41 protein-coding genes are annotated in these 49229 nt (G+C 59.0%); 25 read left to right on the top strand and 16 right to left on the bottom strand.

The annotated features are described in order from the left end of the window. The 8 genes from QZ326_RS01125 to QZ326_RS01160 all read left to right on the top strand — a co-directional run. Positions 1 to 740 (top strand): FHIPEP family type III secretion protein (locus tag QZ326_RS01125; protein WP_295740374.1); only part of this gene is annotated, 740 nt, incomplete at its 5' end. After that, positions 737 to 1573, top strand: coding sequence for a sigma-70 family RNA polymerase sigma factor (locus QZ326_RS01130; RefSeq protein WP_295740376.1), 837 nt, complete (start codon positions 737 to 739; stop codon positions 1571 to 1573). The genes QZ326_RS01125 and QZ326_RS01130, both read left to right, overlap by 4 nt. A 3-nt stretch (positions 1574 to 1576) precedes the next feature. Beyond that, the gene (locus QZ326_RS01135; RefSeq protein ID WP_295740378.1) at positions 1577 to 2329 is read left to right on the top strand and encodes a flagellar hook-basal body protein; all 753 of its coding nucleotides are present in this window, start codon (positions 1577 to 1579) and stop codon (positions 2327 to 2329) included. A gap of 20 nt (positions 2330 to 2349) precedes the next feature. After that, complete coding sequence (locus QZ326_RS01140; RefSeq protein WP_295740380.1) at positions 2350 to 3096, top strand: flagellar hook-basal body protein; 747 nt, start codon at positions 2350 to 2352, stop codon at positions 3094 to 3096. A 13-nt stretch (positions 3097 to 3109) separates the two neighbouring features. After that, a complete protein-coding gene (locus tag QZ326_RS01145; RefSeq protein WP_295740382.1) occupies positions 3110 to 3739 on the top strand; it encodes a chemotaxis protein CheC in 630 nt (209 codons plus the stop codon). Beyond that, entirely contained in the window at positions 3729 to 4208 is a 480-nt protein-coding gene (locus tag QZ326_RS01150; protein ID WP_295740384.1) for a chemotaxis protein CheD, read from the top strand. The genes QZ326_RS01145 and QZ326_RS01150 overlap by 11 nt, the downstream gene beginning before the upstream one ends. Positions 4209 to 4282: 74 nt before the next feature. Continuing rightward, entirely contained in the window at positions 4283 to 5212 is a 930-nt protein-coding gene (locus QZ326_RS01155) for a chemotaxis protein (protein WP_365327950.1), read from the top strand. Positions 5213 to 5224: 12 nt separating this feature from the next. Next, the gene (locus tag QZ326_RS01160; protein ID WP_295740386.1) at positions 5225 to 6547 is read left to right on the top strand and encodes an EAL and HDOD domain-containing protein; all 1323 of its coding nucleotides are present in this window, start codon (positions 5225 to 5227) and stop codon (positions 6545 to 6547) included. A gap of 106 nt (positions 6548 to 6653) precedes the next feature. Here the strand turns inward: QZ326_RS01160 and QZ326_RS01165 are convergent, their stop codons facing one another. Further along, a complete protein-coding gene (locus QZ326_RS01165) occupies positions 6654 to 7367 on the bottom strand; it encodes a late competence development ComFB family protein (RefSeq protein ID WP_295740389.1) in 714 nt (237 codons plus the stop codon). A gap of 27 nt (positions 7368 to 7394) precedes the next feature. Beyond that, positions 7395 to 8174, bottom strand: coding sequence for a ParA family protein (locus tag QZ326_RS01170; RefSeq protein WP_295740391.1), 780 nt, complete (start codon positions 8172 to 8174; stop codon positions 7395 to 7397). Positions 8175 to 8350: 176 nt separating this feature from the next. Between QZ326_RS01170 and fliD the strand changes: the two genes are divergently transcribed. From fliD to QZ326_RS01185, 3 genes are read left to right on the top strand one after another with little or no spacing between them, the layout of a single operon-like run. Further along, positions 8351 to 10855: a flagellar filament capping protein FliD gene (gene fliD / locus QZ326_RS01175; protein ID WP_295740393.1), complete on the top strand. Its 2505-nt coding sequence runs from the start codon at positions 8351 to 8353 to the stop codon at positions 10853 to 10855. An 18-nt stretch (positions 10856 to 10873) separates the two neighbouring features. Next, positions 10874 to 11251, top strand: a complete 378-nt coding sequence (fliS, locus tag QZ326_RS01180) for a flagellar export chaperone FliS (RefSeq protein WP_295740394.1) — start codon at positions 10874 to 10876, stop codon at positions 11249 to 11251. A gap of 8 nt (positions 11252 to 11259) precedes the next feature. Beyond that, positions 11260 to 11646 carry a hypothetical protein gene (locus QZ326_RS01185; RefSeq protein ID WP_295740396.1) on the top strand — a complete coding sequence of 129 codons (387 nt, stop codon included), beginning with the start codon at positions 11260 to 11262 and terminating at the stop codon, positions 11644 to 11646. 47 nt (positions 11647 to 11693) lie between these two features. Here QZ326_RS01185 and QZ326_RS01190 read toward each other — a convergent pair whose 3' ends face one another. Further along, positions 11694 to 12650 (bottom strand): C39 family peptidase, encoded by a 957-nt coding sequence (locus QZ326_RS01190; protein ID WP_295740398.1) that lies wholly within the window; start codon positions 12648 to 12650, stop codon positions 11694 to 11696. Between the two features lie 132 nt (positions 12651 to 12782). Here QZ326_RS01190 and QZ326_RS01195 point away from each other — a divergent pair, with 132 nt between their 5' ends. The 4 genes from QZ326_RS01195 to QZ326_RS01210 all read left to right on the top strand — a co-directional run bounded on the left by QZ326_RS01195 (position 12783) and on the right by QZ326_RS01210 (position 18777). After that, positions 12783 to 13514, top strand: a complete 732-nt coding sequence (locus QZ326_RS01195) for a cell division ATP-binding protein FtsE (protein ID WP_295740400.1) — start codon at positions 12783 to 12785, stop codon at positions 13512 to 13514. 67 nt (positions 13515 to 13581) lie between these two features. Further along, positions 13582 to 15369 (top strand): methyl-accepting chemotaxis protein, encoded by a 1788-nt coding sequence (locus QZ326_RS01200; RefSeq protein WP_295740402.1) that lies wholly within the window; start codon positions 13582 to 13584, stop codon positions 15367 to 15369. 360 nt (positions 15370 to 15729) lie between these two features. Beyond that, complete coding sequence (locus tag QZ326_RS01205; protein ID WP_295740404.1) at positions 15730 to 17652, top strand: cell division FtsA domain-containing protein; 1923 nt, start codon at positions 15730 to 15732, stop codon at positions 17650 to 17652. Between the two features lie 264 nt (positions 17653 to 17916). Continuing rightward, on the top strand, positions 17917 to 18777 hold the full coding sequence (locus QZ326_RS01210) for a hypothetical protein (RefSeq protein WP_295740406.1): 861 nt from the start codon (positions 17917 to 17919) through the stop codon (positions 18775 to 18777). Here the strand turns inward: QZ326_RS01210 and QZ326_RS01215 are convergent. The 13 genes from QZ326_RS01215 to QZ326_RS01275 form a co-directional block, all read right to left on the bottom strand. Next, positions 18726 to 20138 (bottom strand): AAA family ATPase, encoded by a 1413-nt coding sequence (locus QZ326_RS01215; protein WP_295740408.1) that lies wholly within the window; start codon positions 20136 to 20138, stop codon positions 18726 to 18728. The genes QZ326_RS01210 and QZ326_RS01215 overlap by 52 nt on opposite strands. Before the next feature lie 132 nt (positions 20139 to 20270). Then, complete coding sequence (locus QZ326_RS01220; protein WP_295740411.1) at positions 20271 to 20447, bottom strand: putative motility protein; 177 nt, start codon at positions 20445 to 20447, stop codon at positions 20271 to 20273. Between the two features lie 4 nt (positions 20448 to 20451). Beyond that, positions 20452 to 20730 (bottom strand): carbon storage regulator, encoded by a 279-nt coding sequence (locus QZ326_RS01225; protein ID WP_295740413.1) that lies wholly within the window; start codon positions 20728 to 20730, stop codon positions 20452 to 20454. Then, on the bottom strand, positions 20724 to 21179 hold the full coding sequence (locus QZ326_RS01230; protein WP_295740415.1) for a flagellar assembly protein FliW: 456 nt from the start codon (positions 21177 to 21179) through the stop codon (positions 20724 to 20726). Before QZ326_RS01230 ends, QZ326_RS01225 begins: the two co-directional genes overlap by 7 nt. Positions 21180 to 21193: 14 nt before the next feature. Continuing rightward, positions 21194 to 21805, bottom strand: coding sequence for a DUF6470 family protein (locus QZ326_RS01235; protein ID WP_295740417.1), 612 nt, complete (start codon positions 21803 to 21805; stop codon positions 21194 to 21196). A 50-nt stretch (positions 21806 to 21855) separates the two neighbouring features. Next, positions 21856 to 23298: a hypothetical protein gene (locus QZ326_RS01240; protein ID WP_295740419.1), complete on the bottom strand. Its 1443-nt coding sequence runs from the start codon at positions 23296 to 23298 to the stop codon at positions 21856 to 21858. Between the two features lie 26 nt (positions 23299 to 23324). Further along, entirely contained in the window at positions 23325 to 26198 is a 2874-nt protein-coding gene (locus QZ326_RS01245; protein WP_295740421.1) for a FlgK family flagellar hook-associated protein, read from the bottom strand. An 84-nt stretch (positions 26199 to 26282) separates the two neighbouring features. After that, positions 26283 to 26765, bottom strand: a complete 483-nt coding sequence (gene flgN / locus QZ326_RS01250) for a flagellar export chaperone FlgN (RefSeq protein WP_295740423.1) — start codon at positions 26763 to 26765, stop codon at positions 26283 to 26285. Positions 26766 to 26768: 3 nt separating this feature from the next. Beyond that, positions 26769 to 27080: a flagellar biosynthesis anti-sigma factor FlgM gene (locus QZ326_RS01255; RefSeq protein ID WP_295740425.1), complete on the bottom strand. Its 312-nt coding sequence runs from the start codon at positions 27078 to 27080 to the stop codon at positions 26769 to 26771. Between the two features lie 202 nt (positions 27081 to 27282). After that, positions 27283 to 28353, bottom strand: a complete 1071-nt coding sequence (locus QZ326_RS01260; RefSeq protein ID WP_295740427.1) for a chemotaxis response regulator protein-glutamate methylesterase — start codon at positions 28351 to 28353, stop codon at positions 27283 to 27285. A gap of 34 nt (positions 28354 to 28387) precedes the next feature. Beyond that, a complete protein-coding gene (locus tag QZ326_RS01265; protein ID WP_295740429.1) occupies positions 28388 to 29233 on the bottom strand; it encodes a protein-glutamate O-methyltransferase CheR in 846 nt (281 codons plus the stop codon). After that, positions 29226 to 29717, bottom strand: a complete 492-nt coding sequence (locus tag QZ326_RS01270) for a chemotaxis protein CheW (RefSeq protein WP_295740431.1) — start codon at positions 29715 to 29717, stop codon at positions 29226 to 29228. The genes QZ326_RS01265 and QZ326_RS01270 overlap by 8 nt, the downstream gene beginning before the upstream one ends. Before the next feature lie 21 nt (positions 29718 to 29738). Further along, a complete protein-coding gene (locus tag QZ326_RS01275; protein WP_365327964.1) occupies positions 29739 to 31832 on the bottom strand; it encodes a chemotaxis protein CheA in 2094 nt (697 codons plus the stop codon). Between the two features lie 124 nt (positions 31833 to 31956). On the opposite strand from QZ326_RS01275, the gene QZ326_RS01280 reads away from it, so the two are divergent. The 10 genes from QZ326_RS01280 to QZ326_RS01325 form a co-directional block, all read left to right on the top strand. Continuing rightward, positions 31957 to 33387, top strand: a complete 1431-nt coding sequence (locus QZ326_RS01280) for a hypothetical protein (RefSeq protein ID WP_295740433.1) — start codon at positions 31957 to 31959, stop codon at positions 33385 to 33387. After that, positions 33374 to 33709, top strand: a complete 336-nt coding sequence (locus tag QZ326_RS01285) for an EscU/YscU/HrcU family type III secretion system export apparatus switch protein (protein ID WP_295740435.1) — start codon at positions 33374 to 33376, stop codon at positions 33707 to 33709. The genes QZ326_RS01280 and QZ326_RS01285 overlap by 14 nt, the downstream gene beginning before the upstream one ends. After that, positions 33706 to 34335, top strand: a complete 630-nt coding sequence (locus QZ326_RS01290; protein ID WP_295740437.1) for a PilZ domain-containing protein — start codon at positions 33706 to 33708, stop codon at positions 34333 to 34335. Before QZ326_RS01285 ends, QZ326_RS01290 begins: the two co-directional genes overlap by 4 nt. Beyond that, the gene (locus QZ326_RS01295) at positions 34332 to 39404 is read left to right on the top strand and encodes an S-layer homology domain-containing protein (protein WP_295740439.1); all 5073 of its coding nucleotides are present in this window, start codon (positions 34332 to 34334) and stop codon (positions 39402 to 39404) included. The genes QZ326_RS01290 and QZ326_RS01295 overlap by 4 nt, the downstream gene beginning before the upstream one ends. 85 nt (positions 39405 to 39489) lie before the next feature. Next, on the top strand, positions 39490 to 43569 hold the full coding sequence (locus tag QZ326_RS01300) for an Ig-like domain-containing protein (RefSeq protein WP_295740441.1): 4080 nt from the start codon (positions 39490 to 39492) through the stop codon (positions 43567 to 43569). A 20-nt stretch (positions 43570 to 43589) separates the two neighbouring features. Then, positions 43590 to 44300: a flagellar brake protein gene (locus QZ326_RS01305; protein WP_295740443.1), complete on the top strand. Its 711-nt coding sequence runs from the start codon at positions 43590 to 43592 to the stop codon at positions 44298 to 44300. Positions 44301 to 44488: 188 nt separating this feature from the next. Continuing rightward, positions 44489 to 45712, top strand: a complete 1224-nt coding sequence (gene arcA / locus QZ326_RS01310) for an arginine deiminase (protein WP_295740445.1) — start codon at positions 44489 to 44491, stop codon at positions 45710 to 45712. A 249-nt stretch (positions 45713 to 45961) separates the two neighbouring features. After that, positions 45962 to 46960 carry an ornithine carbamoyltransferase gene (gene argF / locus QZ326_RS01315; RefSeq protein WP_295740446.1) on the top strand — a complete coding sequence of 333 codons (999 nt, stop codon included), beginning with the start codon at positions 45962 to 45964 and terminating at the stop codon, positions 46958 to 46960. A 16-nt stretch (positions 46961 to 46976) separates the two neighbouring features. After that, entirely contained in the window at positions 46977 to 48368 is a 1392-nt protein-coding gene (locus tag QZ326_RS01320) for a YfcC family protein (protein ID WP_295740448.1), read from the top strand. A 296-nt stretch (positions 48369 to 48664) separates the two neighbouring features. Continuing rightward, a partial coding sequence (locus QZ326_RS01325; RefSeq protein ID WP_295740449.1) for an ABC transporter substrate-binding protein occupies positions 48665 to 49229 on the top strand: 565 nt, incomplete at its 3' end.

A 49229-nucleotide genomic window follows, 5' to 3' on the forward strand; every position in this document is an offset into this window, starting at 1 on the left:
CCTCCCGGTGGATTCTGCCGGAGAACAAGGAGATGGCGGAGATCTACGGCTACAACGTTATCGACCCCCTGTCCGTTATGCTGACCCACCTGTCCGAGACCATCCGGAAGTACGCCCACGAGCTTTTGAACCGGGCGGAGACCATGCAGCTGGTGGAGAACCTGAAGCGGACGGAGCCGGACCTGGTGGAGGAGGCCATACCCAACGTCGTCACCTATGCCACATTGGAAAAAGTTCTCCGGAACCTCCTGCGGGAGGGCGTGCCCATCAAGGACCTGGGCATTATCCTGGAGACCCTGGTGGACAGTCTCTCTCAGGGGCGGGACATCGACGCCGCCACGGAGCAGGTCCGCGGCGCCCTGGCCCGGACCATCACCCGCCGCTTCTGCGAGGACGGCCAGCTCCGGGTGGTCACCTTGGACGCGGAGGTGGAGAAGAAGATCATCGCCTCCCTGACCCGGAACGAGCAGGGCGTGTATCTGGCCATGGGGCCGGATCTTATGCAGCAGATCGTAGGCCAGCTGGCAGAGCAGATGCGCAAGTTCAGCGACCTGTCCCAGACGCCCATCATTCTGGTGAGCCAGGTGATCCGCGGTTATTTCAGCAAGATGATTACCCAATTCTATCCCAATGTCTACGTGCTCTCCTTCAATGAGATTACCAGCAACGTCCAGATCCAGGCCCTGGGCAACATCGCTCTGGATGCTCCCACCCGTGAGAGAAAGGCGGTGGGGACATGAGCGAGGCTGCGGCCGCCAGGCAGTATACTGAGCATGAGATCGAGGCTTTGGAGACACAGGAGCTGCTGCGGCTCTATAAGGAGACCGGCAATGAGGAGCTGAAATGGCCTCTGGTCCTGCGATATGAAGGGCTGATCAAGAACGCTGCCATGCAGATTCGCGGGGTTTACAGCAGCTTTGCCCAGATCGACGACATCATCAACGAGGGCATCCTGACGCTGCTGTGGGCGATCGATAAATATGACCCCGATAAGGGGGTCAAGTTTGAGACCTATGTTTCCAAACGCATCCGGGGCATGGTCATCGACCTGGCCCGGAAGCAGGACTGGATGCCCCGGAATGTCCGCCAGCGGGCAAGGGAGATCGACATGGCTGCGGCGGAGCTCTCCTCGGAGCTGGGGCGTTACCCAACGGACGGAGAGATCGCGGACCGCCTGGGAGTCTCCACAGAGCGGTACCAGAAGGACGCCGCCAATGTGGCGTTGAGCAATATCCTCTCCCTGGATATGCTGATGGACACCCGGGAGGATGGCTATCAGCTGGAGCTCCCCTCCAGCGATGTCCAGAGCCAGCCGGAGACGGCGCTGCAGGAGCGGGAGATGCAGCGGGCCCTGGCAGCGGGAATCTCCACCCTGCGGAAAAACGAGCAGATTGTCCTCTCTCTCTACTATGAGAAAAGCCTGCACCTGAAGGAAATTGCCCAGGTGATGGAGCTCAGTGAGCCCCGAATTTCCCAGATACACACCCGGGCCATCCAGAAGCTGCGCAGCTATATGGAAGCATATATGAACGACAACGGAGAAATCCCGAACGCCAGGAGGAAGAAGGGGTAACATATGTATAAAGGCTTTTATAATCTCACCTCTGCCATGCTGACTCATCAGCAGAACCTGAATGTGGTTGGCAACAACTTGGTGAACATCTCCACAGCCGGGTACAAGCAGCAGCGGTACACGGCCACCACTTTCGACGATGTGATGTACAGCCGTGTGGGCAACATCTACAACATCGGTGAGGAGATCGGCCGCCAGAGCTATATCCGGGCTCCCAGCCAGATCTACACGGATTACAGCCAGGGTGTTCCGGAGCCCACGGGGCTGCCTCTGGACTTTGCCATCAACGGAGACGGCTTCTTCGCCGTACAGGATGCGGATGGTGAAATTGCCTACACCCGGATGGGCAACTTCACTCTGAACGACGAGGGGTACCTGTGTCTCCCGGGCTATGGCCAGGTTTTGGATCCGAACGGACAGCCCATCTATCTGGGGACAGATAAAGTCACAGCCACGGAGCAGGGACTGATCTATTACAACGACGGCGGGCTGATCGGCAGACTGGGCGTTTACACTTTTGAGGACAACGAGCAGCTGGTCCACAATGATATGGGCCTCTTTACAGGCGAGGGCGCCCAAGCTGCGGAGACCTTTGAGGTCTGGAACGGATACCTGGAGCGGTCCAACACGGACATGGTCAAGCAGATGACGGAGATGATTACCTACCAGCGGGCGCTGCAGAGCGCCGCGCAGATCAGCAGGATCTACAACGAGCTGATGACCAGAAGCGCCAACGACGTGGGCCGGCTGGTCTGATTTGACTGAGGAGGCTGCCTATGAATCAATCCTTTTTCATCGGTGCGGTGGGCGCCCACCAGCAGCTGAAGCGGCTGACCGTCCACAGCAACAATATTGCAAACGTCAATACATACGGCTTCAAGGCGGAGAAGAGCCGGTTCACAGCCCTGATGTACGACAACATCCGGGCTGTCGAGAACGATGAACTGCCCTCCGGCGTGGGCTCGGCCCTGTGGGTCACGGATACGGATTTTTCCACCGGTGCCCCGGTTATTACGGATCGGGATCAGGACTATATGATTATGGGAGACGGCTTTTTTGCCGTGGTAGACCTGGCCTCCAACGAAGTCTCTCTCACCCGGGACGGCGCCTTTGTTACCTCCGAATTACAGCGCGCCAGCGGTGAGGTGGACGATGCGGGCGTGCCCATCATGGAGACGGTCTACTATCTCTCCGACAACCAGGGCCGGTTTGTCCTCAGCCGGAACGGCGGCATGATCGAGGTGGACGACCATCACGAAGAACAGCCGGTGGGTGTGTTTGACTACATCAACTACAATGGCATGGAGCATATTGACGGCACCCGTTTTATGGCCGTGGATAAGAACGGGGGAATCCGTCTGAGTGAAAGCCAGGTTGCGCGGGGTGTGCTGGAGCAGTCCAACGCAGATCTTGCGGAGGAGCTCAGCAAGGTGATCGAAACCCAGCGGGCCTACGGTATGGCGCTGAAGATGGTCCAGACCTCCGATGAGATCGAAACCACCATCAATGGCTTGAGCAGCTGAGATAGGAGGGGCTATGACAATTAAGAATTATGACCAGCTGAGCTCTCTGGAGCTGGATACACTGAAGGAGATCGGCAGCATCGGCACTGGAAATGCCGCCACATCCCTGTCCGCCCTGATCGGAAAGCCGGTGCGAATTCAGATGCCGGAAGTCCGCATTATGGGTTATAATGAGGCCATCGAGTGGATTGGCGGCCCTGAGGAGATCACTGCCGGCGTTCTAGTGGGTATGAGCGGGCAGATCAGCGGCATTATGCTCTCCGTGCAGCAGCTGGAATTTGTGAATCTTGTGCTGGACAGTATGCTGGGCCAGAGCGTTGGGGATTATATGGAGCTTCAGGAGCTGGAGCACTCGGCCCTGACTGAGGTGGGCAACATTATGATTTCCACCTTCATCAATGCCCTGAGCGGACTGGCGGGCATTGATATTGAGCTGACGGTTCCTGCTTTCACTGTGGATATGCAGGGCGCCATTATGGCGGTGCCCATGGCGGAGTACGGCGGGCAGTCCGACTATATCATGACCATTGGCGGGGATTTTGTCTGCAACGGAAAGGAGATCCCCTGCAGGCTGTTGTTATCACCGGATATCCGGTCTCTAAACTTTTTACTGAGGAAGCTGGGAGTAGACAGTGGAGAGTAAGATTGCAATCGGCATCGCGGACATGAAAATGGCACAAAACAGCGGAATGCTGATCACCTACGCGCTGGGGTCCTGCATCGGGATCTGTCTGTATGACCAGAAAATCAAGCTGGGCGCATTGATCCATATTATGCTGCCGCTGAACATGGAGCCAGGCCGCAAGAATACGATGAAATATGCCGATACTGGAATACGCGAGACATTGAAGATGATGGAGGCCAAGGGCGCGTCCCGCAGCCGCATTACCGCCAAGATTGCGGGCGGCGCAAAGATGTTTGAGGTCAAGGGCGGTTCTCTGTCCAATATTGGGCAGCGGAATATTGAGAGCGTACATAACACCCTGAAGCGGGAGGGCGTCAAGCTTTTGCAGGAGGATGTGGGCGGCACAGTGGCCCGCACACTGCTGTTTGATGTGGGCACCGGCTTAGGCTGTGTCCGCTGCTATGGCAAACCGGAGCATATTTTCTAAGGAGGGGCTGACCGCACGCGGAGACTGACGCGGCGCCCATCCCAAATACAACCATTGGAAGGAGTGTTCGGAACATGTTGGAAGAGGATAAAAGGGGCATTTTGCTGGAGTCCGGCACAAATGAGATCGAGGTCATGCAGTTCACCATCAATAACAGCCTGTACGGCATCAACGTTGCCAAGGTCAAGGAGATCATCGTCTCCGCGCCGGTGAAGAGTATGCCCCATGCCCACCCGGCGGTAGAGGGAATCTTCAAACCCCGGGACCTTGTGATCACGGTGGTGGACCTGCCCAGGTATCTGCTGGGTATCGATACGGAGAAGGGGCCCAAGGATCTATTCATCGTCACCAATTTCAACAAGATGAATATTGCCTTCCGGGTCCACACGGTGGTTGGTATTAGCCGAATCTCCTGGAAGGACATCCAGAAGCCGGACAAGACCGTGTCCGGGGGGAACGAGGGCGTGGCCACCGGCATCGCCCAGTGCGGCAGCGACCTTGTCACCATTCTGGACTTTGAGAAGATTGTGGCGGAGATTGCACCGGAGACCACCATCCAGATGTCGGAGATCGATCAGCTGGGTGAGCGCCAGCGCAGTGACGCGTCCATTTTGGTGGCGGAGGATTCCGTGCTTTTGAGCAAGATGATCGAGGAGGCCCTTCACAAGTCCGGCTATGTCAACACCAGGATGTTCCCTGATGGGCAGGAGCTGTGGAACTACCTCAACAGTATCCGCGGCGAGAAGCTGAATAAGAGTGTGTCCCTGGTCATCACGGATATCGAGATGCCCCAGATGGACGGCCACCGGCTGACCAAACTGATCAAGGACGACAAGGAGTTTACACACCTGCCGCTGATCATCTTCTCCTCCCTGATCACTGAGGAGATGCGCCGTAAGGGCAAGGAACTGGGCGCGGACGAGCAGATGAGCAAGCCGGAGATCGGCCATTTGGTTCGGGTTATAGACCATTTGCTGGATGAGAAAGCCAAGCAACAAAGGTAAAGAAGGGAACTCATGGCTAGTAAATATATTGTAAGGCAGCCAATCAAGGACGTAAGCGGCAAAATCCTGGGCTATGAGATTTTGTACTACGGGGAGAATCAGGCCTTCAGCGCGGATAATTCCTCCGCCGGCGATTTTGCCTCCGCTGACACGGTGTACAGCTTTTTGACGCAGAACAGCACCAAGGCCCTGAAGGGCTCCCTAAATTTCATGACCTTTACCACAGCACTTTTGATGCGGAAGACGCCCCGGCTGTTCGACCGGTCAGAGCTGGTAATTCAGATTGACGACAGTGTGATTATTCACCCCCTCTCCATGCGGTTTGTGGATCAGTTTGCCCGTGAGGGGTATAAGATCGCAGTCAACGAGTTTGAGTTTGCTCCCCGTTATTTAACGCTGATGGACAGCATTGATTACATCAAGATCAATGCCGAGACCATTTCGCCTGCGTCCATGCGCAATACCATCGAGATCGCCCACAGCATGAACAAGAAATGCATTGTCACCAACATCGAGGATGAGGCGGGTTATCAGCAAGCGGTGAACATGGGGGCGGACGCCTTGGAGGGGACGTATGTGGCGGAGCGCGTGACCACCAAGGTTCACAGCAGCGCCTACCTTCAGAGCAGCTTTTTCCAGCTGATGGTGGCGGTGACCAGAGACGAGCCGGATGTGGATGAGATTGAACGGCTGATCTCCATGGATGCCAGCTTGACTTTTGGTCTCTTGAAAATGGCCAACTCCGCGTATTTCGCCCTGCGGCACAGGGCTACCACCATCCATCAGGCCATCATGACGCTGGGGCTGGGACAGCTGAAACAGTGGATCTACCTGCTGAGCGCCAGCAATATGGATAACACTGACAACAGCGATACGGAGGAGTTCCTGAAGCTCTCCTTCATGCGGGCGTATTTTTGCAGTGAGCTGATCAAGCACGCCAAGGATATGCCCATCAGCCGGTCTGAGGCCTACCTGATGGGAATGTTCTCCACACTGAACTACCTGGTGGACGCGCCGCTGGAGGAGATCCTGGAGGAGGTCCCGGTGGCGGACGAGATCAAGGCGGCCCTGATTCGCAAGGAGGGGCGCTGCGGAAAGCTCTATGAACTGGTCTTAAGCTACGAGACGGCCAACTGGAACGCCATTACCACTTATGCCGAGGAGCTGGGAATTCCCAATCAGGTAATCACCAACATTTACTTCACCTGCATGGAGGATGTGAATTTCCTCTGGGACCAGCTGAGCAACGTCTCGCCCAATCAGGAGTCGGAGCCGGATGAAGCGGAAACGAAAGCGGCAGATGCTGAACCGGGGATGGCGGAAACCGCTGAGTGATGCGTCTGGTGGCGGGCCGCCGGCCGAAGGAAGTTTGTTTCATTTCGAAGTTTGTTACCAGCAAAAAAAGATCCGGCGCCTATGGGTGCCGGATCTTTTTGAAGTTTTATCCTCTCCCGTGGTGAGGGGCCTTGGATACAATCTCACAGGCCCGCATCAGCTGGGTGGTGATGTCGCTGCTGTGCTGTACCTCATAAAAGGTGAGCTTGGGGATCATCTCGCCCTTGCTCATGACCACATATTTGGGCGGCAGGTGGCTAAGGGTGTAGGCCATGACATCCACCATGCAGTGGTCACAGCAGCACATGCCGGAGGTGCGCATGTACTTTTCCGCTTTCTCCCGTACCAGCACCTCCATAACATTGACGTAGGTGGGCGGCTCATATTCCTTGCGGGAGGGAATCTCCGCCACAGGCGCGGCAGGCTCTGCCGGCTGGGGCTCGGGCTGGGAGATGGGCTGAGACGCAGGCTCCGCGGGCTGAGGTGCTGGTTCAGCCGGCGGCTGGGAGGCAATAGGCGCCGTGCGCGCAGGTTCCGGCGCAGGGGGCGGCGGAGGAGGTGTTTGGGCGGCAGGCTCCGTTGGGGTCAGGGATGCCTCCAAGGCATCTTTGATCTGGGAGGAGACGGCGGCATCGGCATTGATAGAGGCGATAATGGGTGCGATGGGGGCTGCGGCTGGAGCAGGCGTATCCGGAGATGCGGCTACAGAATCCGCCGGTGCCGCCGCAGGGGCGGCGGGCGGCTCTGTGTTCCGGTTTTTGCTGAGCAGATTCATCACATGGGCGGTCTTGCTGGTCTTGGAATCTTTATTTGAGGCCATAGTAACACTCCTTTATGTGTATATAGATTAACGTTTCTTCCGGCGGGGGAACTTGTCCCCAGCCACGGCGCTGACGATTTTTTGCAGGTCCCGGGCGGAAGTGGCGTCCGGCTTGTAGCTCAGAACACTCTGTCCATAGGCCGGGGCCATGGCTACGCTGACGCTTCGCCGGATCTTCGCGGAGAACACCTGGCTGTTCAGCTGGTCTGCCACCTGCTCCGCCAGGTCCAAAACATCACGGGAGAGAGTGAGGCGGGGATTATACTTGTTGAGCAGAATACCGAGAACCTTCAGACCGGGATTGAAGGAGTTCTGCACCGTCTCGATGATCTCCTGAATCTGGGAGATGCCCACCAGGCTCAGGATCTCCGCCTCCATGGGGAGGATGATGCCAGTGGAGGCCACGTAGGCGTTGATGGTCAGGATATTCAGGGAGGGCGGCGTGTCGATGATGATGAAGTCGTAATTGCTCTTGACAGCGTCCAGTTGCTGGGAGAGCATGAATTCCCGCCTGGGGGCGGTGAACTCCACCTCCGCGGCGGAGAGCAGGATATCCGAGGAGAGGATATCCCCATACTCCGTATGGGCGATGGCCTGCTCAATGGCGCAGTTTCCCTTCAGCACATCGTAGACAGTGTAGCCATCGCCGATATCCAGACCCAAGGTGAAGCCCAGGTTGCCCTGTGGGTCCAGATCAACGCCCAGGACCCGGGCGCCCCGCTCATGCAGGCCACAGACCAGGGCGGAAACGACGGTGGTCTTTCCTACGCCTCCCTTTTGATTTGTGACAGTGATGATTTGCGTCAAAGGTTTTTCCCCCTTACTGTAAAAACTATGTGCGGACCTCTTATTTTTATTATACTATATGTCGATAAAAAAACATAGAGGAATTACAAAAAAATCTTTGTCCGGCAGCCAGGTCCCTGTCTGATGGGAAACGGACCGGACTCCGGGTGTTATTTCATGAAGGGAGTGGTATTACTATGGCATCCGTCAGCAGAACCAGCAGTTCCAGTGCCACCAGTATTTACGGCACCAGGAATGTCATCTCCGGCCTTGCCAGCGGCATGGATACGGAGGGCATGATCGAAAATGCAATATCTGCCTATAAGAACAAAATCTCCAGTCTGAACCAGCAGCGCACAAAACTGAGCTGGCAGCAGGAGGCCTACCGTGACATCATCACAAAGATGGCGAGCTTTTCGTCCAAGTATACCTCCTACACCTCCTCCACCAACCTGATGTCCAGCAGCTTTTTCAATCAGGCGGTGCGGACAGTGGCCAACGGCGCCAATGCCGCCAAGGTGGCGGCTTCCGGCAGAGGCACCAGCGATGTGGCCATCAACGGCGTGCGGCAGCTGGCCACCGCCGCCACCTACAAGCTCAGCGGCTCGGCACTGATGGGCAACACGGGCAGCGACTATGCCTCCGCCTCGAGTCCTGAGGGATTCAGCCTGGATAAGATGACCATCAGCAGCTTCAGCGGCACCATGAACCTGACCTATGGCAAGAATCAGACCCTGTCCTTTACATTCAGCGAGAGCGATGTGTTCAACAGTGCCGAGGAGCTGGCGGCGAACATGCAGAAACAGCTGGAGGATCAGACCATCTCCCTCTCCAGCGGCGGCAGCAAGAAGGCCTCTGAGATGCTGACTGTGGAAGCTGACAGCTTTGGCAATATCACCTTTAAGGATAAGGCCAATAACAACGTGTATATCAGCGGCGTCAGCGACAGCATGAAGGAAGCCTTTAGTGTGAACACCGGTGAGGGGAAGAGCTCTTTCCGGGTGTGGGACCTGACCAAAGAAGTGGACAGTGTGGAATATCTCAGCAAGTCCCCCCTCAGCATCACACTGGACGGTGTCACCAAGAGCGTCAAGATGCCGGATCAAGAATCGGTTAACAAGTATCTCGAGGAGGCGGGGATCGATTTAACCGGCAAGACGGAATTGACCAACGATGAGATCAGCGCGAGAAACGACGCCTATATCAAGGCGCTGCAGGATAATATTGACAAGGCTTTCGGCAAACTGGACGACGGCAGCAGCAAGCTCAAGGTTACCAATGAGAACGCTGCTGCCTGGGCTGAGGGCGAAGCAGGCAGCGCATCGGATATCAAACTGAGATTTGAGGCCGGCCAGGAGGGCTCCTCCTTCTCCGTCACCTCCAGCAAGGGCAAGTCCATGGGCTTTGGCGGAACCCAGCTGACCAGCTACCTGAATACCAACAAGACACTGAAGGATCTGTTGGGCGAGGAGGGGCTGAAGGGGCTGGAGACCGGCACCGACAAGGACGGCAACACCACTTACGCCCTGGAGATCAACGGCGTCAAGATCGGCGATTTCACCGAGAAGACGGAATTGAGCACGATTATGAGCCGCATCAACAGCAACAAGGATGCCGGCGTCAATGTCAGCTATTCCAAGCTGACCAACGAGTTCACCTTCACCGCCAAGGAGACCGGCACCGCCGGGGAAATCCAGTTCAGCGACAAGGGCCTGGGCGGCAAGCTTTTCGGCGGCGCAGAACAGACTGCCAAGGGGCAGGATGCCATTTTCACCGCCACCGTTGACGGCAAGGAGATGGAACTGACCCGCAGCTCCAACATCGTCGATTTCGATGGCCTCACCGTCACCCTCAAAGGGGAGTTTGGATATAAGCAGAAGGTGGACGACGACGGCAATCCGGTGCTGAACGAGAAGGGCGAGCCCGAGTATACCAAGGAGTTGGACCGGACTGCGGAGAAAATTACCTTTACCTCCACCTCTGATGCCGATAAAATCGTGGATGCCATCAAGTCCTTTGTCAGCGACTATAACGAGATGGTTACCCAGATTAAGGAGGCTTACTCCACACTGCCGCTGCAGCGGTCCAGCGGCGCCTATTACGAGCCCCTGACCGATGATGACAAGGCGGAGATGTCCGAGAGTGCCATCGAGGCGTGGGAGAACAATGCAAAGACAGGTCTCCTGTTCGGCGACCGCGATCTGTCCAGCCTGTACAGCCGTCTGACCTCCGCCGTGTCCATGTACGGCCGGGACGGCGCGGACCTGAAGGCTGCGGGCATCACCGTGAGTTACAGCAACGGTCTGAGCACACTGTCTTTTGACGAGAATACTCTGCGGGACACCCTGAACAGCGACCCGGACCGGGTGCGGGACATTTTTACCAAGAGCAAAGATAACGGCGCAGACACCAACGGTCTGGTCGCTGCAATCAAAGAGCCGTTGGAGGTCTTTGGCGGCACCACCAGCGCCACCAAGGGCACGTTGGTCGAGAAGGCCGGCTCCCCGCTGGCTCCCACTACCATCTATCAGAACGATATCCAAAAGCAGCTGGATAATCTGGACACACAGATTGAGAAGTGGCAGGATAAGATGTCTGACCAGGTGGACTATTACACGACGCAGTTCTCCAAGCTGGAGCAGCTGATTGCCCAGATGAACTCCCAGAGTTCCGCGCTGTCACAGATGATGGGCAGCTATTGATAAGGAGTGCCACATAAAATGGAAATGCGAGGCTTCCAACAGTATAAGGAACAGAGCATCAATACCATGACCCAGGGAGAGCTGCTTCTCCTGCTGTACGACGAGCTGGTGAAGCGGCTGACCCAGGCGGAGCTGGCGTTGGGTAAGGAAAATTGGCCGTTGTTTGAAGCCTCCGTCCAGCGCGGAATCGATATCATCAACTATCTGGACCAGACGCTGGATAAGCGGTATCCCATCAGTGCCAACTTGACCCAGCTCTATGAGTATTTTACCTATGAGCTGGGCCGGGTGAAGATCGGCCGCCGGAACGATCCGCTGACTCATGTGAAGTCTATGGTGAACGAGCTGCGGGAGGCCTTCCGGGAGGCACAGAAAAATGGGGAATCCGGAAAGTAGGTGCCAGAATGGAAGCGTTGACCCTGCTGGATGCCCATGTGCAGGCAAAGCGGATTTACAGCCTGCTCAATGAGGTGATGGATATTTCCCGCCAGATGGCGGAAGCCGTGGATCGGGATGACCAGGTGGCCATTCAGATGCTGGTTTCCATGCGGGAGGAGCCGGTGCATAAGCTCCGTCAGGCCCGCCGGGCTCTGAAGGAGCAGCGGGACGCCCTGGAGCCAGAGTCGGCTCTGCGGCTCTCCCAGTTGCTGAACGGGGAGGGGGCGGAGACGGAGGCAGAGGCGCCTCTGGCGGCCCAGATCGGGGCAAACCGCCGCCTGCTGGAACAGCTATTGGAGTTGGACCGGGTGCTGAACCGCAAGGTGACCCGGGAGGAGTCCATCTACAAATAAAAACCAGGCGCCGGCCCAAAGCCGGGCCGGCGCCTGTCCTACGGCTGTCAGCCGCTGTCGGACAGATTTTGAGAGATGATCCACAGGGGGGCGCCGTGGGCGGTGCTGCGGGAGAGCTCCTCCAGAATCAGCTCTGGCTCCCACTCCATGAGACTCCGCTCCTGGCTGTTGGGATCGGCTACCAGGATTTTTCCGCTGAGGGTGACGCCCCGGAGAACGATGAAGTGTCCGCCCTTGGTGAAGTGTCCGGGGCCCATAAGGGCTACCAGGAGATTGCGGCCCGTCAGGGCGCCCATCAGGGCGTCCGGCGTCCGCTCCTGGAGGGAGACGGCGGTGAGACCGCATTCAGCGGCAAGTCCTTCCACGATGGAGAGATAGGAGCCGCCCCGCTTTGCCCAGTGCCCCAGGGACACCGCCAGCTGGGCCATCTGGAGGGGATCGGCATCCGCCTCGGTCATGCTGCTGACCACCATGGCCATGGCCGCGGGACCGCAGCCGTAGCGGCCAATATCATCGGTTCCGTAGGGCTGTTCCGCCCAGGCCTCGCTGCCTTGATTGAAATAGACAATAGGTATGGTTCCGCCGGTCAGGATTTCCTGGCCGTTGATTACGTTTAACTCTGTGACGGCCGGGTCGGCGGCAGGTGCGCCACCGGTCAGGGCAGGGTCTTCAGCCAGCTGGGCATCCTCCTCCAACAGCCCCTCCTCTCTGGGAGCCGTGAGACGGGACCAGAGGACAGTGGCCTGGACTCCGGCCGCCGCAATGCGGCGGGAGACCAGCCGGTGGGCCTCCTCGGAGGCTTGGGAGACGGCGGAGGCGGCGCGGCCGCAGACCTGAGCCGCCGTTTGGACACTCCGCCGGACAGGCGCGGTGATCTGTTCATAGACGGCGGGAGCGAAGAAAGAACAGGCCGCCAGCTCCACCGCGCCGACGCAGAGAATGGCCAGCAGCAGGATCAGAAAGAGATTCCGCCTGGTCCGGCTGGGGGAAACAGTTTTTTTCACGCTCTCACCACCAAAAAAATCCGAGATAACTCTTGCATGACACCCACCAACAATGGTATTATATCAAAAGAGTAGGCCGCATTTCAAGAGGGAAGTACCCTCCGCAATCACTGAGGTACAGGAGCGCAGGCTATGCCCACCATCACGCTGGAAAAGGTGACAAAATATTATAAGGTGCAGAAGAAGCACCGCCGGGGTGAAAACCGCTTGGAGATCGGCGTGGAGGACGTGGATCTCACTGTGGAGCAAGGAGAGTTCGTCTTTCTGGTCGGCAGCAGCGGAGCGGGAAAGAGCACACTGCTGGATCTGATCTCCGGTAAGCTGAAACCGGACAAGGGGACTGTCTCCCTGAACGGAAAGGACCTGGCCCGGCTGTTTCCCTGGAGCCACAACCAGACGGCTCTGCTGTTCGGCAAGGTGTGTCAGGAGCAGACGCTGGCCCGGCGGATTACGGTAGAGGAGAACCTGCGGATGGCCGCCATGATCGGCAGACGCAGATTTGAGAGCGCGAAGCACATTGACGAGCGGATCCGGAAGGTGCTGGGCCTGGTGGGAATGCGGGGCGCGGAGAAAATGTATCCCGGGGAGCTGTCCATCGGCGAGTGCCGCAGGGTGGAGCTGGCCAGAGCCATGATCAACAGTCCGCCCATTCTGGTGCTGGATGAGATTACCGCCAATCTGGACGACGACAATATCTGGGATATGATCATTCTGCTCAATGAGGTCAACCGGAGAGGAACGACTGTGATCATGGCGACCCACGCCAGCAAGTATGTCAACATCATGCGCCGCAGAGTCATTACGCTGGTGGACGGACACATTTTCGGTGACGTGGAACGGGGAAGATACGGAGACGTGGTGTAACGCCGCGGAGCCGATTAGAATATAAATAGAATTCTGGGATATACGAAAACTGAGGAGGAGATCGGAAATGATCAAGAACATGAAGATCAGGAAAAGCCTGGTTATGGGTTACGGGATCACCATTGTTGTTTCCGCGATCATTATCATCGTGTCGCTGGTGCTGATGAGAGTGCAGAAGGGTCAGTATACCGATATTTTGGACCGGTATGTCAGGTCCACCCAGCTGGCGTCCGAGTGCCGCATTGAGTACAACCGCGCCGCACGCAACCTGCGTGATGCGGTGCTGTCTGGCGACATGTCCAGTATTGACAGTGCCAACAGTCAGATCAGCGTGCTGGAGAGCACACTGGCGGAGCTGAACAGCCTGTATCCCCTGGACGACAAGACTGAGCTGAATAATTTCGTCAACCTGGTGAAGGCGTGGGAGACGGAGGCCACTACCATCGGCCAGACCGCCCGAACCAACCAGGAGAAGGCCGCTACGATGATCGTGGAGACCTGCACTCCCGCCCTGAATCAGGCCGCCTCCGCTGGTGATGCCTTGGCCGCCAAACTGGAGGCTGAGGAAGCGGCCATTATTGAGCGGCAGTCCACCATCTCCAACATCGCCATGATTGTCATCGTTGCGACCATGATTATTGCCACCATTGTGGTGATCCGTATCGCCCTGATTATCATTAAGAGCATTGTGATTCCCGCTGAGCAGGTGCGCGTGGCCCTGGTGGGCTTCAGCGAAGGCAATCTGGAAGTGCCGGTGGATTACGAGAGCAAGAATGAGTTGGGCGAGATGTGCCGGGCCCTGCGAACCAGCCAGCATGTTCTCTCCGGAGTGATCGGCGACATCTGCTATCTGCTGGAGGAGATGGGCGGCGGCAACTTCAACTGCCGCACGAAGGCCGAGGAGCTCTATGTCGGTGATCTGAGCGCCGTTTTGACGTCCATCCGCGCCATCAACCGCAACCTTAGCGACACCCTGGCCCAGATTGACCTCAGCGCCGAACAGGTGTCCTCTGGCGCCGAGCAGGTGTCCACCGGAGCCCAGGCATTGGCGCAGGGCGCCACGGAGCAGGCCAGCGCCGTGGAGGAGCTGTCCGCCACTATTGCCGACATCTCCACCAACTCCCAGAACAACGCCAAGCGCAGCGAGGAGGCCATGGAGCACTCCAGGAATTCCGACCAGCGGGTGCGGGAGAGCGCCGAGTACATGGATCAGATGGTGAAGGCCATGGAGAAGATCTCCGAGTCCTCCACCGAGATCAGCAAAATCATTGCCACTATTGAGAATATCGCTTTCCAGACCAACATTCTGGCCCTGAACGCCGCGGTGGAGGCCGCCCGGGCTGGCAGCGCCGGCAAGGGCTTTGCCGTGGTGGCTGACGAGGTGCGGAACTTGGCCACCAAGTCTGATCAGGCTGCCAAGGCTACCAAGGACCTGATTGACAATTCCATTAACTCTGTGCAGGAGGGCGGCGACATCGTCAAGCAGGTCTCCGACTCCCTGAACAAGACCGTGGAGGCCACGAAGCTGTCTATGGAGGCCATTCAGGATATTGCCAAGGCTGTGGAGGAGGAGTCCGAGTCCATTGCCCAGGTGACTGAGGGCATCGACCAGATCTCCGCCGTGGTGCAGACTAACTCCGCCACCAGTGAGCAGTCTGCCGCCGCCAGCGAGGAGCTCAGCAGTCAGGCATCCCTGATGAAGACTCTGATGGCCAAGTTCAAGCTGCGTAACTCCGGTGGTGAGGCCGGCTATACCGCTGCCCAGCCCAGCTATACCTCCGATTACTCCAGTGTGGAGGATACAGTGGATTCCGGCAGCAGTTACAGCGGTTCCAGTCCCTTCAGCAAGTATTGAGATTTGCGCGTTGACGCCCGGTGAAAGGGTGTGGCCGCCGCCGCTCTGGCGGCGGAGAGAGAAACGCCGGTAGAGTAACCCTGCCGCGGTTGCCAGAGGGCGGTTTGCAGCCGCCCTCTGGCAAAATTCTTTTCCTACTCATGAGGACGAAAGTATACAATCAAACAAGTGAAAAGCATGAAAATTCTTTTCAAGGGTTGCGGCGTACATGCCGTAACAGGCCGCGGTCAGCGGCCCCGGTTTGGATTCAAGTCAGATCCGGCGTATTTTACACGCAGGCGGGCAAATCCCGCCTGAAAAGCAGCTTTGCTGTTTTCAAGTTATTTGACTATATCATGAACAAAAAGGAGCGTCGGCTATATGGCGGAATACAAAGCGCAGGAGCAGGATATGATCTTTGCCCTGGACATTGGCACACGCAGCATTGTCGGCGTTGTGGGACAGCCTGTGGGCGGCCGGTTTAAGGTGCTGGATATTGAGATAGCGGAGCACGGCAGCCGCGCTATGCTGGACGGTCAGATCGACAACATCCAACAGGTGGCATCCCTGGCCCGGACGGTGACGGACCGGCTGGAGAGCCGTCTGGGTATTCGCCTAGAACGGGTCGCAGTGGCGGCCGCCGGCCGTGCGTTGCGAACCCAGAGCGGCAGCTTCATTATGGATCTGACGCAGAAACAATCCATCTCCGCAGAGCAGATCAGCCGGCTGGAGGCCGGCGCCCTCTCCGCTGCGGAGGAGGCTCTGCAAATGGAGGAGGAGACCCGGCGGCAGTTCTTTATGGTGGGCTACACGGTGGCTCAGTACCGTCTGGACAATTATCCTATGATGACGCTGCTGAACCACAACGGCCAGCGGGCAGAGGCAGAGGTGGTGGCCACCTTCCTGCCCGGCGAGGTGGTGGAGAGTTTATACACTGCCATGCGGGCCGCAGGGCTCCAGGTGGCCAGCCTGACACTGGAGCCCATTGCCGCTATGAACGCCGCCATTCCGGCGGAGCTGCGGCTTTTGAATCTGGCTTTGGTGGACATCGGCGCAGGTACCACAGATATTGCCGTCTGCCGGGAAGGCAGCGTGGTGGGCTATACCATGGCCACCATTGCCGGAGATGAGATCACCGAGGCGCTGATGCGGGCTTTTCTGGTGGATTTCCAAACTGCAGAGACGATGAAGAGAACGCTGTGCCCAGGTGAGGACCTGACTTATACGGACATCTTGGGAATGGAGAACACCGTCCCCTATGAGGAGGTTCGGACCGCCATTGAGGAGCCCCTGGGCCGCCTGGCGGAGGCCATTGCCCAGCGGGTTGCTGAGGTGAACACCGCTGCGCCCTCGGCCCTGTTCCTAGCTGGCGGCGGCAGCAAGCTGGATGGATTGCGGGAGCGGGTAGCCAAATGCCTGGGCATGGATGAGCGCCGGGTGGCCATTGCCGGCAATAACTACGCCAAAAGCGCCTTTGCCGATGAGATCAATTTGGAGAATCCCGAATATGCCACGCCTTTGGGCATCGCCGTTTCCGCCGGACTGGGGCTGCTGAATGACAGTTATGTAGTCACCCTCAATGGGGAGAAGGCAAAACTCTTCCGGAGTGGAAGTCTGACGCTGCGGGATATTCTGCTGATGAACGGCTATACCTATGCTGATATGCTGGGCAGAACTGGAAAAAACCTGAATGTCATGTTAGACGGCAGGCGTGTCCGTCTGCGGGGTGAGCCTGCTGTACCTGCCATATTGATGGTCAACGGCGAGGAGGCGGCGATCACCTCTATTGTCAACGCAGGCGATCATATCACCTTCACCCCCGCCCGCTCTGGCGCAGATGCCGCCAGGACGCTAGGTCAGCTTTTGGGAGAGGGATATTCCGGCCGGGTACTGGTGAACAATCAGGATGTACCGCTGGATACGCCTCTGCAGCAGGGAGATGTGATCCTGACCCTGGAGGGAGGCACACCTGCAGCGGCGCAGAGCGGGGAAAGCGGGGAGGTTCCGCCCCCTGTACCGCCGCCTGCTCCGCCGGACCCTGTGTCTGTGGAGCTTCCGGCTTCTCCCGCCGTGGTGAAGCCGGCGGAAAAGCCGAAGGGGGTACATCTCATTTTGAATGGAACGCCACTGACCCTGCCGGAGAAGGACAGCGGCCAGCCCTATTATCTGATGGACCTGCTGGAGCGGTCCGGGCTGGACTTTGACCACCTGGAGGGGCCGGTTCGTATGACAGTGAACGGTATAGAGAGCGGATTTAGCCAGTCAGTGCGGACTGGAGATGTAATCACCATTCGGTGTGACTGACTACCGGTGCAATAACAATGACCGAGGCGGAGCGGCCCTCTAGGGGACGCCGAAGTCCGATCCTCTGGAATTTGGAGTGTGAAACGATTGAAACGCGAAAAAAAAGAAAAGGCGCCAAAACCAAAAAAGGAGAAGGCGCCGAAGCCCAAGAAGGAAAAGAAGCCCCGAAAACCTAAAAAGGGCAAAAAAGGCGCCGCTCCGGAGTTGGAAAATCAGGAGGAAGGCCTTGTTGAAACCGGAAAAAAGAGCAGAAAAAAGAAACTTTTGATAATTCTATTACCCGTTTTGCTTTTGGCAGTGGGCGCAGCGGTATTCTTTTTCGTCATCCGTCCCAGGCTGGGCGGTGAAAAGCCGGAGGAGCCGCCGCCTCCGCCTGAGCCGGTGGAGCTTCCCCTCATGTACACCATAGGAGAGACCGAGGTCCATGCCCTGCCGGTGTGGGGCGAGAGCACGGTTTACCTGGAGGAGCAGGAACTGCCGCCGGAGACGCCGAAGGACCCCGGTGACGGGGAGGAAGACACTGAGGAAGAGCCGGTGGTGCCCACGGCGGTGACCTACCGTTACGAGGGCCTCAGCAGCCCCGGAACCCTGGCCTCCGTGTACACCACTCTGATGACCCTTGATGATATTGGCTTCTCCCAGGTGGATGAGGAGCTGATCCGCATCACGGAGCCGGAGCCTTTGGCCGTGGAGGCTGGCTCCGTCTGCCTGGCGAAGAACGCTCCGGAGGACGGAAAGGCCATGTCTATTCAGCTGGAGTGGACAGAGGAGCTCTGCACCGTCACAGCAGACCTGGTAGACGGCAGAGTGAAGAATCCTCCGGAGCCGGTGTCCCCCGCCGGTCCCATGGGCATGTCGGCAGATCAGATGATAGACTATATGCAGTCCTTGGATCCCTCCGTCCTGGGTCTGGAGGACACCAGCATGGAGAATTATGACCTTTTGATACAGGACGGCTCTGTGCTGATTGACGGAATTCCCTGTGTCCGGATCAATGCCTACCGGATCGACAGTCAGACCGGGACCAATGAAATCGGAGGAAACTACTTCCTCTCTCTGGACGGAAGCCATCTTTACAGGCTGGATGTGGCCAGCAACTCTGTGGAGGAGCTGGACGCTCCCTGACGATCCGGAAGCAGTCGCAGCTGCCCTGGCATGCCGCTCAGGGCGAAGGCTTTCCACCCCGGGGGAACTTGAGAGAAAAGCGGGGTGAGCACCCCCTCCAATATGCTGACTGAGGAGCGCATGGAGAGGGCGTCCTGCCCCGGAGTCAGAGCTTGAACTGTGTCCGGCGCCACAGAGGTGATCTCCAGGCCGTACTCCCGGCCCAAGGCCCGGATCTGTTTGGCAGTGATGGCCCGCCGCGCGGCCTCGTCCAGCGGCCCGAAGCCAATGAGGCCGCCAAATCGGCCTGCGATCTCTGTCAATACCCCCTGGCGGACCATAGCCCGCCGCGCCTCCTCGTTTTCTTCAAAAAGCCGCTCCGCCAGTTCCGCTGGCGAGGCGGCTTTTTTTCTTGCCTCTCTTTTCTCTGGGGAAGATTCTGCGCCGGAGAAGCCCAGGCGGCGCTGTCCGCTGTCCGCTGTCAGGTCGGCATTAGTGGTGAAGACGAAGACGCACTGCCGGAAGTCCAGTTCCCGCTCTCCCCCGTCGTCCGCCCGGTGGGCAGTACATCGTCCCTCATCCAAAATGGACATGAAGACCTTTAGCACCTCCGGGTGGGCCTTTTCCAGTTCATCGAACATAAATACGGTGCGGGGATTCCGGCGTACCGTCTCAAAGATGGGCTGGTCCTCATAGCCCACATATCCCGGTGGGGCGCCGGTGAGACGGTGGACCGAGTGAGCCTGGGTGAAGGTGTTCAGTTCTGTCCAGACAAACTGGTAGCGCTTTCCGCAGCAGCGTTCCAATGCCGGGGCCAGGGCTTTGCCCAGCTCTGATTTTCCCACCCCGGTGGGACCGTAGAAGATCAGAGAGAGAGGCCGGGCCGGAGCCTGCTTGCCCACGTGACTGTACAACCGGAAGGCTGTGGCCTCCACAGCATACGCCTGCCCCAGCACGGCCCTGCCCAGCTCTTCCTCCAGACGGCGAAAGAGGACCGGCCAGATCTCAGAAGCGGCAGGCCGGTGTTCCGGACGGGGCAGGGGACGGGCCCGGAATACCGATCCGCTTGGCTCCACCTCCCGCCGCAGAGACTGAAGTCGGGCGGAGAGGGCCTGGAAACTGTCAAAGCGCCAGACATTCCGGCCAAACAGCACTGTCAGCACAGGACTCTTTCCCCGGTAGGTCACCGTGGGACGCCAGTAGAGAACATAGCCCTCCCCTTGGCGGAGAAACCCCAGAGAGGTCTGCTCCGGTGTGCATCCCACGGGCATCTGGCAGTTTTGGAATTCGTAGCCCTTGCCCTGCCGGCAATGAATGTCGATGCAGGTCTTCAGAGCCTGAAAACCTGCCGGTGAGGCGGTACACAACTGATAAAAGGTCAAATTGATTCCTCCTACAGGGTAAATTTGGAAATTTATACCCATTAGTATTTCCAAAAACCGCAGATGACAAACTGTTTTGACAACAAAAAAGCCGGCATGGCGCGTTTTCGCGCCATGCCGGCCGATGGCCGGTTATGCGTAGGTGTCAATGTATTGACCCTTGGCAGGAGCATCCGGGAGCATATTCAGCAGCTCCTGGGCGGCCATCTCCATGGTGTCCATAGCCTTCCGCTCCAGAGCCGTGGAGTACTGCACAGAGAATTGGGCTGCGCTCATACTCATAGCGGCGCTGGCAATCGAGTCCATCATGATTTCACACTTCCTTCCTGGGTGTTTTCGCAGACGGTGGGGTCTGGTGAGAATGCTCCGGGCTGCCGCCGAAGAGGTCCAGCAGCTCAACCGGTGCGGTTTCGCCTGCGGCAGAATCCTGGTTGGCGGCTGTGGCGTCTACTAACTCGCTGCGCAGAATGGGCACATCCTGGGGAGCGGAGATGGCCAGACGAACGCGTCCGCCATCCACGGAGACTACCGTAATGGAGATATCTTCACCGATGACCAGAGACTCACCGGGCTTGCGCTGTAAGATCAGCACGTAGAGGCCTCCTCCCTGGAGGCAAATTCGGCCAGAGAATGCCGCATGCCATAGCGTTCTGTCTCCATAATGATCTGGCGGGCCTCCCGGGTTCCGGGGTGGATGACCAGTGGGCATTTCAGATTCACCGTGCTGGCGGAGACGGGCTGCTTCACTGCACACATCACATAAAAGCACAGCTTTTGTATGTCCTCCACACCGAAGAGCTGCAGCTCCGCCTTACGGAGAGCGGGGGTGTAGTTCGGGCAGAGGGAGAAGGGGTCCATCACCACAAAGGCCAGGGCCGGTGTGCCAGTGCTCTGAAGGCACAGCAGATTTTCTCCGCTGCCGTCAAAGGGCAGCAGAAGAAAGCTGTGCTCATCGTCGAAGCCAAAAAGACCGGTGGGAAAGGTAATGGTTTCGGAGAGTTCATAATCGATCTCTCCGAAATACTTTGTCTGGAGCTTCAATGAGGAACCTCCTGTCATGCCTGCACGTCAATGGGCTCATAGTTGGGATCGGCGGAGGGGGGAACGTAGAGGGGGCCGCCCACATACTTGATGATGACCTCAGGCTGCTGCTTCACGGTGATCTCAATGTCGCCGGGCACAAACTCAAATTGAGTCTGGTTGAGCCGCCAGTCGAAGTTCAGCTTATCCATTTCAAAACGAATATTCAGCTCTGCGGGGTCCCAGCTGATCTCCGGTCCAGTGGTGGGGATGAAATCCAGCCCTGGCTGCGTGTTGATGTCGGGGCTCAGAGCGGTGAAAGAGAACTGCGCCAGGGGATCGCCGCCGCCCACCTTGGCTTTGAGCAGCAGCTCGCCCTGCTGAGCATAGGTGGCTGTGGCCTCATAGGCGGCCTGCTGACCCTTCTGGGCATTCTGCTCAATCTTCTGAGCGGCGGTGGGAGTAATGGAGCTTTGCATCTCAAAAGTGTCGATGTTCAGGCGAATGGGACGGCTTTTAATGCTCAGGCCGCCTTTGTCCCGGGAGATTTCCAAATCTGCCGTAGCATTCGCGTACTCCAGTTTGGCGCGGGAGGTCTTCATTTCGATTTCGATTGGGACACTTGTGATTTCAATGAGCTGGTTCATAAATCATGCCGAACTCCTCTCTATATCAAAATACAAAACTACAATATCAATCAGGTGAAATTCATATAATCCATGAGGCTCTGGCTGAGGACGCTGTTTCCCACCTTCAGCGCGGTGTCATAGCAGTACTTGGCGAAAATGAAGTCGGAGATGGCCGCTGCCGGGTCTACGTAGTCGATGGCCTGAATCTGTTCATTGAGCGTATAAGCGTTGCTCTCCAGCTGTTTTTGGTTGTTCTGCAGGAACTGAGACTGGGTGGTCAGCTCCGTGTAGCGGTCCTTCACCCGGAAGGAGGACTCCTCAAAGGCGTCCACCAGGGCGTTGAACCGGGCCTCGTCCTCGGTAGTGGCAAAATCGCCGTTCTCCGGGCTGCACCGCTGGAGAATGGTGCCGATCTCGTCAGTGATGGAGACGATATTCTTGGGGATATCAGTAAAGGTGAAGGGCTGATCAGGATGAACGACGCCTTCGTCATCGGTGTATCCGGGTACCGTATAGGACCGGGTCTCGTGGCCGTAGCCGCCCAGGAAGTTCACCGCGTGGAGCGCTACATTATAGACGCTGGAGGTCTCCACCTGGCCGCCGTTCATGTCGTAGCCCAGGCCGATGTCCACATACTTCTTCTCGCTTTTGGAGAAATAATCCAGCTTCTCCAGGTCGGAGGGATCGTCGGAGTCCACAGGCACGCCCCGGTAGCAGAGAGTCCGGCCGGCCTTGAACTCGTCGTCAGTGGGCTCGCCGTCGCTGGTGAGGTAGCGCTTGGTGACGTTCTCGTCATAGTCGGGATTTTCCTCGGGGACCTGAGCGGCAAGATTGGAGTTATTAGTTCCCGTGCCATCCGGTTTCAGATATTGGCCGAAACCGGGGTCACCCTGGGCGGCGGCCGGATCATAATTGGGGTTCAGCTGGGGCACCTTATTAGCGTCAGCGGCGATATTGGTTCCGACTTTGCCCCCCTGACCGTCATCCATGAGATATTTGAACGCCGCCTCACTGTCCGGCGCATACTCCGGATTAGCCTTAGGCACCCAAGTCAGAGGGACATTCAGGGCGTCCGCGCCGGAGAAGACAAAGTTGTCGCCATACCGGCCGTTCATGAACTGGACCATGTCATTGGCGTGGGCGGTGATCTCCTGGCCCAGGGCGTTGCGGGCGGAGGCATCGGGATCGTTTATCGCCCGAAGGATGGCGAAGTAGGCCGAGCCCTCGGAGTTGGGGTCGGTGTCGATGACTTTCTCCACGCTGGTTACAGAACTGTAAGCCACGTCGAACTTGCGCACCGTGGTCTCGTTGAGGGTGTGCTGGCTGCTGGTGCGCAGATAGGACCGGCGCAGATGGAAGCTGTGAGCCGCGGTGGCGGGGTCCTCCGCGAAGGAGTTGAAAGCCCGCCCGGTCATCACGGTGGTGATGGACTTGTTCAGAGTAAAGGTGGAGCGCTGGAGATTGTAACGGTAGCTCTTCATGGAGCCCGTGACTGTCATACGAGGAATCATGGGTATTCCCTCCTTCTAAACGATTATCAGGTAGTCAGGCCGGTGTTGTTGATGAGCTTATCCAGCACAGAGTCAATGGTGGTCATCAGCCGGCAGGCGGCGTTATAAGACTTGGCGTACATCATCAGATTCATGGCCTCGTCGTTGAAGTCCACAGAGGACACGGAGGCCCGGCTGGTGTCGATGCTCACCTGAGAGGCGTAGAAATTGTCCAGCTGCTTGGAGGCAATATTCCGGTCTTCGCCCAGAACGGTGTCGATATTGATCCACATCTGCTCCAGAGTGCCGACGAACATGGAATCATGGCGGACATTATCCACACCCTCGTATTGTACAGCATCGGGCCGGAATTCCAAGTCTCTGTAAGAGAGGCTGGTGAAATTATTGATAATATTGTCGCTGTCCGAGGAGGCGGGCTCGGAGGAATCTGGAGGGCAGATGAAAGAGGGGACAATCTGGAGAGCATTTTCGGCCCAGTCCAGAGAGATGGAGATATTGGTGGCAGTGATGGGGGGATCGTCGTCGTTGCCGTTGCCGTTGTTGCTGAAGAGATTTCCGCCCCGGAAAGCGCCATTGCGAATGACATTGCCGTTGTCATCCTTCAAAGGATCGCCATTGGCGTCCGTGCGCGGCTCGGCCAGATATTCCTCAACGGAGTTGTACCCGGCCAGAGGGCCAGCCGCAGTGCCGGCAGTGGGGTCGGCCGGGGCTGTGACCCAGGCAGGAATGTCCTCCCACTTATCATTTTTGTTCAGGGTGTAGGTCTGGGTGGGGTCATTGGGATTTGTGACCGTCAGCACCGCACCATCGGTGCCGGTGGGGTCAATAAATTCGCCCTTGGGATTTACCAGATATCCCTGGTTCATCTTGTTCATCTCTGTGGCAAAGGTGTGGGCCAGCAGGTCCAGGGACTTCTGGTAGTAGGGGATGCCCCGCTTGGTGATGGCATTTTCGTCGATGTTGGCCACGGTATCCTGGCTGGAGAACTCACCGGCCTCGGTCAGCAGCTCCCGCTGGGACTGGAGCTTGCCGTACAGGTCGTTGTCATCCAGCTTCACCGCAGAGGAGGGAACCTTCTCATATACCTGCTTGATATAGGTGGGCTCGCCCCGGGCCGCGTCCAGGTCGTTGGTGTAGTAAGCTTGAATAGCGGCAATCTCAGCCGGAGTAGGGTTGGCGGGATCAGCGGGCGCGGCGGGAGGAGGATTCCCCCTTTGGTCATATTTGACGTAGCGGTAACCGCTGATAACAGCCGGATTGTAGTTTTGGTTTACCTTGGGCGTCCATGCCTTGGCATACTCGTCAGTACCCACTCCAGTCAGCACGGGAGTTCCATCGGCATTAAGCATCGGGTTGCCCGCAGCGTCAAACTGGACCTCAAGATATTTGCCGGTTGCCGGGTAATTTGGGTCTATCTGATCGGCCGGCTTCCCAAAATTAGGATTGTAGTGGTACACCTTCGCGGCCTGCTGGGCGTCGCTGGTACCCGTACCACTGCTGGTAAGATAGGGATAAGCAGTAGTACTGCCTTTCTTCCAAAGAGGATTCCGGGCAATATCGTCAGACAGCTGTTTGATATAGGTGGTGATCTTAATGGCGCCGGTGGCTTCGTCCACTTCGGTTGTGGCCTTGCCGCCGCTCTGCTCGAATTCCTCTGGTGTAATCACCGTCTTGGTGGGCTCCCCGATGGTGAAGAGCAGACGCCCATTGCGGTCCTTCAGTTCGGAGACGGTGATGTCAAAGTTTTGGACGTGAGCGGCCTCCGCGTAGGTGGCGGTGGCTGTGCCATCCGCTTTCAGATACAGCAGGCCGTCATTGGCACCGGTCTTGTCGTAGTCCGGATTTTCATTGGTGACCAACTTGGCGTCCGCCTCATTGGCAGTAGGATTGCCGTCTTTATCCAGATAGAGGTTCTTACCATCGTAAGCTGGATCAGTGGGATCCAACAGAGAAGCAGGATTTCTCTGCGGCACCTGTGCCCGTGCTTCATTGTTGGTCAGCGTCCCATCTGCCTCCATATATTTATAGGCCTTTTTGTTCAGAACGGCGTCAATGGAAAGCTGAGAGGAGTAGATGCCGTCGATCAGCACGGTCTCATCGGTGTGAACAGAGGAGTCCGGGTTGGCGTTGTCCAGCTTGATAATCAGCTTTTCAACCTCTGCGCCTACGCCAATCTTCTCCGTGCTGTAAGACACATCAATCTTGATATACTCGGAGAGCTGGTCAATCAGCAGATTCCGTTCATCCCGCATCTCCAGGGCGTCGTCACCGGAGATGTCCGCCTGACGGATGTTCTCATTCAGGTTCCGGATGTTGGTGAGGATGGTGTTCACCTGGGAGACGTTTTGCTCAAACATCGTCACGGTGCTCTTGTACTGCTCCTCCAGCCCGCGGCCATAGGAGCGCATCATATCAGCCAGATTTTTGCAGGCGGCCTTTACCTGGATGTCATACTCATTGTGGCCCGTCTCGGCGGTCAGGTTGTTCAGTGCGTCGAAGACCTTGCGGAACTCCGCCGCGAGAATGCCGAACTCCTTACCCTCGGTAATTTCTCCGCCCTTGCCCGTCTCGTCCAGAACTCCGGCGATACGGCTCAAACCCTCCAGAAGAGCGTCCATGGCGCCGACGTCGGCGGTCTTGGAGCGGTACTGGATATCCAGATAGGGGTCTCGCAGCTGGGACAGGCCATGGCACAAAACGCCCTGCCCCACCTTCACGCCAGTGGTGGAATAATAGCGGTCCGCGCCGGCATTATAGAGGCTCTTCTGATCCAGCCGCTGCCGGGTATAGCCCGAAGTGTTGACGTTGGCAATATTGTTGCCGGTGACTGTCAGGCCGATCTGGGAGGCGTAGAGCGCCAGACGGGCCTGCGTAAAGGAACCAAATGTACCGATACCCATAAATAACCTCCATGCGCCCCATGGCGCCAAGCTCGAGATGCGGCCTTCATAACGAGGGCCTCTATAAAAAACCTGTGCGCTTTATCAGGCGCGAAAATCTGTTTTCATGCTGGGGGGAGTGTCCGGCGGCGGAGGCGGCACATAACCGGGCCCGCCCTCCGGGGCAGATGCTCCGCCCATGCTGGTGATGATCGCGTCGACTTCCCGCAGGTGCCGCTCCAGCACGGTCCGGGCGCCGTCCGCCTCCTTGCGGTAATCCTGATACTGCTTTTGCAGCAGGGCCACGGCTTCTCTGGCCTGGCCCTGCGCCTCCGGAGGAAAGTGCTCCGGCATGCGGGAGAGGGGGAGATCCCCGCAGCCCAGCTGGGAGAGCAGTTTCTCCCGGGTCTGCTCCATGCCGCGGAAAGCCAGCGTCATGGCCTGCTCCTGCTTCATGATTTCGTCCAGGGCCATCAGATCGTCGCTGTTGGCGGCGGCAGCCTTCTTTTGGGCCAGGGCGGAGAGCTGTTCCAGATTCTTTCCCAGAGAGCGGAGCAGGGCGAGATACGCCTGATATACGTCGCTCATCGGTCAAGCCTCCGTCAAAAACAGCATCCGCCCGGCAATCGCCATGGGATCGGGCGTATATTCCCCGGTGGATACCGACTGGCGCAGGGCCTGAATATCCCCGGTGGTGGTGGCGGTCCGGACCTCCTGAGAGAGGCGGCTTACCAGCTGCATCTGGAAGGCGCTTCTGCCCTCGGGCAGAGGGGAGAAGGTGGCGGAGTCATATTTGTGTTCCACCGCGGACTGGGCGGAAGAGCCCCGACGAAGAGTGGAATAATAGGACTTGGAAGCGGCCACAGAGGAGACAGGGCTGGGACGACTGGAAGAAGTCAGCACGACATCTCACATCCTTTCTGTAATGTTAAGCTGATCTCTTAATATTCATATCGGCATTTATGCAGAAAAGTTAAGGATACAGGGAAAAGAACTTTTCGTGCAGAGGGGAGTTTCTGGAAAAAACACGGCGGAACCCAAACGGGTTCCGCCGTGCCGTATACATATTAGTTCGCATTCTAACGGCAGGGTACCGGGGAATGCATTACAGAGTTTTCAGGTGCCGCAGCAGCACGTTGGCCACGCCTTCGCAGGGAGCCTGAGTACACACTGCACCGATGTCGTGGGCCACCTTAGGCATACCGTAGACCACGCTGGATTCCTGGTCTTGACCAATGGTGTAAGCGCCTTTGCGGCGCATGGCCAGCAGTCCTGCCGCACCGTCCTGGCCCATACCGGTCATGATGATGCCCACCATCTTGCAGCGGACCACCTCTGACATGGACTGGAACAGGGCGTCCACCGAGGGGCGGTGGCCGCTGACCTTCTCTCCCGGCATGCAGGAGACAGTGTACTTGTCTCCGATCCGGACGATTCGGGCCTGCAGATCCGCAGGAGCCACCAGGGCCAGCCCGCGGCGGAGCTCGTCGCCGTTTTTGGCCTCCCGCACCTCCATCTGGCAGAGGTTGTTCAGACGGTTGGCGTACATGGCGGTAAAGCCCTTGGGCATATGCTGTACAATGACCATGGGGGGAATGTCGGCGGGCAGGCGCTTCATGACCTCCAGTGTGGCCTCTGTTCCGCCGGTGGAGGCGCCGAGGCCGATCACCACGCTGTTCAGGGCGGGGTTGCCCCCCAGAAGCCCGGTGGGAGAGGCAGAGGCCGCTGCCGCGGCAGCGGCTGCTCCTGCGGCGGAGACCGCCGATGGACGGGCGACACGGACCCGGGACATGGAGGCCACCAGCACCTTCTGGGCCAGGGCGGTGATAAAGGAGGCCTGAGTGTCCTCGGTGGAGGGCTTGCGGACAAAGTCCACTGCTCCGGCGGCCAGGGCGTCAAACACTTTCAGATTCAGCGAAGAGACGAGAATCACAGGTATGGGGTTGGTGGGGAGATACTCTTTGAGGAACTCAATACCGTTTTGACCGGGCATCTCCACGTCCATCGTAACCACGTCGGGGCTCAGGGCGGGAATCTTCTGCCGGGCGTCCAGGGTATTGATGGCGAATCCCACAACCTCGATCCTGGGATGGGCTGAGAGGCCTTTTGTAATCATGCTGCGTGCCAGCAGCGAGTCATCCACCACCAAGACGCGGATTTTTTTGCCTGGTATCATGTCTGTTGAGAAACCTCCTTCAAAGGGATCGCTGTTATTTCTGGAAGACCGCCGTGGCAAGCCTGCGATAGGGTGCACTGGCACCCAGATTTTCCGAACAGCTGATCATGAAATAGCCGCTGGGAACTGTGGCGTCATAAAAACGGCGGACCAAGGCGTCTTTGGTGGGCTGGTCAAAATAGATCATCACGTTGCGGCAGAAGATCATGTCGAATTTCCGCCGGAACTGGATGGGGCCCATCAGGTTGAAGGTCCGGAAGTCTACATTGTTCCGCACCGCCGGAGAGACGGTGTGGGTGCCGTCTTTGTTAGGGGTGAAGTACTTCCGCTTCCACTCCAGAGGAATGGTGTCCGGCAGGGTGTATGTACCCTTTCGGGCGGCAGCCAGTGCCTGGGCGGAAATGTCCGTGGCCAGGATGCGGGTGTCCCACTGGCTGGCCTGGCTTCCCAGATAGTCGAAGAGGAACATGGAGAGGTTGTAAGGCTCCTCGCCGCTGGAACAGCCCGCGCTCCAGATAGAGAGACACTTGTCGCGCTGGTGACGCTGGACCAGGTCCGGAATGATCTTCTCACGGAAGAAGTCCAAAGGCTCCTTCTCCCGCATGAAAAAGGTGTAGTTGGTGGTGAGCTTGTTGATAATCAGAGTGATTTCGCTGTCCTCTTTTTTGTCCAGCACGTGATTGACAAACTCTCCGAAGCTCTTGTAGCCCAGCTTCCGGATGGCAGGAGAGAGCCGTCCGGTGATGAGCTGCTTTTTCTGAGAGAGGTCAATGCCGTAGGAGGACTGGATGAAATTCACCATCCGCTTGAAGTCGGCATCGGAAATCATCATGGGGGAAAAGGCGCCTGCCCCCTCCGCGCCCTTGGCCGCGTCACTCATGGGGGATCAGCTGGTCGCAGTCCAGCACCAGCATGGTGCCGGAGCCGTCGGGCAGGGTGCACATTCCGGACACCAGCTTCTGGGCGCTCTGGGAGGGAATGGGCAGGATGCTGGCGTTGGGGATATCCAGCATCACCTCAACGGAGTCCACCAGAATGCCCAGCTGGGTGCCGTTGTAGTTCAGAACCACCAACAGGCTTTCGCTCTCCAAAGAGGGCTTGCCCAGCCGCCGGCGGATATCCATGATGGGGATGATCTGACCGCGCATGTTGTAAATACCGCAGATATAGTCCGGCATCATGGGCAGATAGGTGGCCGTGTGGGTGTTCAGAATTTCCACCACATACTCGGCGTCCACACCCAGGCGCAGGTCGTCTGTGATAAAAATCAGATATTTCCGGCTCTCTACCGTCTCTTCCAAAGTGGGAATCTCCGGGGTATCCTCCTCAATTTGGAACAGGACATTTTCATTTATTCCGCTCATTGCGTTTCCTCCTTCGGCGTCTTACGCGCCCCGGGCCGCCGCGAAGAGGCCGCCCGCGTCCAGAATGATGCTGATGTTGCCGTCGCCCAGGATACTGCATCCGGTGATGCCGAAGTTCTTGACGTCAAAGCTGTTGACGTAGGCGGGCAGCGGCTTGACCACGATCTGCTGCTCGCCCAGCAGCTCATCCACAAACAGACAGTAGGAGACATCGCCGGACTCCAGCCACATCAAAATGCCCTCCTCAATCTCGTCCGTGCCGCTGGGGAGATTGTAGAAGTCCTTGGCGCGGATCACGGGGTAGTACCCGTCCATAACCTTGACCATCTCGCCGTCGATGGAGTCGTGGAGGATATCCGTGGAATTGATCTTCATGGTCGAACGGATATTATTGATGGGAATCGTGAAGATGGAGTTACCCACAGAGACCTCCATGCCGTCCATGATGGCCATAGTCAGGGGAATGCGCATGGTGGTGATCATGCCCTTGCCCTGCTCGCTGGTGATGCTGACAGTGCCGCCCAGGCTCTCCACGCCGCTTTTCACCACGTCCATGCCTACGCCGCGGCCGGAAAACTCCGTCACCTGCTGGTTGGTGGAGAAGCCGGGGGCCATGAGGAAGTTCAGGATTTCCTTGTGGCTGTACTCCACATCCGGGAAGGCGATGCCGTTCTTGATGGCCTTTTTCAGCACGGCCTCGTCGTTGACCCCGGCGCCGTCGTCCTTGATCTGGATGATGACCTCGCTGCCGGTGTCTTCGGCGGAGAGGACGATCTCGCCCACAGGGTCCTTGCCGGCGTCAATACGGTCCTGGACGTTCTCCTCAATGCCGTGGTCCATGGAGTTGCGGACCATGTGCATGATGGGGTCGCCGATGGAGTCCACGATGGTTTTGTCCACCTCGGTGTTCTCGCCGATGAGGGTGAGCTTGACCTGCTTGTTCAGCTTCTTGCTCATGTCCCGCACAATACGGTTCATCTTCTGGAAGGTGTTGGACACCGGAATCATCCGCAGGGACATGGACACATCCTGAAGCTCGTCAGTAAGCTTGCGCAGCTGCCGGGCGGACTTGGAGAAGGCATCCAGATGGAGCCCCTTCAGATCCGGGGAGGCGGTGACCATGGCCTCAGTGATGACGATCTCGCCCACAATGGCGGAGAGCTGGTCCAGTTTGCTCAGACCCACGCTGATGAGGCTCTCCTTCTGATGCTGCTGGTTGTTGGCGGCCGGCGCTGCCGGCGCGGGCTTAGCGGGCGCAGCAGGCTTGGGAGCCGCCGCGGCCTGGGGGACGGGGGCCTCCTCCGCTTCCTCCTCCTGGGGCGGGGCGGGGACATAGTCGTGAGGCTGGTAGGAGTGTACGGATCCGGCTTCACGGATTACGGGGATGGACCGTTCCCGGTCATCGGCGTTTTTGAACATCAAAAGGAAGCCGTTGTCGATAATCTGCTCGGAGGTGGAGGCGTCGCTCTCCACAGCGGCGGGCTCATAGAGGAAATCCGCCTCGGAACAGAAGCTCTGAATAGAGGTGATCAGCATGTAGGCCCGCAGATTCTCCATGCCGCAGCCGTCATCAAAAAAGACCCGCAGCTCATAGGGGAAGTCAGGGTTTCCCGTGCCGGGACCGGCAGGGACCGCGGCAGGCGGAGCCGCCGGAGCAGTCTCGGCCGGGGCGGGCGCCGCGGGCGCGGGGGCCTCCGCCGCCGGTTCCTCTCCTTTAATTTTAGCGATCAGGCTATTAATATTTGCAAGGAAGCTGTCGACATCTTTATTAAGGGGCTCTTCTGCCTCCACCTTTTCCATTTCCTCACGGAAATAGTCAACGGCGTGGAGCATTACATCGAACAGCGCAGGGCGGTCCGCATCTTTAACCACGGACATCGTGCCCTCCCGGATCAGGAAGAACATGTCTTCGATCCGGTGGGAGACCGTCGCCAGGGTGTCAAATTCCATCATGGCGGAAGAGCCCTTGATGGTATGCATAATCCGGAAAATTTCGTTCACGTTGTCCTGGGAGAAAGTATTCTCCTTTTCCGCGTCCAGAACGATTGTCTCCAGCTGTTCCAGCAGGGAGTTGGTCTCGTAAATATACATGTCCAGGATGTCATTGCTGCTCACGGGAACACCACCTCATTCGTCTTTTTTAAATTTATCGGCCCGACGCCGCAAAAAAATAAGTAGTCTTCTGAAGATTTTTCTGCTATGATATACAGTATAAGTCTTTTTCTGCGAGGTGTCAAGAATGCCTGATCTTTTGGGAGCAACCAACCCGGTACCGGGGTATGACAAAGCAGTCACCAACCGAAATCTGCCGGTGTCGCCGGACAACACGCCGGTACAGAATGTTCCGGACCCCAGCAGGGTCACCAAAACGGACCAGAGGACCGACCAGCAGGATCACGACCTCCAGGGGGACGGCCAGATCCGGTACGATTCCAATTATCAAACCTTCCTCCAGCGCCTGCGGGATACCCCCGGCATGGCGGAGAGCCTGTCCCGGCTCTTCTCCGGGCGGGAGGGGACCGTGGTCCTCTCCGGCATGAGCGAGGGGATTGCCCAGGAGATGAGCCAGATTCTGGAGATGCTCCGGATGGACAAGGACCAGCTGCTGGACTTTCTCATGGGGCAGTTCCGGGCGGGCACCCGCTTTGGCGGGGCGCTGTTCGCCCTGCTGCGAAACGCCTACGCCCGGGCCTCCTCCGACGGCGTTCGGGCCGATATTTTGCAGTTCCTGCGCAGCTACGCCGACTTTGGCTCCACCGCCCACATCGAGGGCAATATCCTGCGCAACCTCTCGGACATGGCCGACGCCATCCCCGCCAGCTGGGCGGAAAAGCTCCGGGAGCTGACGGCCCAGCTGGAGAACGGCATGGCGGCGGGGGACCGGAAGGGGAACGTAGAGCTTCTCCAGCGGGGGATCTTCCCCTACATGGCCGGCTATGTGGAGCGGACCCATGACCTGGGACTGCCCCGCACGCTTTTGACCATGCTGGCGCTGAATCTGGCCCGGTATGAAAACGGCTCTGAGGAAAAATTGCTGGAGGCCTTCCATCAGCTCAGCGGATATGGTACACTGAAGGGGCAGCTGGGCGGCATCGACGATGAGTCCCTTTTGCGCCTCCTGCGCAGCAGCCAGCTGAACCAGGGCGGGACGGCCATCCGGTTTTCGGACCACCTGGCGGCGGCGGCGGCCCGGGCCCTGCGGGGCGAGGGCGGCGCCGAGGTGCAGCAGGCCTTCCAAAACCTGGTGGGAGCCATGCTGGTGAACGAGAGCGTCTACATGCCGGTGAATCATTACCTGATCCCCCTGGAGTGGGACGGGCGGATGTTGTTCTCCGAGCTGTGGGTGGACCCGGACGCCGAGGAGGGGCAGAGCCGCGGCGGCGGACGGGGGAACACCATGAAGTTCCTCTTCAAGATGGATGTGCAGTCCTTGGGGCTGTTCGACATTGTCCTCACCGCCCGGGACGGCGAGGTGGACATCCAGATTGCCTGCCCGGAGAAGGTGGTTCCCTTCTCCAGGCAGATCGAGACCGCCGTGTCCCAGATTCTGGCGCGGAACGATCTCAGGCCCTCCCGCGTGGCCGTGCGGCGGCTGGAGCGCCCGGTCACGCTGACCGAGGTGTTCCCCAAAATCTTTGAAGGGAAGAACAGCGTGAATGTCAAGGTCTGAAGGAACGAGAAGCGCCGCCAAAAGGGCCGTGGCGCTGCAATATGGGCCGAACGACGCCGCGCCGGTCATCGTGGCTTCCGGCATGGGATACCTGGCGGAAAAGATCGTGGAGACGGCGGCGGACAACGGCGTGCCCATTTACGAGGACAACTCCCTGTCCACCATTTTGACGCAGCTGCAGCTGGGCCAGGAGATCCCGCCCAGCCTGTATCAGGCGATTGTGGAGATCTATGTGTATTTCCTCCGTTTTGATGTTGCCGGAAGAGCGGCGGCGGAGGCGGAGGAGCGCGGGGGCGGCCCGCAAGGAGAGGAGACGACATGAGCGAGAGGCAGGAAGAGCGGCTGTATCTGCTGCTGGACAGTGTGAACACCCCTCTGGCAAGAGGCCGGATGGAGGGCCCTGCCAACGGGAATATCCTCCAGATGCTGGTGCTGGACAACGATGTGGAGAAGGTGGCAAAGCATGAGGTTATCGTGCTGATGAGCATGAGCGGCAGCGAGCCCCCGCTGCAGTGCCGCATTGTCCGGCAGCGGGGGGACCGGGTGGCGCTGGAGAAGATCGCCAGCCTGGACCCGGACCTGCGGCGGAATCTGCGGGTACCCATCAAGTTCGATACGTTTATCTATCCCATCACCGGCCAGTGGCGGGGACGGCGGGCGGTGCAGTCCATCGACCTCAGTTGCGGCGGCGTGGCCTTTTACGGAGACGACGGCCTGGAGATCGGGGAGAAGCTGGAGATGGTCATTCCCGTGACGGAGGAACCGGTGCTCCTGCGCTGCCAGATCCTGCGCAGGCAGGAGCTGCGCAACGATAAGGTGCTCTACGCCATCAAATTTGTGGATATGTGTGACAACGAGGAAGTGACGGTGCGGGAGGCGGTTTTCAGCATCCAGCTGGAGAACCGGCCCCATACCGCGGGCGACGACAACAGGGAGGAACAGCGATGAACACGAACAAGAGAGGACGGAGGACCGTGCGGGCCGCTTTTGCCAGAAGACTGACGTCCCTGGCGCTGGCGGTTGTGATGCTGTGGAGCCTGCTGCCGGGGCTGACCCCGGCGGCGGAGGCCGCCGAGTGGATGGAGCCCTATCTGGAGAAGCTGGTGGAATGGGGCGTCATGCAGGGCAATTCCTCCGGCAACCTGAATCCGGACCGGGTGCTGACCCGGGCGGAGTTTGTCACCATGATCAACCGGGCCTTCGGTTACACGGAGCGGGGGAGCACCCCCTTCCGGGATGTGCCGGAGAACGCCTGGTATGCCGATGACATCAACATCGCCTATCAGGCTGGCTATTTTACGGGTACTTCCGAGACCACCGCCAGCCCCCTGGGGCGGGTGACCCGGGAGCAGGCTGCCGTTCTGTTGGGACGGAACCTGCGGCTGCAGGGCATCCCCGGCGTCAACAGCAACTTCACGGACGTCCAGCAGATGGGCAACTGGAGCCGCGGTATGGTGCAGGAGTGCGTGGAGCTGGGCATCATCCAGGGCTACGCCGACGGCACCTTCCGTCCCAGGAACTACATCACCCGGGGGCAGATGGCCTGTTTCCTGGTGCGGGCCCTGGGCACTCTGGTCCATAAGACCGGCGAGCAGATTGCCGGCGGCGTGTACGGCAACCTGACGGTGAATACCTCCGGCGTGAAGCTGAAGGATACCGTGGTCACCGGTAACCTGTACCTCAGCGGCGGTGTGGGCCTGGGCAATGTGGAACTGGAGAACGTCACCGTCATGGGCAAGATCGTGGTCTGCGGCGCTGGCGAGGCCGAGCGGGGCCAGAGCAGCATCATTCTGCGCAACGTGACGGCGGAGGCCATGGAGATCGACAGCATGTCGGACCACTTTATGACTGTCCGCACCGAGGGCCTGACCAATATTGCCGACACCACCGTCCGTACCTCAGCCTATCTGGAGGACGTGACCGACGATGGCCTGGGCCTGCGCGTCATCACCTTGGACGGTACTTCTGACGGTACGCAGCTCCAGCTGGCGGGCAACATCAAGGAAGTTGTGAACATCACGCCCAATTCCAACCTTCAGGTGGTCCAGGGCGTCACCAATACGCTCACCGTGGATGAGCGGGCCACCGGCTCCTCGCTGAGCATTGCCAACGACACCTCTGTGAAGATCCTGAATCTGGACACGGGCACCCCGGTCACCGGCAACGGCGACGTGAGCCAGATGAACGTCAACGCCGCCGGGTCTACCGCTACCATGCTGCCGGACAACATCTTCATCCGGCCCGGCATTGAGTCCAATATCCATAACCAGGTGATGGACAATATCGCGGCGGAGGAGTCCTCCGACGAGCCCCGCCTGCTGGCGGGCTATCCCCTGATCAGAAACCTGGCCTCTTCCTCGGCGGACGGCGTGTTCAGCACCAACAAGCGGGGCACGCTGTACTGGGCCGTCTCCACGCTGCTGGACGGCTCCGTGGGCGAGGACGAGCTGCGCACCCCCTCCGCCTATCCCGGCAAGATTCTGCGCAGCGGCACCATCAACGTTACCGCCTCCAAGACAGAGATGACCACCCGTCTTACGGGCCTCTCCCGGGAGGGCTCCTACTACCTCTCCGCCATGCTGGTGGATGAGCGGGGCCACACCAGCCCTGTGAAGGTTACAACCTTTACAACCACGGACGATTCCACGCCGGCGTTTGCCACCGGCTACCCCGAGGTCATTCTCACGGTGGACCCCAGCGACGACCAGGAGCAGATCATCCAGGCCCGGGTCATGGCCACCAAGACCTGCCAGCTGTACTATGCTCTGCTGCCCCAGAACTCCACCGCTCCCACGGCAAGCGCGCTGCGGGCGGGCGCCGTCACCGGCAATCTGGGCTACGGCGTGATGGAGGTCTCCAAGAACCGCTCTTACCTGATCTCCCGGGTCAACACCGCCCACCTGGCGGAGGAGACCACCTATGACCTGTACTTCTGGCTCAACGACGCGGACAACGGCAAGAGCTCCGCGGTACGGCGGCTCCAGGTCACCACCAAGGACATGACGCCCCCTGTGGTCACCAATATCTACCAGAGCAAGTCTGACCGCACCAGCGCCCAGATCACCTATTCCATGAGCGAGCGGGCGGACCTGTTCTGGGTGGCTGTCAAGGCCGGCGAGACCCTTCTGCGGCCCACGGTCACCGGCGACATCATCGAGCCCACGGACCTGGCCGCCAAGATTCAGGTGGAGTCCGGCGGCGGCAACGCCGCGGTGGTCAGCAGCGGCAGGACCACGGCGGCCCAGGGCGACACCAACTATACCTTTACCATCAACCGCCTTGAGGAGCAGGGCGTGTACGACCTGTACTACGTGGCCAAGGACCCGGCGGGGAATTACTCCGACGCGGTGCTGGTTCTGGAGGACGTGATGACCACCGATGCGACCCCGCCCCTGGTGGAGGTGGAGTTCAGCCGCTTCAACGAGAGCGCGGGCGGCGTCATCAACCCCTGGGTGGAGAGCGACGTGACCCTGGTGTTCAACGAGATGGTCCGCGGCACCTTCAAAGACGGCAACATGGACCGTTATGACGACTTCTACACCCTCTACGAGAAGGTGACCGGCACCACCGGTACGGAGCAGAACCAGGCCAAGAGCGAATTGGCGGCGGCTCTGCGGAAGTATATCAGGTTCTATCCCGGCACGCCGCCCACCAGCGGCAACCCCCGGCAGGACCCGGTGCTGGACATCGGCCTGGACGATAGCGGCACCCCCCTGCCCGTAGGCACGGACAATCCCAAGAAGGACACCGAGCCCTGCTGGATCGACTTCCGGGAGGCCACGGTCACCCGGACGGACGGCAAAATCAAGATCACCTTCCCCGGCAACGAAGGCATCAAGATGCAGAGCGGCGGCACCTACTTCTTCCGTGTGGAGAGCGTGGTGGACGCCTCCGGCAACATGATTACCCCCAACCCCACCTATCTGCCCAGGCCGAACGGCTTTACCACGGCCTTTGCCACCGTGTATGTTACGTCCAATGACGACGAGAATACGGTGGATGATAAGGCGGCGAAGATCTTTGAGCTGTCTCCGGAGGATACCCAGGCCGTGCCGGAAAATACCCGCTGGGATATGCTGATCTGGACGGATTCGGACATTGAATACACCCTCTATGTCCGGGAAAAGGGTGCGGCCACATGGATTTCCTTGGGTAATTGCATTGCTACCGTGACGAATGTCCCCAGCGGAAAGATTTATAACAGCCTCAGCGGATATACAAACTTTAAGGATAATGTGCTGGACTGCGGTCTGTTCGGAACCTATGAGGGGCGGCCCTACCTGAGGAATTTGACCAAGGAAGTGGAATTTGCCATCGTTCCCAAGGAGGACACGGTGGAGAAAACCATCAACATGGAGATCACCCTGCTGGCGGGCGCCAACACGGTGTTTGACAATATCTCCGTGGCCGGCCAGGGGCAGGCCTCCATGCTGACGGGCCGGGATGTGACGCCCATCGGCGAGCCGGACCCCTTCCCCATTGTCATCTCCCCGCCCAGCAAGGCCCCCACGATCAGGGTTCCCTATTTGGGCATTGACGTGGGTGATGAGGCTGCCTCCGTCATGGTTCAGGTGGACCGGTACGGTACGGTATACTGTATGGCTGTTCCGCTGGTGAGCTATGACACGGATACAGACGGAAATCCTGTCGGCGACGATTATGTGATGCACGATGTGTATCCGGAAGTAAGCGACAGCAGGCCCCGCTTGGAGACGATCCCCACCAGCCAGAATAAGGCTGGGGCAGTCACGACGATGACGCTGGATTCGGACGCTCCCGAACCCCGGCGGGTCATCAACAAGATGAGCCAGGCTGTTACAACCCGCTTTGCCGATTCGGGCAGCGCGTTGCTGAGCACCTACGGAACTACGATCAACATTGGAAGCCTGACGGCAAACACCACATATTTGCTGTATCTGGTCTCCGCGGACGAGAACGGTACTCCGGCCTCCAACGCCATTTGCTACAAGTTCACCACCACGCCGCCGGAACCGCCGAAGATCACCATCGTACCCAGCGGCAGTACCCGGACCAACATTCAAGTGGATAAACCCGCTACTTTGGATTATATCTTGGTGCGCAACCAGCAGATTCAGGGCGCCAGCAATCCTTTTATGGCTAAGTTCACATATGATGATACTACGCCGGGAGCTACAAACCTTGCGGATAAGGAGCTTCCCTCAAACTGGTCGGGAACGGTGCTACAGGCCATGAGAGACGCCTACTATGAGGGCGATGTCTTCAAGGGCAGTATTTTCGATGTCTGTGCGTCCACGGCGGCGAAACAGGAATACGCCGGATATATTCGGGAGCCCAACGATGTGTTTGTGAACCCTGCGCCGGCAATGAATGTCACAACCACTGTGCAGTCTCAAACAGGGCAGTTTAATCTGACAGGTATGGAAGGCCAGAACTACTATACATTGGTCGTGGTAGCCAGAGGTCAGAACTCCACCAGCGATGGGTTCCGTGCCATGTGGTCGTACTACAACATCCAGAACGACTTCCTGTATCTGCTGAGCGGCAGCGTGGACCCGGAAAGCACGAGTGCGAGTCCAGACGTATCCTATACCGGACCTCTGACGCTTACATTCAGCGGCAACCTGCACTTCAACGTGCGGGATGGAAATGAGGAAAAACCGACCCCGGTGGACAGCTGCTGGCTGACTCATGCATTGCATATTACGGACGGCAACAATGTGAGCGATGGTCATGTAAATATCGGATCAATCATGTTCCCATCGTCTTACTCAGCGATTACCATGACGAATCCGACCCCGGAAACAACAGGAACAACGCACGGAAGTACTGTGAAGCAGGTGCTGGAGTTTAATGTGAAGAACGCCAGGCCAGGCACAAGCATTACATTTACAGCGGGAATCTGCGGTTCTAACGGCGCTGTGCGAAACAGCACCAGCGATGCCTCCTTGCAGGTGACGTTAAGGAAGAGAACCACTGGCGGCATAACAGAGTGGTACCTCGAGTGGAACGACGCTTGGAACAGCAGCACCGAGTAATTTACGCAAATAAACCCCTGAGGAGGGCGGGCGGAACCGCCCGCCCTCCCACTCTTTGAAGGACTGGAAAAGGAGTGTAATGTACATGAGATCCAGATTTTTCCGCCGGACCGGGGCGCTGCTTTTGTCCCTGGTTCTGGCATTTTCCCTGGTCCCCGCCGCCGGGGCGGCTGTCACAGGTGTGAGACTGGACGAAACCTCACTGACCCTGAAATTGGGCGATAATGAGACCGCGACACTGACCGCCACAGTGACAGCAGATGCCGGCGAGGATGAGACCGTTACCTGGGAAGTAAGCGGCGATGCAGATGCTGTTACTATCACGGAAAATGGCAATCGTGTGGAAGTCACTGCTGTAAAGGAGGGCAATGCGACTATTACCGCGAAGTCGACAGTGGACAGCAGTCAGACTGCGGCTTGCGCTGTCCGGGTAGAGGCGGCGGACCCGCCTCCCGCCCCCACAGTGACCAAGGTGGAGGTGTCTCCCAAGACACTGGATATGACTGTGGGCGGCAATACGGAGCAGCTTTCCGCCACAGTCACCATGTCCGACGGGTCGACGCCTCCCAGCGTCACATGGTCCGTCACCGCCGGCTCTGCCGTTACGGTGTCCGGCTCCGGCGTGGTCACCGCCGTCAGCGCGGGAAACGCCACTGTGACCGCTTCCGCGGGAGGTCAGAGTGACAGCTACGCTGTCACTGTAACAGCCCCTGTGGCCAACGTGCCCGTCACCGGCGTCAGCATTGACGGCGACCAGAACCAGACCGTGGCCGAGGGCAAAACGCTGGGGCTGACAGCCCTGGTAATGCCCGCCAACGCCTCCAACAAAAATGTCACCTGGTCCAGCGCCGACGCGGCAATCGCCAGCGTGGACGCCAGTACCGGCGTAGTTACCGGCGTCAAGGCCGGCGGCCCCGTCTCCATTACCGTCACCACGGAGGACGGAAACAGCAACGCCAGCGTCAGCGTCACCGTGACCTCCTCCGCCGCGGATTTCAGCGTCACCCCCAGCCGGGGCGCCAACCCCATCAACGTGGGCGCCGTTTCAGGCCGGCCGCCCATGGCGCTGTCCGCGGGCACGGACAAGGCGGTTACCTGGAGCAGCGACAAACCGGAAATCGCCATAGTGAATGCCAACGGTGAGGTCACCGGCGTCAGCCCCGGCACGGCTGAGATCACTGCCGAGGCGGAGGACGGCTCCAAGGGCGTATATCTGGTCACCGTTTCCGGCCTGGTGATCGAAGAGACCTCCATGGACATCGTGGTGGGCTACAGCAAGACCATCGCCTATCAGGCCTTCGGCGCGGCCGCCACCGGCAACGAGACCCCCCGCTGGACCTCCATGCCGGAGTCCATCGCCACCGTCACCAGCGGCGGCCGGGTCACCGGCATGTCCCCCGGCGTCACCACGGTCACCGTCACCAAGGGCCGCTACAGCGCCGAGTGCAAGGTCACCGTGGCGGAGGATGTGGCCAACGCCATCGAGTGCACCCTCAACGCCGGGGAGAAGCTGGACTTCCCCAGCCTGCTCTCTGACCTGAGAAGCCGCTGCCGGGAGAAGACCGAGGCGGACCTGGACTACATCACCAACCTCCAGGTCGCCACCAGCCAGGGTATTCTCCACTACCGCTACGGCTCCCCGGATACCCCCAACCATGGCGTGGGCGGCGTGGACCGCTACTACACCAGCGCCTCCTCCGCCAGTGGCCGCCAGGCCATCTCGGATTTGAGCTTTGTGCCCGCCGGCGGCTTCAAGGGCACCGCCGTCATTGAGTACACGGGGTACAGCACCGAGGGCCAGGCATTCCACGGCACCATCCGGGTGGATGTGAAGAACAGCGGCGATGTGACATACAGCACCGCCATGGGCCGGGCCCTGACCCTCACCGCCAAGGAGTTCAAAGACATCTGCCAGCTGAAGACCAGCCGGAACGCAAGCTATGTCACCTTCACCCAGCCCAGCGCCAGTAAGGGCACCCTCTACTATAATTACAGCCCCGGGCAGTACTCTGCAAAGGTGGACGGCGCCACAAAATACTACCTCAGCAGCAATCCCTCTCTGGAGAAGGTGACCTTCGTCCCGGCGGAAAACTTCACCGGCACGGTCAGCATCCCCTACCGTTGCACGGACACCACCGGCGGCGGCTACTCCGGCACCATGACCATCAACATCTACTCCGCCAGCGGCGAGAGCAATGGCGGCGTGAAGTATACCACCGGCATCAACCAGCGCCTGACCCTGAACGCCAGCGACTTCAATTCTGCCTGCCAGGAGTTCAACGACCGGACGCTGAGCTATATCTATTTTGAGGAGCTGCCTCCTACTTCCCAGGGCGTCCTGTACTATAATTACACCAGCAGCTCCAGCCAACGGGTGGATACCTCCACCCGCTACAACCGCAGCAGTACCAGCCCCCGGCTCTCCAGCGTCACTTTTGTGCCCGCCAGCAATTTCAGCGGCACCGTCACCATCCCCTACACCGGCTATGACACGGCGGGGCAGACCTATAAGGATAATTTGGTTATCCAGGTTACCGATGCGGCGGGAACGGTGTACTACACCACCGGCGTGAACGATCCCGTGACCTTCCGGGCGGAGGACTTCAACGAAGCCTGCCAGCGGGCCAACAACTCCTCCCTGAATTACATCACCTTCACCCTGCCCTCCTCCAGCGTGGGAACGCTGTACCGCAATTACAGAAGCAGCAGCAACACCGGCACCCGGGTCTCCTCCTCCACGCGGCTCTACCGGGGCGGGAGCCCCAGCGTATCTGATGTGACCTTCGTCCCCAAGAGCCGGTATGAGGGCACGGCGTCCATCCCCTTCACCGGCATGGACGCCAGCGGGACCGAGTTTGAGGGCACCGTCAGTATCTCCGTGGGTCAGGGCACCGGGCGGGTGGTGAGCTATTCCACCGCCAGCGGCGGCGTAGTGCGGTTCAACGCCAGCGACTTTAACGCCGCCTGCCGCAGCGCCACGGGGGATGATCTCAGCTACCTGAGCTTTGAGCTCCCCGCCAGCCGGTACGGCACGCTGTACTACCAGTACAACGCCGCCCGGGGCACAGGCACCCAGGTCACCACCTCCACTTCCTACTACCGCAGCGGCAGCAGCCGCCTGCTGGATGACGTCTACTTTGCCTCCGCCAATGTCAACGGCACGGCCTCCTTCCAGTACACGGCCAGGAGCACCGGCGGTGAGCGGTTTACCGGCACGGTGGAGATCGCCATCGGTAATGCCGCTCTGGACAGCGGGTACTCCAGCGGCAACCGCTATATCGGCAGCTCTGCCCCCATCTCCCTGCGGACCCAGGACTTTGAGTCCGCCTGCCAGTCCGCCGGAGGCGGCACACTGTCCTACATCCGTTTTACCAGTCTGCCCAGCGAAAGCGCGGGACGGCTTTACATAAACTATGAGTCCCCCAGCCGTCCCGGCGGGGCCGCCACTACCACCTCCAACTACACCGTCAGCAGCGGACTGACCATCGGGCAGTTGTCCTTCGTCCCCAAGGCGGGGTATCAGGGGCAGGTGAATATCCCCTATATCGGGTACAATACCCAGGGCGGGACCTTCAGCGGCAACGTAACCATCAACATCTCCACAAGCTACTGCGCTACGCCCTTCTACGACGTGGACAGCGGCTGGGACTGGGCGAGGCCCTCCGTGGAGTTCCTGCGGTATGCGGGCATTACCAACGGATACAGTGACGGCACTTTCCGGCCCTCCCGGTCTATCAGCCGGGGCGAGTTTACGCTGATGGTCTGCCGGGCCTTCGGGTTTGACACCTACGGCGGAGCCTCCGGCTTCCCGGACGTGCCCGCCGGCAGCCCCTACGCCGGGGCCGTAGCCACTGCCAGGAGCATGGGCATCGTGGAGGGCAGCGGCGGCCGCTTCCGGCCCGACAGCGCCATCACCCGCCAGAGCGCCATGACCATTATCTGCCGGGCCATGAAGGCGGCGGGAGAGAAGGTGCCGGCCACAGGCAGCGTTGCCCTCAGCGCATACAGTGACCAGGCGCAGATTGCATCTCATGCCAGAGCTTCCGTGGCGGCACTGGTGAGCCTGGGCGTAGTGAAGGGGAGCAGCGATATGCGGATCAATCCCACCAAATCCATCAGCCGGGCGGAGATGGCGGTGATTCTGCACCGCGTACTCACACTCTAAGAAGAGGGGAGAGAAATCTCATGAGGTTTTTCAAAGGTACCCTGCGGGCCGTGCCGGAGAAAGCGGCGGCCGCGCCAGGGGGCCAGGGGGGCCCCAAGGGGGCGCCGGAGCTCTCCTCAGGCATCCGGGTGGAGGTTTTGACCATGGAGAACCACCTTCTCTTTGTGGGGCGGCTGAAGGTTTTGGGCGGCGGCGTTTTGGAGCTGCGGCGTGACACTGGCGATCCGCTGCCCCAGGCCCTTTACAACAGCAAGGTTAAACTTCGGGGCTTTCAAAAGAATTCACAGCCTTTCTGCATGAACGGCACAGTGGGCAAGAGCTCCCGGGACTTCTGGCAGGTGGAAAACCTGGAAATCCTGCAAAATCGGGAGAACCGCAGCTTCTTTCGCCAGAACACCGACTTGGATGCCCGGGTGATGCCCAGCGGTCACTACCGGGGCACGGGCCGGGAGGCGACGGAGTGTAAGGTGCTGGACATCAGTGCCGGCGGCGCCCGGGTCCTGAGCCGGAACGTGTATGTGGAAGGGGATCGTTTTCAGCTGGAGGCGGAGCTGCTGCCGGATGAGCGGCCCTTCTCCGTCGTCTGTCAGGTCCTCCGGATCACGCCGAGAAAGGGCTTCAAGTACGAATATGGCTGTAAATTTGAAGCGCTGAACGAGCAGGAGCAGCAGCGGTTGCTGCGGGCAGTATTCACCATCCAGCGAAAAATTCTCCAGGCCCAGCGGGAATGAGAGCCCCGCGGGCAAATGAGAAAAGACCGGGAGACGGATGATTCCGTCTCCCGGTTTTTTTCGTGCCGGGATTTTGGAGCTTTTACGCATGAAAACCAAAATTTCAGAGAACCTAACCCAGAGCGAACCACCATATTGCCGGGAGGGATGTCTGGCTCTCCCGGTTCTGGAAAAGGAGTGAACCTGTTTTGGAAACTGGAATCCATAACACATCCGAAATCGGGCGGCTGAAAAAGGTTTTGCTGCACCGTCCCGGCGGGGAACTGGAGAATCTGATGCCGGAGTATCTGGAGCGGCTGCTGTTTGACGACATCCCCTACCTGCGGGAGGCGCAGAAGGAGCACGACGCCTTCGCCGAGTGCCTGCGCCAGCAGGGGGTGGAGGTGGTGTACCTCACCGACCTGGTGGTCAATTCCATTACCAGCGGCGAGGTGCGCAAGGACTTCATTCGCCAATTCCTGGACGAAGCGGATATTGGCGACCCCCGGATGCGGGAGTGCCTGGAGGAGTATCTGGGCAGAATGCCGGACCGGGAAATGGTGTCCGCCATGATGGCCGGCGTCCGTAAGAGCCAGCTGCGCCAGGGCAGCGGGCGGCTGGGGGACTTCCTGCCGGCAGAGGGAGACGACTACCCCTTTGCTGTGGACCCTATGCCTAACCTCTATTTCACCCGGGACCCCTTCGCCACCATCGGCACCGGGGTGTCCATCCACAAGATGCACACCGCCACCCGGAACCGGGAGACGCTGTTCGGAAAGCTGGTCTTCGAGCACAACCCCGAGTATATGCACGCCCCCCGCTGGTATGACCGGGGAGAGGTCTCCTCTTTAGAGGGCGGCGATATTCTGGTGCTGTCGCCCCAGGTGCTGGCGGTGGGCATTTCCCAGCGTACCCGGGAGAACTCCATCGACACCCTGGCGGAGGCTGTGCTGAGCCGCAGCAAGACCTTTAAAAAGATCCTGGCCTTCAATATTCCCAAGACCCGTTCCTTCATGCACCTGGATACCGTGTTCACCATGGTGGACCGGGACAAGTTTACCGTCCACCCCAATATCCTCTCCAGCATTACCGTGTTTGTCATGGAGTTGGATGGGGAGCGGCAGATGAAGATTCACCAGGAGGAGGGGCGGTTGGAGGACATCCTCAAAGAGCACCTGGAGCTGGACCATGTGACATTGATTCCCTGCGGGAGAGGCAGTGAGATTGACGCCGCACGGGAGCAGTGGAACGACGGCAGCAACACATTGGCCATCGCCCCCGGCGAGGTAGTGGTGTACTCCCGGAACTATGTGACCAACCGCTCCCTGGAGGAGGCGGGGATCAAGATCCACACCATTCCCAGCGCGGAGCTGAGCCGCGGGCGGGGCGGACCCCGGTGTATGTCGATGCCCCTGTGGAGGAATGATCCCTGAGATTGCCTCTTCCTGGAAGGAGAAGATTTTTCTCGCGGCTGGCGCCGCGGAGGGCGGGATTCAGCCATGAGGATGGCTGGTGCAATGCACCCCCCATTTCTCTGTCTTGCCAGAGAAAAGAGAAAATGGGGGGAGCAGTCCGTGCCGCAAAGCGGCACAACCCCGTCCCCGCCCGAGACGCGAAAATCCCCGTCCCCCGCAGGGGACCCAATCTGTACTATCATTAGAAGAATAAAGGAGAATTTCACTATGGCAGTCAATCTGAAAGGCAGAAGCTTTCTCACATTACAGGATTTCACCCCCGCCGAAATCCGCTACCTCCTGGACTTGGGCCACGACCTGAAGGCCAAGCGCCGGGCCGGCATCTGCGACCCCGCCCTGAAGGGCAAGCACATCGTCCTCCTCTTTGAAAAGACCTCCACCCGCACCCGGTGTTCCTTCGAGGTGGCCGCCACTCAGGAGGGGGCCCATGTCACCTACCTGGACGCCGGCAGTTCCCAGATGGGCAAAAAAGAGTCCTTGGAGGACTCCGCCAAGGTGCTGGGCCGGTTCTTTGACGGCATCGAGTACCGGGGCTATGCCCAGAAGAACGTGGAGGAGCTGGCAAAATACGCCGGCGTCCCCGTGTGGAACGGCCTCACCGACGCCGACCACCCCACCCAGATTCTGGCGGACATGATGACCATTGAAGAACACTGCCACAAACCTCTGAATCAGATCAAAATTGTCTTCCCCGGCGATGTGCGGAACAACATGTGCTACGCCTGGATGATTGGCGCCGCCAAGATGGGAATGCACTTTGTGGGCATCGGCCCGGAGAAGCTGGCCAAGGAGATGGACCAGGAAGTGGTCAAGACTACCTTCGCCACCGCCCGGGAGAACGGTGCCCTGCTGGAGATCACCGACAATATGAACGATGTGAAGGATGCCGACGTGATTTACGGCGATATCTGGGCCTCCATGGGTGAGGAGGCGCTGATCCCTGAGCGGGCGGAGCTGCTGTCCCCCTTCCGGGTGACGGAGGAAACCTTAAAAGCCACCGGTAACCCCAATGTGCTCTATATGCACTGCCTGCCCTCCTTCCACGACTTTGAGACCAAGCTTGCCAAGGAGTGGAAGGACAAGGGTGTGGATATCCGTGAGGTCACTGACGAGGTGTTCCGGGGCCGCCACAGCGTGGTCTTTGACGAGGCGGAGAACCGGATGCACTCCATCAAAGCCGTTCTGGTGGCCACCATCGGCAAATAAAGAGGGAGGCGGTCCTTTGGAGAAGTCCAAATTCCGAATGCCCACGGCCTATACCATTCTGTTTCTGCTAATTATTCTGGTGGCCGTTGCCACATGGATTGTCCCCTCCGGCGCCTACGAGTATGTGGACGAAGTGCCGGTGGCGGGCAGCTACCACTCCACCGCCCCCACGCCCCAGGGCGTCGGGGCGGTGCTGAAGGCCGCCTTCTCCGGTTTCTACGACGCCGTGGACGTGTGCGTGTTCATTCTAATGGTGGGCGGTTTCCTGGGCGTTGTGATGAAAACAGGCGCGGTGGATGCCGGTGTGGCCCGCATCATTCAGCGGCTGGGGGGACGGGAGAAGTGGCTCATTCCCATCCTGATGCTGCTTTTCGGCCTGGGAGGCACCACCTACGGCATGTGGGAGGAGACCATGGCCTTCTACCCGCTGCTGATCCCCGTGTTTCTGGCGGCGGGCTATGACGCCGTAGTGGGTATCTCTGTGATCCTGCTGGGGGCGGGTGCGGGCGTCATCAGCTCCACTGTCAACCCCTTTGCCACCGGTATTGCCGCAGGCTTTGCCGGGGTATCTCTGGGGGAGGGGATTTTGCTGCGGCTTCTCCAGTGGATTGTGTTTGAGAGCGCCGCCATCTGGTTTGTCATGGCCTACGCCGCCAGGGTAAAGAAAAACCCCTCCCGGTCCGTAGTAGGCGTGGGCGCGGGCAAAATCCAGGTGAGCATGGAGGAGCCCCAGCCGGAATATACCCCCAAGCGCAAGGTCATCATGGTCCTCTTCACCCTGGTTTTTCTGGTCATGGTCTACGGCGTCATCCCCTTTGATGAGATGGGACTGCCCCTGCCGGTGCTGGGCTGGTGGTTCCCGGAGCTCAGCGCGTTGTTTCTGCTGGGCGGCGTGGTCATCGGCTTCATCGACGGCCAGCGGGAGGACGAGGTGGCGGAGACCTTCGTGGCCGGCTGCGCGGATCTTTTAGGCGTGGCCTTCATCATCGGTGTCAGCCGGGGCATCACCGTGCTGATGAACGACGGCGGCATCACGGACACGATTCTCCACTGGGGAGAGGAGGCCCTCTCCGGCACGGGGGCTGTCAGTTTTGTGCTGCTGGTGTACCTGCTCTATCTGCCCCTGACAGTGCTGATTCCCTCCTCCTCGGGACTGGCCACGCTGTCGGTACCCATCATAGCGCCCTTGGGAGAGTTCGCCGGTGTGGGAGGCGATCTGGTGGTGACGGCCTTCCAGTCCGCCTCCGGCCTTGTGAACATCGTCACCCCCACGGCAGCGGTGGTGATGGGGGCGCTGGCCCTGGGCCATGTACCCTATGACCGCTGGATAAAATACGTCTGGAAGCTGGTGCTGTATTTTCTGCTGCTGACCATGGCGTTTCTGGTGGCCGGCGTGTGGCTGGGATAGAAAACCGGGAGGCGGATGCCGCGGCGTCCGCCTCCCGGTTTTCTCTGGTGAATATTCATTTTAATATTCACTGTGCTCTGTGAGAGATGCCTGAAAATTCCACAAAGAAACAGGCGAATCCTCCATGTTTTCTGGAGAAATGGAAGAAGTGACCAAATAAATATACATAATTTCTGAAAAACTATTGACAGCTGAGCCCGGGAGTGATAAGGTATCCCCAGCTCAACGGGTAGACCCGTTTGAATGTGTAATATTTCCAGAACGGAAAGAAAACTATGGAAAAGGAAGATTGAGCCATGAAGAAGTATTTTGCACTTTTGCTGACCCTGGCCATGGTGTTGAGCCTGGCCGCCTGCGGCGGCGGGAGCGATGCTCCCGCCAATAGCGACACCCCCGCAAACACCGGCACGCCCGCCAATACGGACGCCCCCGCCGCCTTTACCACTGTGGAAGCGGGCAAGCTCCACATGTCCACCAACGCCGCGTTCCCTCCCTATGAGATGACCACCGACGCCGGCGGCTTCGAGGGCATCGACGTGGAGGTGGCGGACGCCATCGCCAAGAAGCTGGGATTGGAGCTGGTGGTGGACGACATGAGCTTTGACGCCGCCCTCACCGCTGTCCAGACCGGCCAGAGCGACATCGCCATGGCGGGTATCACCGTCAACCCCGTGCGGCAGGAGGTCATGGACTTCTCCGACAGCTACGCCACCGGTGTGCAGGTGATTATCGTCAAGGAAGACTCTCCTATCGCCACGGTGGACGACCTGGCCAGCGCTGAGATGATCGGCACCCAAAAGGCCACCACCGGCTATATCTACTGCTCCGATACCCCGGAGAACGGCGGCTACGGCGAGGACC

The organism is uncultured Oscillibacter sp. (assembly GCF_910587525.1).
Classification (GTDB): Bacteria; Bacillota; Clostridia; order Oscillospirales; family Oscillospiraceae; genus Oscillibacter.

Bases quoted from the DNA above. Each gene is read 5' to 3' on its own strand.
- QZ326_RS01260 (WP_295740427.1), bottom strand. From the start codon at position 28,353: ATGATACCAGGCAAAAAAATCCGCGTCTTGGTGGTGGATGACTCGCTG.
- QZ326_RS01160 (WP_295740386.1), top strand. From the start codon at position 5,225: ATGGCTAGTAAATATATTGTAAGGCAGCCAATCAAGGACGTAAGCGGC.
- QZ326_RS01135 (WP_295740378.1), top strand. From the start codon at position 1,577: ATGTATAAAGGCTTTTATAATCTCACCTCTGCCATGCTGACTCATCAG.
- QZ326_RS01185 (WP_295740396.1), top strand. From the start codon at position 11,260: ATGGAAGCGTTGACCCTGCTGGATGCCCATGTGCAGGCAAAGCGGATT.
- QZ326_RS01165 (WP_295740389.1), bottom strand. From the start codon at position 7,367: ATGGCCTCAAATAAAGATTCCAAGACCAGCAAGACCGCCCATGTGATG.
- QZ326_RS01130 (WP_295740376.1), top strand. From the start codon at position 737: ATGAGCGAGGCTGCGGCCGCCAGGCAGTATACTGAGCATGAGATCGAG.
- flgN (WP_295740423.1), bottom strand. From the start codon at position 26,765: ATGAGCGACGTATATCAGGCGTATCTCGCCCTGCTCCGCTCTCTGGGA.
- QZ326_RS01145 (WP_295740382.1), top strand. From the start codon at position 3,110: ATGACAATTAAGAATTATGACCAGCTGAGCTCTCTGGAGCTGGATACA.
- fliS (WP_295740394.1), top strand. From the start codon at position 10,874: ATGGAAATGCGAGGCTTCCAACAGTATAAGGAACAGAGCATCAATACC.
- QZ326_RS01140 (WP_295740380.1), top strand. From the start codon at position 2,350: ATGAATCAATCCTTTTTCATCGGTGCGGTGGGCGCCCACCAGCAGCTG.
- argF (WP_295740446.1), top strand. From the start codon at position 45,962: ATGGCAGTCAATCTGAAAGGCAGAAGCTTTCTCACATTACAGGATTTC.
- QZ326_RS01270 (WP_295740431.1), bottom strand. From the start codon at position 29,717: ATGAGCGGAATAAATGAAAATGTCCTGTTCCAAATTGAGGAGGATACC.
- QZ326_RS01245 (WP_295740421.1), bottom strand. From the start codon at position 26,198: ATGGGTATCGGTACATTTGGTTCCTTTACGCAGGCCCGTCTGGCGCTC.
- QZ326_RS01235 (WP_295740417.1), bottom strand. From the start codon at position 21,805: ATGAACCAGCTCATTGAAATCACAAGTGTCCCAATCGAAATCGAAATG.
- QZ326_RS01240 (WP_295740419.1), bottom strand. From the start codon at position 23,298: ATGATTCCTCGTATGACAGTCACGGGCTCCATGAAGAGCTACCGTTAC.
- QZ326_RS01265 (WP_295740429.1), bottom strand. From the start codon at position 29,233: ATGAGTGACGCGGCCAAGGGCGCGGAGGGGGCAGGCGCCTTTTCCCCC.
- QZ326_RS01290 (WP_295740437.1), top strand. From the start codon at position 33,706: ATGAGCGAGAGGCAGGAAGAGCGGCTGTATCTGCTGCTGGACAGTGTG.
- QZ326_RS01285 (WP_295740435.1), top strand. From the start codon at position 33,374: ATGTCAAGGTCTGAAGGAACGAGAAGCGCCGCCAAAAGGGCCGTGGCG.
- QZ326_RS01220 (WP_295740411.1), bottom strand. From the start codon at position 20,447: ATGATGGACTCGATTGCCAGCGCCGCTATGAGTATGAGCGCAGCCCAA.
- fliD (WP_295740393.1), top strand. From the start codon at position 8,351: ATGGCATCCGTCAGCAGAACCAGCAGTTCCAGTGCCACCAGTATTTAC.
- QZ326_RS01305 (WP_295740443.1), top strand. From the start codon at position 43,590: ATGAGGTTTTTCAAAGGTACCCTGCGGGCCGTGCCGGAGAAAGCGGCG.
- QZ326_RS01295 (WP_295740439.1), top strand. From the start codon at position 34,332: ATGAACACGAACAAGAGAGGACGGAGGACCGTGCGGGCCGCTTTTGCC.
- QZ326_RS01280 (WP_295740433.1), top strand. From the start codon at position 31,957: ATGCCTGATCTTTTGGGAGCAACCAACCCGGTACCGGGGTATGACAAA.
- QZ326_RS01205 (WP_295740404.1), top strand. From the start codon at position 15,730: ATGGCGGAATACAAAGCGCAGGAGCAGGATATGATCTTTGCCCTGGAC.
- QZ326_RS01300 (WP_295740441.1), top strand. From the start codon at position 39,490: ATGAGATCCAGATTTTTCCGCCGGACCGGGGCGCTGCTTTTGTCCCTG.
- QZ326_RS01200 (WP_295740402.1), top strand. From the start codon at position 13,582: ATGATCAAGAACATGAAGATCAGGAAAAGCCTGGTTATGGGTTACGGG.
- QZ326_RS01155 (WP_365327950.1), top strand. From the start codon at position 4,283: ATGTTGGAAGAGGATAAAAGGGGCATTTTGCTGGAGTCCGGCACAAAT.
- QZ326_RS01195 (WP_295740400.1), top strand. From the start codon at position 12,783: ATGCCCACCATCACGCTGGAAAAGGTGACAAAATATTATAAGGTGCAG.